At 68.4% G+C, this 55,958-nt stretch carries 49 protein-coding genes (1 of these 49 running past the window's edge); 33 read left to right on the forward strand and 16 right to left on the reverse strand.

The features are described from left to right. The first annotated feature begins 96 nt into the window (after positions 1-96). Genes AC07PA_RS21115 through AC07PA_RS21125 form a run of 3 tightly spaced genes read left to right on the forward strand, consistent with a single transcriptional unit; the run spans position 97 to position 3,369 of the window. A complete protein-coding gene (locus AC07PA_RS21115) occupies positions 97-573 on the forward strand; it encodes a DUF3237 domain-containing protein (protein ID WP_494608914.1) in 477 nt (158 codons plus the stop codon). A gap of 52 nt (positions 574-625) precedes the next feature. Next, positions 626-1,636, forward strand: coding sequence for a Bug family tripartite tricarboxylate transporter substrate binding protein (locus AC07PA_RS21120; RefSeq protein ID WP_494608913.1), 1,011 nt, complete (start codon positions 626-628; stop codon positions 1,634-1,636). Between the two features lie 50 nt (positions 1,637-1,686). After that, positions 1,687-3,369, forward strand: a complete 1,683-nt coding sequence (locus AC07PA_RS21125; RefSeq protein WP_494608912.1) for a tannase/feruloyl esterase family alpha/beta hydrolase — start codon at positions 1,687-1,689, stop codon at positions 3,367-3,369. 22 nt (positions 3,370-3,391) lie between these two features. On the opposite strand, the gene AC07PA_RS21130 is transcribed toward AC07PA_RS21125, so the two are convergent. Further along, a complete protein-coding gene (locus AC07PA_RS21130; RefSeq protein WP_007855436.1) occupies positions 3,392-3,889 on the reverse strand; it encodes a hypothetical protein in 498 nt (165 codons plus the stop codon). Between the two features lie 68 nt (positions 3,890-3,957). After that, positions 3,958-4,209: a GlsB/YeaQ/YmgE family stress response membrane protein gene (locus AC07PA_RS21135; protein WP_494608911.1), complete on the reverse strand. Its 252-nt coding sequence runs from the start codon at positions 4,207-4,209 to the stop codon at positions 3,958-3,960. A gap of 242 nt (positions 4,210-4,451) precedes the next feature. Here AC07PA_RS21135 and AC07PA_RS21140 point away from each other — a divergent pair, with 242 nt between their 5' ends. Further along, positions 4,452-4,838: a hypothetical protein gene (locus tag AC07PA_RS21140; RefSeq protein WP_007855434.1), complete on the forward strand. Its 387-nt coding sequence runs from the start codon at positions 4,452-4,454 to the stop codon at positions 4,836-4,838. A gap of 64 nt (positions 4,839-4,902) precedes the next feature. Here the strand turns inward: AC07PA_RS21140 and AC07PA_RS21145 are convergent, their stop codons facing one another. Continuing rightward, a complete protein-coding gene (locus tag AC07PA_RS21145; RefSeq protein WP_494608910.1) occupies positions 4,903-5,487 on the reverse strand; it encodes a C40 family peptidase in 585 nt (194 codons plus the stop codon). Between the two features lie 213 nt (positions 5,488-5,700). Between AC07PA_RS21145 and AC07PA_RS21150 the strand changes: the two genes are divergently transcribed. Together AC07PA_RS21150 and AC07PA_RS21155 are read left to right on the forward strand one after the other, a co-directional pair. Continuing rightward, entirely contained in the window at positions 5,701-6,789 is a 1,089-nt protein-coding gene (locus AC07PA_RS21150) for a PQQ-dependent sugar dehydrogenase (protein ID WP_494608909.1), read from the forward strand. Between the two features lie 66 nt (positions 6,790-6,855). Continuing rightward, positions 6,856-7,461, forward strand: coding sequence for an isochorismatase family protein (locus AC07PA_RS21155; RefSeq protein WP_007855431.1), 606 nt, complete (start codon positions 6,856-6,858; stop codon positions 7,459-7,461). On the opposite strand, the gene AC07PA_RS21160 is transcribed toward AC07PA_RS21155, so the two are convergent. Beyond that, positions 7,454-8,293 (reverse strand): MmyB family transcriptional regulator, encoded by an 840-nt coding sequence (locus AC07PA_RS21160; RefSeq protein WP_494608908.1) that lies wholly within the window; start codon positions 8,291-8,293, stop codon positions 7,454-7,456. The genes AC07PA_RS21155 and AC07PA_RS21160 overlap by 8 nt on opposite strands. Before the next feature lie 115 nt (positions 8,294-8,408). On the opposite strand from AC07PA_RS21160, the gene AC07PA_RS21165 reads away from it, so the two are divergent. Together AC07PA_RS21165 and AC07PA_RS21170 are read left to right on the forward strand one after the other, a co-directional pair. Then, positions 8,409-8,840 carry a nuclear transport factor 2 family protein gene (locus AC07PA_RS21165; protein ID WP_494608907.1) on the forward strand — a complete coding sequence of 144 codons (432 nt, stop codon included), beginning with the start codon at positions 8,409-8,411 and terminating at the stop codon, positions 8,838-8,840. 83 nt (positions 8,841-8,923) lie between these two features. Then, positions 8,924-10,861, forward strand: coding sequence for a propionate--CoA ligase (locus AC07PA_RS21170; RefSeq protein ID WP_494608906.1), 1,938 nt, complete (start codon positions 8,924-8,926; stop codon positions 10,859-10,861). A gap of 15 nt (positions 10,862-10,876) precedes the next feature. On the opposite strand, the gene AC07PA_RS21175 is transcribed toward AC07PA_RS21170, so the two are convergent. From AC07PA_RS21175 to AC07PA_RS21190, 4 genes are all read right to left on the reverse strand, one after another. Beyond that, positions 10,877-11,377: a YcxB family protein gene (locus AC07PA_RS21175; RefSeq protein WP_494608905.1), complete on the reverse strand. Its 501-nt coding sequence runs from the start codon at positions 11,375-11,377 to the stop codon at positions 10,877-10,879. A 92-nt stretch (positions 11,378-11,469) separates the two neighbouring features. Continuing rightward, positions 11,470-15,309 carry a sensor domain-containing protein gene (locus AC07PA_RS21180; protein WP_494608904.1) on the reverse strand — a complete coding sequence of 1,280 codons (3,840 nt, stop codon included), beginning with the start codon at positions 15,307-15,309 and terminating at the stop codon, positions 11,470-11,472. Between the two features lie 234 nt (positions 15,310-15,543). After that, positions 15,544-16,080, reverse strand: a complete 537-nt coding sequence (locus AC07PA_RS21185) for a methylated-DNA--[protein]-cysteine S-methyltransferase (RefSeq protein WP_494608903.1) — start codon at positions 16,078-16,080, stop codon at positions 15,544-15,546. 49 nt (positions 16,081-16,129) lie between these two features. Continuing rightward, a complete protein-coding gene (locus AC07PA_RS21190; RefSeq protein WP_494608902.1) occupies positions 16,130-17,713 on the reverse strand; it encodes a DNA-3-methyladenine glycosylase 2 family protein in 1,584 nt (527 codons plus the stop codon). Between the two features lie 149 nt (positions 17,714-17,862). On the opposite strand from AC07PA_RS21190, the gene AC07PA_RS21195 reads away from it, so the two are divergent. From AC07PA_RS21195 to AC07PA_RS21210, 4 genes are read left to right on the forward strand one after another with little or no spacing between them, the layout of a single operon-like run. After that, a complete protein-coding gene (locus tag AC07PA_RS21195) occupies positions 17,863-19,251 on the forward strand; it encodes a phosphomannomutase/phosphoglucomutase (RefSeq protein WP_494608901.1) in 1,389 nt (462 codons plus the stop codon). A 50-nt stretch (positions 19,252-19,301) separates the two neighbouring features. Continuing rightward, complete coding sequence (locus AC07PA_RS21200; RefSeq protein WP_494608900.1) at positions 19,302-20,069, forward strand: carbon-nitrogen hydrolase family protein; 768 nt, start codon at positions 19,302-19,304, stop codon at positions 20,067-20,069. Between the two features lie 10 nt (positions 20,070-20,079). Beyond that, complete coding sequence (locus AC07PA_RS21205) at positions 20,080-21,423, forward strand: 3-deoxy-D-manno-octulosonic acid transferase (protein WP_007855419.1); 1,344 nt, start codon at positions 20,080-20,082, stop codon at positions 21,421-21,423. Beyond that, positions 21,416-21,859: a GNAT family N-acetyltransferase gene (locus tag AC07PA_RS21210; protein ID WP_494608899.1), complete on the forward strand. Its 444-nt coding sequence runs from the start codon at positions 21,416-21,418 to the stop codon at positions 21,857-21,859. The genes AC07PA_RS21205 and AC07PA_RS21210 overlap by 8 nt, the downstream gene beginning before the upstream one ends. A 49-nt stretch (positions 21,860-21,908) precedes the next feature. On the opposite strand, the gene AC07PA_RS21215 is transcribed toward AC07PA_RS21210, so the two are convergent. Continuing rightward, positions 21,909-23,834 carry a PhoX family protein gene (locus AC07PA_RS21215; protein WP_494608898.1) on the reverse strand — a complete coding sequence of 642 codons (1,926 nt, stop codon included), beginning with the start codon at positions 23,832-23,834 and terminating at the stop codon, positions 21,909-21,911. A gap of 52 nt (positions 23,835-23,886) precedes the next feature. Further along, the gene (locus tag AC07PA_RS21220) at positions 23,887-25,503 is read right to left on the reverse strand and encodes an alkaline phosphatase D family protein (RefSeq protein ID WP_494608897.1); all 1,617 of its coding nucleotides are present in this window, start codon (positions 25,501-25,503) and stop codon (positions 23,887-23,889) included. A 194-nt stretch (positions 25,504-25,697) separates the two neighbouring features. Here AC07PA_RS21220 and AC07PA_RS21225 point away from each other — a divergent pair, with 194 nt between their 5' ends. Further along, positions 25,698-27,197, forward strand: a complete 1,500-nt coding sequence (locus AC07PA_RS21225; RefSeq protein WP_494608896.1) for a CYTH and CHAD domain-containing protein — start codon at positions 25,698-25,700, stop codon at positions 27,195-27,197. A 9-nt stretch (positions 27,198-27,206) separates the two neighbouring features. Here the strand turns inward: AC07PA_RS21225 and AC07PA_RS21230 are convergent, their stop codons facing one another. From AC07PA_RS21230 to AC07PA_RS21255, 6 genes are read right to left on the reverse strand one after another with little or no spacing between them, the layout of a single operon-like run. Continuing rightward, positions 27,207-28,532 (reverse strand): TolC family outer membrane protein, encoded by a 1,326-nt coding sequence (locus AC07PA_RS21230; protein WP_494608895.1) that lies wholly within the window; start codon positions 28,530-28,532, stop codon positions 27,207-27,209. A gap of 54 nt (positions 28,533-28,586) precedes the next feature. Further along, on the reverse strand, positions 28,587-28,940 hold the full coding sequence (locus AC07PA_RS21235; protein WP_007850151.1) for a rhodanese-like domain-containing protein: 354 nt from the start codon (positions 28,938-28,940) through the stop codon (positions 28,587-28,589). Positions 28,941-28,964: 24 nt separating this feature from the next. Beyond that, on the reverse strand, positions 28,965-29,675 hold the full coding sequence (locus AC07PA_RS21240) for a protein-L-isoaspartate O-methyltransferase family protein (RefSeq protein WP_494608894.1): 711 nt from the start codon (positions 29,673-29,675) through the stop codon (positions 28,965-28,967). 22 nt (positions 29,676-29,697) lie between these two features. Continuing rightward, complete coding sequence (locus tag AC07PA_RS21245) at positions 29,698-32,907, reverse strand: efflux RND transporter permease subunit (protein WP_494608893.1); 3,210 nt, start codon at positions 32,905-32,907, stop codon at positions 29,698-29,700. Between the two features lie 6 nt (positions 32,908-32,913). Then, positions 32,914-34,098 (reverse strand): efflux RND transporter periplasmic adaptor subunit, encoded by a 1,185-nt coding sequence (locus AC07PA_RS21250; protein ID WP_007850161.1) that lies wholly within the window; start codon positions 34,096-34,098, stop codon positions 32,914-32,916. A 3-nt stretch (positions 34,099-34,101) separates the two neighbouring features. Next, positions 34,102-34,812: a TetR/AcrR family transcriptional regulator gene (locus AC07PA_RS21255; RefSeq protein WP_494608892.1), complete on the reverse strand. Its 711-nt coding sequence runs from the start codon at positions 34,810-34,812 to the stop codon at positions 34,102-34,104. A 346-nt stretch (positions 34,813-35,158) separates the two neighbouring features. Between AC07PA_RS21255 and AC07PA_RS21260 the strand changes: the two genes are divergently transcribed. The 20 genes from AC07PA_RS21260 to AC07PA_RS21355 all read left to right on the forward strand — a co-directional run. Next, a complete protein-coding gene (locus tag AC07PA_RS21260) occupies positions 35,159-35,959 on the forward strand; it encodes a GntR family transcriptional regulator (protein ID WP_035202305.1) in 801 nt (266 codons plus the stop codon). Between the two features lie 47 nt (positions 35,960-36,006). Further along, the gene (locus tag AC07PA_RS21265) at positions 36,007-37,209 is read left to right on the forward strand and encodes an ABC transporter substrate-binding protein (protein ID WP_007850168.1); all 1,203 of its coding nucleotides are present in this window, start codon (positions 36,007-36,009) and stop codon (positions 37,207-37,209) included. A gap of 94 nt (positions 37,210-37,303) precedes the next feature. Next, positions 37,304-38,176 (forward strand): branched-chain amino acid ABC transporter permease, encoded by an 873-nt coding sequence (locus AC07PA_RS21270; RefSeq protein WP_494608891.1) that lies wholly within the window; start codon positions 37,304-37,306, stop codon positions 38,174-38,176. Beyond that, on the forward strand, positions 38,173-39,144 hold the full coding sequence (locus AC07PA_RS21275; RefSeq protein WP_007850173.1) for a branched-chain amino acid ABC transporter permease: 972 nt from the start codon (positions 38,173-38,175) through the stop codon (positions 39,142-39,144). Before AC07PA_RS21270 ends, AC07PA_RS21275 begins: the two co-directional genes overlap by 4 nt. After that, positions 39,134-39,895 carry an ABC transporter ATP-binding protein gene (locus AC07PA_RS21280; RefSeq protein ID WP_494608890.1) on the forward strand — a complete coding sequence of 254 codons (762 nt, stop codon included), beginning with the start codon at positions 39,134-39,136 and terminating at the stop codon, positions 39,893-39,895. Before AC07PA_RS21275 ends, AC07PA_RS21280 begins: the two co-directional genes overlap by 11 nt. Continuing rightward, positions 39,892-40,608: an ABC transporter ATP-binding protein gene (locus tag AC07PA_RS21285; RefSeq protein ID WP_494608889.1), complete on the forward strand. Its 717-nt coding sequence runs from the start codon at positions 39,892-39,894 to the stop codon at positions 40,606-40,608. Before AC07PA_RS21280 ends, AC07PA_RS21285 begins: the two co-directional genes overlap by 4 nt. A 16-nt stretch (positions 40,609-40,624) precedes the next feature. Next, positions 40,625-41,581 (forward strand): tripartite tricarboxylate transporter substrate binding protein, encoded by a 957-nt coding sequence (locus AC07PA_RS21290; protein WP_494608888.1) that lies wholly within the window; start codon positions 40,625-40,627, stop codon positions 41,579-41,581. Next, on the forward strand, positions 41,578-42,855 hold the full coding sequence (locus AC07PA_RS21295) for a 3-isopropylmalate dehydratase large subunit (RefSeq protein WP_494608887.1): 1,278 nt from the start codon (positions 41,578-41,580) through the stop codon (positions 42,853-42,855). Before AC07PA_RS21290 ends, AC07PA_RS21295 begins: the two co-directional genes overlap by 4 nt. Continuing rightward, positions 42,852-43,358 carry a LeuD/DmdB family oxidoreductase small subunit gene (locus AC07PA_RS21300; protein ID WP_494608886.1) on the forward strand — a complete coding sequence of 169 codons (507 nt, stop codon included), beginning with the start codon at positions 42,852-42,854 and terminating at the stop codon, positions 43,356-43,358. Before AC07PA_RS21295 ends, AC07PA_RS21300 begins: the two co-directional genes overlap by 4 nt. Then, positions 43,351-45,063, forward strand: coding sequence for a hydantoinase B/oxoprolinase family protein (locus AC07PA_RS21305; RefSeq protein WP_494608885.1), 1,713 nt, complete (start codon positions 43,351-43,353; stop codon positions 45,061-45,063). Before AC07PA_RS21300 ends, AC07PA_RS21305 begins: the two co-directional genes overlap by 8 nt. Then, a complete protein-coding gene (locus AC07PA_RS21310; RefSeq protein WP_494608884.1) occupies positions 45,060-47,102 on the forward strand; it encodes a hydantoinase/oxoprolinase family protein in 2,043 nt (680 codons plus the stop codon). Before AC07PA_RS21305 ends, AC07PA_RS21310 begins: the two co-directional genes overlap by 4 nt. Continuing rightward, the gene (locus AC07PA_RS21315; RefSeq protein WP_494608883.1) at positions 47,099-47,728 is read left to right on the forward strand and encodes a cysteine hydrolase family protein; all 630 of its coding nucleotides are present in this window, start codon (positions 47,099-47,101) and stop codon (positions 47,726-47,728) included. The genes AC07PA_RS21310 and AC07PA_RS21315 overlap by 4 nt, the downstream gene beginning before the upstream one ends. Continuing rightward, positions 47,725-49,131, forward strand: a complete 1,407-nt coding sequence (locus tag AC07PA_RS21320) for an FAD-dependent oxidoreductase (RefSeq protein WP_494608882.1) — start codon at positions 47,725-47,727, stop codon at positions 49,129-49,131. The genes AC07PA_RS21315 and AC07PA_RS21320 overlap by 4 nt, the downstream gene beginning before the upstream one ends. After that, complete coding sequence (locus tag AC07PA_RS21325; protein ID WP_494608881.1) at positions 49,128-49,991, forward strand: isocitrate lyase/PEP mutase family protein; 864 nt, start codon at positions 49,128-49,130, stop codon at positions 49,989-49,991. The genes AC07PA_RS21320 and AC07PA_RS21325 overlap by 4 nt, the downstream gene beginning before the upstream one ends. Positions 49,992-50,197: 206 nt before the next feature. Continuing rightward, positions 50,198-51,697: an MBOAT family O-acyltransferase gene (locus tag AC07PA_RS21330; RefSeq protein WP_494608880.1), complete on the forward strand. Its 1,500-nt coding sequence runs from the start codon at positions 50,198-50,200 to the stop codon at positions 51,695-51,697. Between the two features lie 13 nt (positions 51,698-51,710). Continuing rightward, on the forward strand, positions 51,711-52,850 hold the full coding sequence (locus tag AC07PA_RS21335) for an alginate O-acetyltransferase AlgX-related protein (protein WP_494608879.1): 1,140 nt from the start codon (positions 51,711-51,713) through the stop codon (positions 52,848-52,850). 135 nt (positions 52,851-52,985) lie between these two features. Continuing rightward, a complete protein-coding gene (gene msrA, locus AC07PA_RS21340; RefSeq protein WP_007850203.1) occupies positions 52,986-53,531 on the forward strand; it encodes a peptide-methionine (S)-S-oxide reductase MsrA in 546 nt (181 codons plus the stop codon). Positions 53,532-53,771: 240 nt separating this feature from the next. Further along, positions 53,772-54,197, forward strand: a complete 426-nt coding sequence (locus AC07PA_RS21345; RefSeq protein ID WP_007850204.1) for a transcriptional repressor — start codon at positions 53,772-53,774, stop codon at positions 54,195-54,197. After that, positions 54,194-54,856, forward strand: a complete 663-nt coding sequence (locus AC07PA_RS21350; protein ID WP_494608877.1) for an ATP-binding cassette domain-containing protein — start codon at positions 54,194-54,196, stop codon at positions 54,854-54,856. The genes AC07PA_RS21345 and AC07PA_RS21350 overlap by 4 nt, the downstream gene beginning before the upstream one ends. 14 nt (positions 54,857-54,870) lie before the next feature. Further along, positions 54,871-55,958, forward strand: the 5' portion of a protein-coding gene (locus AC07PA_RS21355; RefSeq protein WP_494608876.1) for an ABC transporter permease. The gene runs 139 nt beyond the window's last position; 1,088 of the gene's 1,227 nt are visible here — the first part of the coding sequence; its start codon is at positions 54,871-54,873; its stop codon lies off the right edge, out of view.

A 55,958-nucleotide genomic window follows, 5' to 3' on the forward strand; every position in this document is an offset into this window, starting at 1 on the left:
TGCGGTATCTCCGTTGCAAGGATACCCAAAAGGCATGCACGACTAATGCCAGTTATCTGCGGGACAGCACACTAGTTTTGCTGTGAACAACCGCCCATGACTGCCCTGTTGCCCCTGCCCGAACCCCGCCTGAAGTTCTTTGCCGACCTGCGCGTGCAGGTGGGCGTTCCGCAGGAGGTGGGCCACACGGCGCACGGCCTGCGCCGGCTGATCCCGATCACCGGCGGCACAGCCACGGGCGATGGCTGGACGGCCCGCGTGCTCCCGGGCGGAGCGGACTTTCAGCTCATCGTGAACGACCGGCTCTCCGAGCTCGACGCGCGCTACGTGCTCGAGACCGATGGCGGCGATTTCATCTACGTGCAGAACCGGGCCGTGCGCTCGGGCCCGCCCGAGCTGATTGCGCGCCTGGTGCGCGGCGAGCCGGTGGACCCGGGGCAGATCTATTTCCGCTGCAGCCCGAGCTTCGAGACCGCCTCGCCCGCGCTGGCCTGGATCGCTGAGCGCATGTTCGTGGGCTCGGGCGCGCGCTACCCCGATGCCGTGGCCATGCGTTTCTTCGAGTTGGCCTGAGCCTTCCTGATCCCCCCGACTTTCCTCACAAGAACCCCTGGAGACAACAAGCATGACGAAGACTTCATTCCAACCCGTCCGCCGCGCACTGCTGGCTGCCACCGTGGTCGCAGGCCTGGCCGCGCCATGGGCCAGCGCCCAGGCGCAGAACGCCGCAGCCGGCTACCCGAACAAGCCGGTGCGCATCATCGTGGGATTTCCGGCCGGCACGGGGCCGGACATCGTGGCGCGGCTGCTGGCGCAAAAACTCTCCGAGGCCTGGGGCAACCAGGGCGTGATCGTGGACAACAAGCCTGGCGCGGGCGGGCTGATCGCCGCCACCGAGGCCGCACGTGCTACGCCCGATGGCTATACCCTGATGCTGGGCGAGACTGGCCAGCTGAGCATTGCGCCCAGCAGCTACACCAAGCTGCCGTACTCGCCGCAAAAGGATTTCGTGGCGGTGAGCCAGGTGGTCACCTCCGACTTCGTGCTGCTGGTCAACCCGCAGAAGGTGCCGGCGCGCAACGTCAAGGACTTCGTCGAGTGGACCAAGCAGCAGAAGGGCCTGTTCCTGGCGACGTTCGGTGCGGGCACACCGGGGCATTTCGGCGCCTTCATGTTCGGTGATGCGGTGCAATTGAAGCCCGAGCCCGTGCACTACAAGAACACCACGGACGCGCTCGGTGGCCTGTTCAGCGGCGACGTGCAGGGCGTGTTCGCCAGCGTGGGCCTGGCCGCCCCCAACGTCAAGGCCGGCAAGCTCGCGGCCCTGGGCAGCACCGGCGCCACGCGCACCAACGCGCTGCCCGAGGTGCCGACCATCAAGGAGCAGGGCTACGCCAACCTGGAGTTCTCGTCCTGGTTCGGCATCGTGGCGCCGGCCAAGACCCCGCCCGAGATCGTTGCCAAGCTGAGCGCCGACATCGTCAAGGCCGTGCAGTCGCCCGAGGGCAAGGCCAAGATGGAAGAGGCCGGCTTTCGCGTGACGGGCACGGGATCGCAGGAGTTCACCAGGATCATCGCCGCCGATACGGTGACCTGGGGCAAGGCCGTGGCGGCCACCGGTTTCAAGGCCGATTGACCGGGCAGAGCCGCACCCAGAACCACAACAACACCCCCAGGAGACACACCATGCCATCCACTCCCCTTCGCACGCGCGCCGTGCGCCGCGCAGCACTGCCCGCCGCCGTGCTGCTGCCCCTCGCGCTGGCCGCCTGTGGCGGCAGCAACGACGGCCCCATGTGGCCCCCGGCCAATGGCGCCTACTCGGCGGCCTGTACCGGCCTGGTGGCCAATGCCAAGCTGGCGGGCACCACGCTGGCCACCAGCTATGTGCCGCCGGACAGCAAGCGCCCGGGTGGCGCGGCCACGGGGGCCTTCCTGCCCGGCCACTGCGTGGTCACGGGCAGCATCAACCCGCGCGTCGGGGTGGATGGCAAGAATTACGCCATCGGCTTCCAGCTGAGCCTGCCGGACAACTGGAACGGCCGCTTCCTGTTCGTGGGTGGGGGCGGCAACGACGGCATCCTGCGCGATACCTCGCTGAGTTCCAGCATCTCGGGTGGCACGCCATCGCCGCTGGGGCAGGGCTTCGCGGTCGTGTCCACCGATGGCGGGCACATCGGCACCACGGCCAGCTTTGGCGCTGACCCGCAGGCGCGCATCGACCACGCCTACAACTCCTACGACAAGACCGCCGTATCGGCCAAGTCGCTGATTGCCACGCACTACGGACGCAAGCCCGACCGTTCCTACTTTTCGGGCTGCTCGGGGGGCGGGCGCCAGGGCATGGTGTTCTCGCAGCGCTTTCCCGACTACTTCGACGCCATCACGGCCGGTGCCCCGGCCATGCGCGTATCGAGTGGCGCCACGGTGGCCGCGATGTGGAACACCATCGCCTTCAATGCCATCGCGCCACAGGATGCCTCGGGCAACCGCATCCTCTCGCAAGCATTCAGCAATGCCGACCTGAACCTGGTCGCCAATGCCGTGAAATCCTCGTGCGACGCCGCCGACGGGGTGGTCGACGGCATGGTCAGCAACACCAAGGCCTGCAAATTCAACCCTGCTGTGCTGCAGTGCAGCGGTGCAAAGGCCGCAGACTGCCTCTCGACCGCCCAGGTCGGCGCGCTCACCAAGGTGTTTGCCGGCCCGCGCAACTCGGCCGGCCAGGCGCTCTATGCCGGCCAACCCTGGGATCCAGGCCTGGCCGCACCGGGATGGCGCGCCTGGACGCTGGGCAGCTCGACCACCGCCACACCCGATGCGCGCTACATCACGCTGATGGTGGATGCGCTCATCAACGAGTTCTTCACGCCGCCGGACCTCACGTTCAATCCGCTGGCCTTCAACTTCGACACCGACCCGGCGCGCATGGCCGCCTACTCGGCGATCTATGACACCTATGCCGACGACAAGCTCACGGCTTTTCGCCAGCGTGGCGGCAAGCTGCTGTTCATCCACGGCATGTCGGACCCGATCTTCTCGGCCAACGACACGGTGGACTACTACGAGCGTCTGGCGGCCAACAACGGGGGCATCGCCAGCACCCAGGGATTTGCGCGGACCTTCCTCGTGCCCGGCATGAACCACTGCTCGGGCGGCCCGGCCACGGACAGCTTCGATTCGATCCAGACCATGGTGGATTGGGTAGAGAAGGGTATCGCGCCCGACACCATTGCCGCGAAGGCGCTGCCCACCCAGGTGGACTACCCCAACCGCACGCGGCCGCTGTGCGCCTACCCCCAGTTCGCCAAGTACAAGGGCACCGGCAGTGTGGAGGATGCGGGCAGCTTCGTCTGCTCAGCGCAATGACGCGGGCCGCGACTGCCTGTGCCTATTTCCGGGGTGCAGGCAGTTGCAGCTGGGCTTCCTTCGCCACGCGAATGCAGTCCTGCATGTGCTGCTCGCCCAGGTAGCGCAGCGTGGCGTAGCCAATGGCCGCCGACACGGCCTGGCCAGCCAGGGGCACGTACTTGGCCAGTTGCTTGGTGGTCAGGCGCAGCCCGACGGTCTGGGTGGCGCGTATCACCAGCTCGCGGGTGATGAGCTTGCCGATCAGCACCGAACCGACCAGGCCCACGGCCTTTTGCACCTTTTCGCGCTTTTCGGGGTCGAGCTGGTCCAGTTGCTGGGCCGACAGGCCGAACTCCGAGCTGATCTGCGGCAGCAGGCGCGAGAGCAGGGCGGCGTCCACGGCCCAGTCCAGCCCGGGTACGGGAACGGTGCTGGCGGCCGCGGCCACCAGGGCTCGGCGGTGCAGCAGGCTCCGGCTGCGCTGCACGGCAGCGGCCAGGGCGGGGTCGTCAGCAGCCATTTGTCGGGCAGTGGGCATGGGTCACCTGCAAAGTGGAAACTCAGCCTGATCTGGGGCCGCGGCGGCCAAAGGCAATGGCTTGGCGCTCAGCTTTTTCCCTTGATCAGGCCGTAGATGAACAGAAGCACGATGGCGCCCACGACGGAGGCGATCCATCCGGCCGCATCGCCTTGCTGGTACCAGCCCATGGCCACACCCACATAGCTGGCCAGGAACGAGCCCGCCACGCCCAGCAGGGCCGTCATGATCCAGCCCATGGAGTCGTTTCCGGGTTTGATGGCGCGCGCGATGAAGCCCACGACCAATCCAATCAACAGCGTTCCTATCAGTGAGAACATGGTTTGTCGCTTTGTGTACAGGTGAAAGAAGGAATGGCCCGACTGTAGCCGCGCGGCGGGCACCCGTCTGTCGGACAGCATGCCTTGGGCGCATGGGCCGCAGTTGTTGACAATCAATCGGCGGGCGGGCCGGCGGTGTAGGACTTGTCGCACATGGTAGCGCGCGTACCGCTGATGACCGCTGGCATCGGGACTGCCTACAGTGGTGGACATGCCCAGAACCCCCCAGAAAGAGGTCCGAGATGCGTAAATTGGTCGCTCCCATCGCCCCCACGTCCTTCGTGGCGGTCATCGCGCTCGTGGTCGGGGTGTTTGCGGCGTCGCCATCGGCGGTGCATGCGCAGGGCGACGAGGCGTCGCTGCAGCGTGGCGCCGTGGCGGACATGACGCCGCAGCAGCGCTACAACACCGCCATCCGCGAGGCGGGTGGGGGAATGAAGGTGGCGCTGGAGGAGTGCCGCGCCCAGGCCGGTGCCGAGCGCCGTTCCTGCGAGGCCCAGGCCCGGGCGCGTTACCAGGCCGACATGGCGGCCGCCAAGGAATTCCTGCGCAACCCGAATGCCCGGCCGGTGAACGTGACGGGCGGGCCCATCCGCGGCACGGAATCCACCTACGTGGTCAAGCCATGACCCTCCAAAGCAAAAGCGCGCCGATGGCGCGCTTTGTTGTCATGCGGGCTGCCGGAAAAGCAGCTTACTTCGCGGCAGGGGCGTTGGTCTCGACCGCCGTGGCGGTGGGCGTGACGCGGCGGGCGCCATCGAAGCGGCGCTGCCAGTAGGACTGGCGCATGTCTTCCACCCGGACTTCCGATCCACTGCGAGGAGAGTGAATGAATTTGCCGTCACCCACATAGATGCCTACATGGCTGAACGCCCGGCGCATGGTGTTGAAGAACACCAGGTCACCCGGCTGCAGTTCCTTCTTGTCGATCACCGTGGTGGTGGCGGCTTGCTGGTCTGCGCGGCGGGGAAGCAGCAAACCGACCGTCTGTTCATAGATGGCGCGGACGAAGCCGCTGCAGTCAAAGCCGGTCTCGGCGCTGTTGCCGCCACGCTTGTAGCGCACGCCGAGGAACCCCATGGCATTGCCCACCAGATCGGACGCCTTGTCCGCCACCGTATGGGCCTTATCGGCCACGGTGTGCTGCATGTCCTTGAGCTGGGACAGGAGACCCTTGTCCATCAGGATTTTTTCCATGTCATCCGCTTGACCGGCGGATGGTGCAGCCTGTGCGCTGACAGCGCAAGCCAGGAGGAGGGTGCAAAACCATTTGGACATGGGGGCGAAGGGTACCACGCTAAATTGCCCGTTTTGTGAGGGAAGTCACGTATGCCTTCATCTGGGGGCTGGACTTGCCTGCGCCACTCCCTTATACCCATGGGTTGCTTGGAACCCAGGTCCAACAAGGCTGACATGTATCTGACATCGAAATGCCGCATTTCTTTGCGCGCCGTGGGGTTTCTTGCTCTTTTTTCCATAGCGTCTGCAGGCATGGGAAGCGCCCATGCCCAGGGGACCGCCCCCGCTGCCAAGGCTGTCACCTTGGCGTCAGTGGCCACCGGCCTGGTGAATCCCTGGGCCGTGGCCTTCCTGCCCGAAGGCCGTTTCCTGGTCACCGAACGGCCCGGCCGCATGCGGGTGGTGGAGGCCAATGGCCAACTGGGGCCTGCCCTGGCCGGCCTGCCGAGCATTGCCGCAGGAGGGCAGGGCGGGCTGCTCGACGTGGTGACCGACACCGATTTCGCACGCAACCGGCGCATCTTCTTTTGCTACTCGGAACCCGGCGCGGCCGGCACCTCGGACAACAGCACCGCCCTGGCACGGGCCACCCTGGCGCCCGACAACCGTTCGCTGCAGGACGTGAAGGTCATCTTCAGCCAGAAGCCCAAGGTGGCCAGCAACCTGCACTTCGGCTGCCGCATCGTCCAGGCGGGGGACGGCAACCTGTTCCTGGCGCTGGGCGAGCGCTACCACCGCAAGGATGACGCGCAAAAGCTCGACAACCACCACGGCAAGATCGTGCGCATCACAGCCGACGGTGCGGCACCGGCGGACAACCCGTTTCGCGAGCGGGCCGGCGCCTTGCCCGAAATCTGGAGCTACGGCCACCGCAATGCCCAGGGCGCGGCGCTCGCGCCCGACGGCAAGCTGTGGATGCACGAGCACGGCCCCCAGGGCGGCGACGAGATCAACCTGCCCCAGCCGGGCCGCAACTATGGCTGGCCGGTGATCACTTATGGCGAAAACTACGGCGGCGGCAAGGTGGGCGAGGGCACGGCCAAGGCCGGCATGGAGCAGCCGCTGCACTACTGGGTGCCCTCCATCGCGCCCTCGGGCATGGCCTTCCTGGGCAGCGACCGCTATGGCGCCGCCTGGCGCGGTAGCCTGTTCGTGGGCTCGCTCAAGTTCGGCACACTGCACCGGTTCGAAGTGGCCAATGGCAAGCTGCAGCGCGAGGAGAAGCTGCTCGAAGGCAATAAGGAGCGCATTCGCGATGTGCGCCAGGGCCCTGACGGCTTTCTCTATCTGGTGACCGACAGCCCGCAAGGGCGGCTGCTGCGGCTCACCCCGGCGTCCTGAAAAGGTCAGGCGGGGACCGGGGGCTGCGACAATGTCGCATCCCATTGAATTTCCCCCGTATACGCCATGCTGCTCGACGCCTCCGAATCTCAACTCGTCCTGGTGGACTACCAGGAACGCCTGATGCCCGCCATTGCCGAAGGCGCTGCCGTGCTGGCCAATGCACGCCGTCTGGCGCAGATCGCGCAGCTGCTGGAGGTGCCGGTCTGGGGCACCGAGCAGAACCCTTCGCGCCTGGGCCCCAATGACCCGGCCCTGCGCGCCCTGTGCCAGAAGACCCTGGCCAAGATGCACTTCAGCGCCGCCGAGGAAGGCCTGGGCGAATGGCTGCGCCCCCCTGCCAAGCCCCAGCAGGGCGGCAATGCCCGCAGCCTGCCCAAGCACCTGCAAAAGCCCGCCCAGCAGGCGCCCGAGCGCGGCACCATCGTGATAGCGGGCTGCGAGGCCCATGTCTGCCTGATGCAGACCGCACTGGACCTGATCGACGACGAGTTCGAGGTCTGGGTCGTGACCGACGCCTGCGGCTCGCGCACCGACCGCAACCGCGATGCGGCGTTCGACCGCTTGGCCGGTGCGGGGGCCGAACTGGTCACGACGGAGATGGTGGCCTTCGAATGGCTGGGCAGCTGTGAGCACCCGGACTTCAAGGACGTGCTGGCGCTGATCAAGTAGGTGGCGCGTTAGCTGCCAGCGCGTTTTCCAGCGCGCGCCGGGTATCCGCGTCGGCCGGTAGCAGGTGGTCCATGCGCAGCGACTCCAGCGTCACGTCGAGCGGCGAGGCCAGGGTGGTGAAGGCCGACATGAAGCGCAGCACTCCCGCGCTGGAGCGCAACTGCATCAGCAGCACGGGAGGTTCATGGACCTGCCCTGAGGGTACTGGAAGGGTCATGCGGGCCATCGGCATGGTCTGCAGGCGCTCTGCCAGCGCGGGGTTGAGGGCTGCCTCCGCCTGGGCGCGCTGCAGCACTGCCGATGCCATGTCGGCAGCATTGACGATCCATGGCAGCAAGCCGTCGGGCCCGAGCAGCAGCTCGAGCATGTTCATTGTTGCGGCACCTGGGCGCACCGCAGGCGTGAACCCTATCAGCCGCATCAGAGCGGGCGTTGCGGCATTGGTCTCCAGCACATTCCATTGGGCATCGAGCAGCATGGCCGGAGCCGGTTCGTGTGCGCGCAGAAACTCCCGCAGGGTGTCCCGCACGGGGGCCAAATGCTCGCCCTGCCAGTCGCGGCAGGGGTAGTGCGGTGCGAAGCCGGCGGCCAGCAGGGCGCGGTTGCGTTCGGCCAGCGGGGTGCGCAGCGCATCCAGCAGCGCGAGCAGCATGGCGCGACTGGGTTGGGCCTTGCCGGTCTCCAGGCAGCTCAAATGGCGCTGAGACACCCCCGTGTGCAGCGCCAGCGCCATCTGGCTCAGGCGCTGGCGCTCGCGCAGCGCCTTGAGCAACAGGCCTACGGGGGCAGCTTTCGGAGGGGCGGACCTGGCGTCGGTGCGGGGTGAATGCATGGGGCAATGGTCGCACACCGGGCACACGAGTCGTCGTGGTTATGACCTGGGAGGTGATTGATGCAATGACCTGGGATGCAGAAGATCGGCTCCTCACCATTGACCAGGAGCATCCATGCAGACCCCTTCTTCCCACGTTTCCGCTGTCCAATCCATTGCGCCTTCCACCTTGGCAACGGTACAGACCTGGCGCCAGATGGCCCGCCAGCGGGATTTCAGCGCGGCTGCAGGCCTTCTGCATCCTGACGCCGTATTGCACTCGCCCCTCAGCCACGAGGGCCTGGAGGGCGGCGCGCAGGTGGCGGGTATCCTGTGCATGGCCATCGGCCTTTACAGCGCGTTCAGCTTCGGAGAGCCGCTGTGGCGCGATGGCGGCCACCAGGTGGCGTTGCCTTTTGAAGGGCAGATGGGACCCCACACGGCACGCGGGGTGGATCTGCTGACGCTCGATGCCGACGGCCGTGTGACCGCCATCGAGGTGTTCATGCGTCCCCTGGCCGTGGTCAGCTATCTGGCGCAGCAGGTGGCTGCATTGCAGCCCGCCTGAACTGCTGGCGCCCAGGGGCTGACGACGGCGAGGGCGCCAGTCAGCTTCCAGCAAGCCCGTCATGAATAATTATGAATTCAGAAATGCACCCCGGCCGAGGAGTGCACACGAGATGCTGGAGACACACCATGACGCGCTACGCAGATTTCTACCGCCATTCCATCGAGCAGCCTGATGCCTTCTGGGCCGGGCAGGCGAAACTCATCGACTGGCAGACGCCCCCGCAGCAGATCTGCGACTACAGCAACCCGCCGTTTGCGCGCTGGTATGTGGGCGGCACCACCAATCTGTGCCACAACGCGGTGGACCGGCACCTGGCCGAGCGCGCCGATCAGCCCGCGCTGGTGGCCATTTCCACCGAGACCGACAGCGAGCGCAGCTACAGCTTTGCCGAGCTGCATGCCGAGGTGCAGCGCATGGCCGCCGTGCTGCTCTCCCTGGGGGTGAAGAAGGGCGACCGCGTGCTGATCTACATGCCGATGGTGGCCGAGGCGGCGTTTGCCATGCTGGCCTGCGCACGCATCGGTGCGCTGCACTCGGTGGTGTTCGGCGGTTTTGCCTCGGGCTCGCTGTCCTCGCGCATCGAGGACGCCGAGCCCGTGGCCGTGGTCAGCGCCGACGCCGGTTCGCGCGGTGGCAAGGTCGTGCCCTACAAGCCGCTGCTCGACGAGGCCATCGTCCAGTCGCGCCACAAGCCAGCAGCCGTGCTCATGGTCAACCGGGGCCTGGCGCCCATGCAGCTGCACCCGGGCCGTGACCACGATTGGGCGGCCCTGCGCGCGCAGCACCTCGCTGCCGTGGTGCCCTGCGAATGGGTGGAGTCCACCCACCCGAGCTACACCTTGTACACCAGCGGCACCACCGGCAAGCCCAAAGGCGTGCAGCGCGACACGGGTGGCTATGCGGTGGCGCTGGCGGCCAGCATGCAGCACATCTTCGACGCGAAGCCCGGTGACACCTACTTTGCCACCAGCGATATCGGCTGGGTGGTGGGGCACAGCTACATCGTCTATGGCCCGCTGATCGCGGGCATGACGACCATCATGTACGAAGGCCTGCCGATCCGGCCCGATGCCGGCGTGTGGTGGAGCATCGTCGAGAAGTACCAGGTCACGCACATGTTCTCGGCGCCCACGGCCGTGCGCGTGCTCAAGAAGCAGGACGCGAGCTGGCTGCGCAAGTACGACGTGTCGAGCCTCAAGGCCCTTTGGCTGGCCGGCGAGCCGCTGGACGAGCCCACTGCGCAATGGATCAGCGATGCGCTGCAGGTGCCCATCATCGACAACTACTGGCAGACCGAGACCGGCTGGCCCATCCTCACGCTGGCCAATGGCATCGAGCCGCAGACCACACGCTTCGGCAGCCCGGGCAAGGCCATGTACGGCTATGCCGTGAAGCTGATCGACGAATCGACCGGCGAAGAGCTGACCGGTGCCCACCAGAAGGGTGTGGTCGCCATCGAGGGGCCGCTGCCGCCCGGCTGCATGCAGACCGTGTGGCGCGACGACGAACGCTTCGTCAACACCTACTGGAAGAGCATCCCCGGCAAGCTGATCTACAGCACCTTCGACTGGGGCATCCGCGATGCCGATGGCTACCACTTCATCCTGGGCCGCACCGACGACGTGATCAACGTGGCAGGCCACCGCCTGGGCACGCGCGAGATCGAGGAGAGCATCGCCTCGCACCCGAATATCGCCGAAGTGGCGGTGGTGGGCGTGGCCGATGCGCTCAAGGGCCAGGTGGCCATGGCCTTCGCGGTGGCGCGCGACGCCAGCGGGCTCGATGACCCGGCTGCGCGCCTGAAGCTCGAGGGCGAGGTCATGCAGCGCGTGGACCAGCAACTCGGCGCCGTGGCCCGGCCGTCGCGCGTGCACTTCGTCACCGTGCTGCCCAAGACGCGCAGCGGCAAGCTGCTGCGCCGCGCCCTGCAGGCCGTGGCCGAGCGCCGCGACCCGGGTGATCTGACGACCATGGAAGACCCGGCCGCGCTGCAGCAGGTGCGGGAGTTGGTGGGATAGCGCGGGTCGCCCGCTTCAGAGCCGGTGGACCTTGCCACCGGCAGCGCGCACGCTGGCCTCGATGAGGTACTGCATCTCGGGCGGCAGGTCGGCCACCGGCAGGGTACTGAACTGCGCGGGCGAGAACAGCAGCAGCCAGACGCGCTCGAATTGCCAGACCTGCGTCACGCTGCTCCAGGGCAGGGTGGCCAGGCCCGCAGGCGAGGCGAGCGTGAAGCTGTCCTGGTCTGCCCGCAGCGTGGCCTGGGGCGTGCCGCCCATGTCGCGCAGCTTGCCCATGGCATTGCGGTGGTGCACGGCATAGACGCTGGCGCACACCAGCAGGCTGATGGCCACGGCCGCGCCGGTGACGCCGATCTGCCAGGACCGGTCGCCACGCACCAGCAGCACCCCGAACCAGATGGCCAGCGCCGCGCTGACCAGCAGTGTGCGCCGGCCCGTCGAGCGGCGCCAGAAGCAAAACACGGCATGGCGGACCAGGTCGGGGTGGTAGTGCAGGGTGGTTTCCAGGGGCATGGCGCTCAAGGCATGGAAGAACAAAGGGCCGCAGTGTGCCACCGATGGCCTGGCTGCCTGGGGCGCGCCGTGCAGCGTGCGGTGGCGACAGCTCAGTGCGGCCGTTGCCGCTGCCAACCCGGGGGCGCCTGCCACTGGCCGGCCCATTCCACGAACGCCTCCAGCGCCATGGGCCGGGCGATGCAGTAGCCCTGGGCCTGGGCGCAGCCCAGTTGCTGCAGCATCTGGCCTTGCTCGATGGTTTCCACCCCCTCGGCGATCACACGGTAGCCGAAGGAGCGGGCCAGGCCGATCACGCCCTGCACGATGGCCAGGTCGCCGGGGTCGCCCATCATGCCGTGCACGAAGCTCTGGTCGATCTTGAGCGTGTCCATGGGCAGGCGGCGCAGGTAGGTCAGCGATGAATAGCCGGTGCCGAAGTCGTCCAGCGCAACGCTCACGCCCAGTTCGCGCAGGCGCGTCAGCGTGGCGGCCACGGCGCTGATGTCGTAGAGCGCGGCGCTCTCGGTGATCTCGATCTCGACCTGGCGCGCATCGATGTCGGGGCGCCCGGCCAGCATCTGGGCCATCCAGTCGGCAAAGCCGGGGTGCTGAAGGTGCAGGGCCGAGATGTTGATGCTCAGCGGCAGGACCAGGCCCTGGCCGTTCAGGCGGCGGAGAAGGTCCAGGGCCGCGCCGACCACCCATTGGCCGAAACCGATCTCGAGCTCGGTGCCCTCCAGCAGCGGCAGGAAGGCCCCGGGCGGCAGCAGGCCGCGCTCGGGGTGCTGCCAGCGGGCCAGGACTTCGGCGCCCACCACGGCGCCGCTGCGCATGTCCACCTTGGGTTGCAGGTGCAGGATGAACTGGGCGCCGGCAATCGCCTCCTGCAGGTGCTTGCCCTGCTCGCGCTGCGCCACCAGGGCCCGCTCCTGCGCGGCATCGAACTGGTGGAAGCGGTTGCGCCCGGCCTGCTTGGCGGCATACATGGCCTGGTCGGCATGGCGCAGCAGGGTGTCGGCATCGGCCTCGTCCAGCGGGAACACGGTGTAGCCGATGCTGGCCGTGACGACCACGCGCTCGGTGTCCAGCGCGTAGGGGGCGGAGATGTTCTCCATCACCCGGGAGAGCATGCGTTCGCATTCGGCGGTGTCGGCCAGGTCGGGCAGCAGCATCACGAACTCGTCCCCCCCCAGGCGGGCCACGCTGTCGCCTGGGCGCAGGGCGCGCGAGAGCCGGCCTGCCACCATCACCAGCAGGCGGTCGCCCGCGCCGTGGCCCAGGCGGTCGTTCACGGGCTTGAAGCCGTCGAGGTCGAGGTAGCCGACGCCAAGCTGGGTGCCGCGCTCGCGCGCCTGGTCCAGGCACTCCTGCAGCCTGCGCGCCAGCAGCACGCGGTTGGGCAGGCCGGTGAGGGCATCGAAGTGCGCCAGCTTCTGCAGCAGCACCTCCTGCTCGCGCTGGGGCGTCACATCGAGCGCCACGCCCAGCATGCGCAGGGGCTCGCCGCCTGCGCCGAAGCTCACGATCTTGCCCAGGTTGCGCACCCAGCGCGTGCCTTCGTGGGGGGCGGGCACCTTCCAGGTGGCGTCGAACGGCGTGGCGGGCCGTGCCGCGTGGCGCGCCACTTCGGCCGTGATGCGGTCGATGTCGTCCGCCGCCACTGCGCTGGTCCAGCGCACCGAGGTCTGGGCGATGGGCCCTGGCGTGCGGCCCTGCATGGAGGCCCAGCGGCTGTCGCCGGTGATGGTGCCGTGCTCCATGTCCCAGTCCCACAGGCCCAGGGAAGCGGCAGAGATGGTCAGCGACAGCAGTTCCTCGCGCTCACGCACCTGCTCTTCCTGGCGCTTGCGGTCGGTGATGTCGTGCACCGAGAACAGCCAGCAGGGCTCGCCGTCGAAATCGATGGCGCGCATGGACTGCAGCACCGTCAGCCGGGTGCCGGGGCGGCCGTTGAGCGTCACCTCGTGGCTGGCCTGCGGGTCGGTCCGTTCAAACGCCTGTATCAGCCGCTGGCGCTCCTCCTGGGTGAAGATGCCCAGTTGCACCGCCGTGCGGCCCACGGCCTCGGCGCGCGGTATGCCCAGCAAGGTTTCCCAGGCCGGGTTCACGTCCAGGTACTGCCCGTCGCTGCGGCGCGACAGGCCCATGGGAAACGGCATGAGCTGGAAGATGCGCGAAAAGCGCTCTTCGGACTGGCGCAGGCGCTCGGTGGCCCGCTTGGCCTCGTCGATGTCCTGCATGACCCCGCGCACGCGCGTCACGCGGCCGTTCTCGATGACGGGCTCGCCCCGGGCGCGCACCCACAGCAGGTGCCCATCGGCGTGGACCACCTCCAGCTCCAGGCTCCACTCGGCGCGATCGAGGATGCTGGCGCGAAAGTGGTTGCGCAGCGTCTCGCGGTAGGCGGGCGCCACCATGCGGTCGATGTAGTCGGTGGGCAGGGGCGAGCCGGGCGGCATGCCGTGGATGTCGAAGCACACGTCCGACCAGTAGACCAGGCCCTTGCCGCGCACGTCCTCCCAGGCGCCCAGGCGCGCCAGCCGGCCAGCCTGCTGCAGCAGGCTGTTGAGGGCGCGCAGTTCGTCGCTGGTGCGTTGGGCTTCGGTCATGTCGTGGAAAACGAAGACGAAACAGTTTTCACCATCCACAAGCACGGAGCGTGCCGACATCAGCCCCGGGATGCGCACGCCGCGCCGCTGCGCCACCAGGGGCAGGCGGTCCACCTTGCCGTGGCGCTGGTAGGTGTCCAGCAGGCGCTGGCGCTCCTCGTCGCTGGCCCAGATCCTGAGGTCGGTCGAGGTACGGCCCGCCACCTGGTCATGCGCCAGCCCGAACATCTCGCAGAAAGCCGGGTTCACATCTATGTAGCGGCCGTCCGAGATGCGGCTGATGCCCGCCGGATCGGGCAGCGTCTGGTAGAACGAGGTGTACTTGGCCTCGGAGTCGCGCAGCGCCTGCTGGGCCTCGCGGTGGGCGGAGATGTCCACGTCCATGCCGATCAGGCGCAGGGGCTTGCCGCTGGCATCGCGCAAGGACACCATGCCGCGCGACATGAGCCAGCGCCAGCGCCCGGTGGTATCGAGCACGCGGAACTCGGCCTCGTAGGTGTCTTCGAGCCCATCCATGGCGCGGGCGAGCCTGGCGGCATTGCGGTCCCGGTCGACGGGGTGGCGCAGGTCGTACCAGCGCTGCCACAGGCCAGGGGCCTTGAGCGCGTCGTCGCCCAGGCCGAACTGTGCGTAGAACCCGCCTTCGCAGCGGAACTGGCGCGTGTCCACGTCCCACTCCCAGCGCCCGCCGTTCAGGGAGTCCAGGGCCATGCGCAACTGTTGCTCGCGCTGGCCCAGTGCCCGGTGGGCCGACTCCATCGAGTCCATCGACTGGGCCTTGCTGATCAGCAGCAGGCGGCAGCCCCCCAGTACCAGGATGCCGGTTCCATGCTGCCAGGGAAGGTTTTCCCACCAGGTCACCAGATCCGGGCTCTCTGCCTGGGCACTGACTGCGGTGAGCACCAGGCCGCTCACCACCGGCAGACTCAGCGCCAGGCCCAGCATCTCCGGCCAGCTGCGCTTGTGCCGGTGGAGTGCCACCTGCCGCCACAGCGCCCCGCAGGCCCAGGCGCCCGCCAGGACCAGCGCCCCGGCGAGCGAGGGCGAGCCCTGGATCCAGGTGGCGGCGAGAAAAGCCAGGCCCGCGCAGAGGGCGGTGGCGCGTACGCCGAAGCACAGGGCCACGAAGGCGGTGGCCGTGGGGTAGGCCACCAGGGCGGTGCCGCTGGCCTGGAAGTTGAGCACGGCCAGCATGGCTGCCGACACCAGGCCCCCCGCCAGGCCGGCCAGCCACTCGGTGCGCCGTGAAGGAGCCAGCACCTCCCGGGGTGGCAACAGCGCCAGGCCCAGGACGGTCAGCAGCAACAGCAGGCTGCCTGCCAGCAAGGTGTTATGCGCCATGGTGCCCGCGGCCGGCCCCCTGTGCGTGCGAATGCTGGGCTGCGCATGCAGCGCGTGGCCAGACCGGCGCTGTAACGCTTGTAAGCAGATGAAAAACCGACGCAAGGCCCATGCGCAGAGTTTAGGGCCGATCCATGGGCTCCCGTGCCGGGGTGCGGGTCCTGACAAGCCCGATTGACAACAGGGGGCCCGTCGCGATGATGGACCCTTGGTGGCCGCGGGCCTGCCAGCCCCTCAGACCGCCAGCAGATCCAGGGTTCGGGGCCGTGCGCCCTCGATGGCCAGCAAGGCGCCCTTGCGGTCCAGGCCACCGGCATAGCCGGTCAGGCTGCCATCGGCACCCAGTACCCGGTGGCAGGGCACGACCACGCTGATCGGGTTGCGCCCCACGGCGGCCCCCACGGCGCGCACCGCGCGCGGCCGGCCCAGCCCGCGGCTCAGGTCACCATAGGTGGCGGTGGCGCCGCAGCCGATGGCCAGCAGCGCGCGCCAGACTTCCTGCTGGAACGTGGTGCCGCCCGACAGGTCCAGCGGCAGGTCGAACGCGCGGCGCTCGCTGCGCAGGAACTGCTGCAACTGGCCCGCGGCCTCCTGCATCAGGGAATGACCGGCCACCTCGGGCCAGGCGCCGGGGCCATCGAGCAGGGGCGTGGGCTGGTGCCGCTGGCCGTCGAACCACAGGCCGACCAGGCCCTGAGGAGATGCCGCCAGACGCACGGCGCCGAGCGGGGAGGTGGCGCGCGATTGCACCGTGGCGGGATGGAATTGCATGGAAGGGGTGCTCTCTCTCTATATAAATAGGCAGGTGGCCGCCGCCGTGTCAGGCACTGGGGGCACTGGGGGCCAGGGCCGCAGCCCCGGGCAAGGGCAGTTCGGCCCAGGCCCGCAGCACGGCATAGCTGCGCCACGGGCGCCAGGCGGCCGAGGCCTCGGTCGCGGCGCGGGCCGGGTTCTTCTGGCCTTGCACACCCAGGGCCTTGTGCAATGCCACGTCCCCCGCCGGGAAGGCGTCGGGCCAGCGCAGCACGCGCATGGCGATGTACTGGGCCGTCCAGTCGCCGATGCCGGGCAGGGCGCACAGGGCGGCCGTGGTGCCGGCCACGTCGGCACCCGCGTGCAGCGGCAGGGCGCCGCTGTCTACCGCCTGCGCCAATGCCACGATGGCCGCCTGGCGCTGGCGCACGATGCCCATCTGGCCCAGCACCTCGCCTTCGGCACGCGCCAGCACCGAGGGTGGCGGGAACAGCCGGTTGAGCTCGGGCCACGGTGTTTCGATGGGCTCGCCCAGGCGTTCCACCAGGCGCTGGCCCAGGGTGCGGGCCGCGGCCACCGTGATCTGCTGGCCCAGCACGGCGCGCACGGCCAGCTCGAAGCCATCGAAGGCACCGGGGACGCGCAGGCCGTCGCCCTCGGGAAAGCGCTCATGCAGCACGGCATTGATGGCAGCGGGGTCGGCGTCCAGGTCCAGCATGGCGCGCACCCGGGCAATCACCACCGGCAGCACCGGGTACAGGCTGTCGCTGGTCTGCAGCAGCACCTGGTGCCGGGCGGTGTCGAACCGGGCACTGAGCCAGCCCGGGACCTCGGCGCCCCCGGTCACGGCCGGGGACAGGCGCACCGTGCGCCGCAGGGCCGGGGCGCCGTCGCCCGCCTGTTGCACCCATTCCACCCCGAGAAACCGGCGCCGCTCGAAGAAGGCGAGCAGCGCCGCCACGTCGAGCGGCGGCCGGTAGGCCAGGCGCAGCGTGCCCGTGCTGGTGGCGCTGTGGGCGCTGCCATTCTTGCGCAGCTGGCCCGGTTGGAGCCCGTAGTGCTCTGCAAACGCCGCATTGAAGCGGCGCACGCTGCCAAAGCCGCTGGACAGGGCCACCTGGGTGATGGGCAGGGGCGTGTCGGTCAGCAGCTGCTTGGCCGTGAGCAGGCGCCGCGTCTGCAGGTACTGCAGCGGCGATACGCCCAGGGCCGCCTCGAAGATGCGGCGCAGGTGCCGGTCGCTCACGCCCAGGCGCTCGGCCAGCCGGGCGACGGTCGCCCCCTGGCTGTCCCGGGCCCAGCCTTCGGGGGCATCGAGCAGGCGCACGGCCTGCTGCACCAGGATGCCCGAGGCGTCCTGCACCGACCAGGCCAGGGATTGGGGGGCCAGCTCGGGCCGGCAGCGCAGGCAGGGGCGAAATCCCGCGCTCTCGGCCTGGGCCGCCATGGCGAAGAAGCGGCAGTTCTCGCGCCGTGGTGTGCGCACCGAGCAGACCGGGCGGCAGTAGATGCCGGTGGAGGTCACTCCCGTGAAGAAACGGCCGTCGAAGCGCGCATCGCGGGCTTGCAGGGCCAGGTAGCGGCCCTCGTCATCCGCCACCGGGCCGGTGGCGGTGCAAGGCTGGCCAGGAGAGAGCAGGGGGGTGGACATGGGGGGAATGATAGGCCGCGCCTACATCCGGTCTGGCCGTTTTCGGACATGTGCCTCGGGCAATCTGTATACGATGCTTCGCTGGAGCTGCAGGGGGCGCCCCCTACAATCCAGCGCACTGTTCCAACGCTCACCGCAAAGGCCCCCACGTGCAACCCACGCCCGCCATTTTCAAAGCCTATGACATCCGCGGCATCGTGCCGACCACCCTGAACGAAGAAGTCGCCCTCGGCCTGGGCCGTGCCTTCGGCACGGCCGCCCGCGCCGAAGGCCAGACCACCGTGGCCGTGGGCCGCGATGGCCGCCTTTCCGGTCCGGCCATGTCGGCCGCGCTGATCCAGGGGCTGGTGGAGGCAGGCATGGAAGTGATCGATGTGGGCATGGTCACCACGCCGCTGCTGTACTTCGCGGCCAGCACACTGTGCCAAAGCGGCATCCAGGTCACCGGCAGCCACAACCCGCGCGACTACAACGGCTTCAAGATGGTGCTGGCTGGCCGCGCCATCTACGGTGAAGAGATCCAGTCCTTGCGCCACACCATGGAGCAGGAGAGCTGGCAGCTCTCGGCCGGCGGCAGCGTGCGCCATGTGGACGTGCTGCCCGCCTACCGCGAGCGCATCACCGGCGACGTGAAGCTTGCCCGCCCGCTGAAGATCGTCGTCGACTGCGGCAACGGCATTGCCGGCGCCACGGCCCCGGACATCTTCCGCGCCCTGGGCTGCGAGGTGATCGAGCTGTTTTCCGAGGTGGACGGCAACTTCCCCAACCACCACCCCGACCCGAGCAAGCCCGAGAACCTGCGCGACCTGATCGCCGCGCTGCAGGGCAGCGACGCCGAACTGGGCCTGGCCTTCGATGGCGACGGCGACCGCCTGGGCATCGTCACGCGCGACGGCACCAACATCTTCCCCGACCGGCAGATGATGCTGTTCGCTCAGGACGTGCTCACGCGCGTGCCCGGCGGCAACATCCTCTTCGACGTCAAGTGCACCCAGCGCCTGGCGCCAGCCATTGCCGCCGCGGGTGGCGTGCCGGTGATGTTCAAGACCGGGCACTCGCTGATCAAGGCGCGCATGAAGGAGCTCGACTCGCCCCTGGGCGGCGAGATGAGCGGCCACATCTTCTTCAAGGAGCGCTGGTACGGTTTCGACGACGGCACCTACGCCGGCTGCCGCCTGCTCGAGATCCTGAGCCGCCATGCGGACCCGAGCGCCGTGCTCAATGCACTGCCCACGAGTTTCTCGACGCCCGAACTCAACGTCTCGTGCGCCGAGGGCGAGCCGCACCGCCTCACGGCCGAGCTGCAGGCCCTGGCGGCCGGCAGCTTCAGCGCGCCTGCCCAGGTGAACACCATCGACGGGCTGCGCGTGGACTGGCCGGACGGCTTTGGCCTGATCCGCGCGAGCAACACCACGCCGGTGCTGGTGCTGCGCTTCGAGGGGCACACCGAGGAGGCCCTGGCGCGCATCGAGGCGGCCATGCTGGCGATGCTGCACAAGGTCAAGCCCGACGCCCGACTGGGCGCCGCCGCCCACTGAGCCCAGGCCTGACTTCCATCTTTGCGAACGCATTCTCCTTGACTACCCCCTTGTCTCCCTTGCTGTGCATCGCCGCAGCGCAATCGATATCCGTGTCTGGCGATGTGCAGGCCAACGTGCAGTCGCACCTGTCCATGGTGCGCGCAGCCGCGCGGCACGGCGTGCAGCTGCTGGTGTTCCCCGAGCTGTCGCTCACCGGCTATGAACCCACGCTGGTCGCAGGCCTGGTACTCGGCGCCGACGATGCCGTGCTGGCGCCCCTGCGTGAGGCCGCTCGCAGCACCGGCATGGCCCTGGTGGTCGGGGCGCCCGTGGCCCCGGTCGTGCCGGGCGACAAGCCGGCCATCGGTGCCTGGGTGCTCGGTGCCGATGGCGGCGCCGAGCTGTACCGCAAGCGCTACCTGCACCCTGGCGAAGAGCAGTTCGCCAGCGCCGGCCGTGAAGATGTCCATGTGCGCCTGCTGGCGGGCCAGCCCACGGCGCTGGCCGTGTGTGCCGACACCACGCACCCCGAGCATGCCCGGGCCGCCCTGGATGCTGGCGCCCTCCTGTATGCCTGCGGCTCGGTGATCTCGGAGGGCGGTTACGCCAAGGACTCTACACAGTTGCAGGCCTACGCCGCCGACCTCGGCCTGGCCGTGCTGATGGCCAACCACGGCGCACCCACCGGTGGCTACGCCTGTGCAGGCCGCAGCGCCTTCTGGGGCCCCGGTGGCACCCAGGTGGTCGTCGCACCTGCCGGGGGCGCCTGCCTAGTCGTGGCTTCGCGCGAGGGCGGGGCATGGCAAGGCCGCGTGGTCGAGACCCCCGCGCAATGAGGCGTACCGCATGACCACTGCGCGCGCCCTGTATTCCATGGTGACCTGGGCGGCCCAGCCGCTGCTGCGCCGCAAGCTGCGCCGCCGTGCCGCAGCCGAACCGGGTTATGCGGTGGCGGTGGGCGAGCGCTTCGGCCGCTACCCGCAGCCCATCGACAGCCTGGTGCTGCACAGCAGCACCGATCCGCTGGGCCAGTTCGTCTGGATCCACGCGGTCTCGCTCGGTGAAACGCGCGCGGCCTCCATCCTGCTGGCCGAATTGCGCGCGCAGCTGCCCGGCATGCGCCTGCTGCTCACGCATGGCACGGCCACCGGCCGGGCCGAGGGTGAAAAGCTGCTGCAGGCGGGCGATGTACAGGTCTGGCTGCCCTGGGACACGCAGGGTGCCGTGCTGCGCTTTCTGCGCCAGTTTCGCCCGGCCATCGGCATCCTGATGGAGACCGAGGTCTGGCCCAACCTGGTGGCCGCCTGCCGCAAGCGCGGCGTGCCATTGGTACTGGCCAATGCCCGGTTCAACGAGCACTCGCTGCGCAAGGCCCGGCGGGTGTCGCCGCTGGCGCGCCCGGCCTATGCGGCGCTGACCGCCGTGTATGCCCAGACCGAGGACGATGCCGAACGCCTGCACGCCATCGGCGCCCAGGTGCACGGGGTGTTCGGCAACCTCAAGTTCGACGTGGTGCCCGATGTGGCACAGCTGGAGCTGGGGCGTGCCTGGCGCGTGCAGGCCATGCGCCCCGTGGCCATGCTGGCCAGCAGCCGCGAAGGCGAAGAGGCGCTGTGGCTCGAGGCGATTCGCGCCTGGAGCACCTCGCGCGCGGATGCCGCGCAACCCGTGCAATGGCTGGTCGTGCCACGGCATCCGCAGCGCTTCGACGAGGTGCAGCAGCAGCTCCAGGCGGCCGGCCTCACGGTGTCGCGCCGCAGCACCTGGAGCCTGCTGCCCGAGCCGGCCGACGTGTGGCTGGGCGACTCGCTCGGCGAGATGGCCCTGTACTACGGCATGGCCGGCGTGGCGCTGCTGGGCGGCAGCTTCGCGCCGCTGGGGGGGCAGAACCTCATCGAGGCGGCTGCCTGCGGCTGCCCCGTGGTGCTGGGCCCGCACACCTTCAATTTTGCCGAGGCGGCCGAGCTCGCTTGTGCCGCTGGAGCGGCGCAGCGCGTGCCCGACCTCACCGCCGGCGTCGCGCAGGCCATGCAACTGGTGCGCGACCCCGCGCAGCAGGCGGCCGCCAGCGAGCGGGCGGCCCGCTTCGCACGCCAGCACCGGGGCGCAGCCCGGGCCACGGTGCGGGAGTTGCTGCAGCTGGTGCGCCGGCGCACGGTGGGGCGGCTCGAAGAAGACGCCGATGCCTGAGCCGCAGTCGCCGCCGCCGTCCATCCGCTCGGCGGTGGCGGCCGACGCTGCGGCCATCGCCGGCCTGATGGGGCAATTGGGCTACGAGGCCAGCGAGGCGCTGGTCGTCCGCAAGCTCGCGATCCTGGCCGCGCAAGCCGGCGACAACGTGCTGTTGGCCGAGGTCGATGGCCGTGTGGCCGGTGTCATCAGCCTGCATGTGCTCGAGCTTTTCCATGCCGAAGGCCGGATCGGCCGCATCACCTCGCTGGTGGTCGATGCCGGGCAGCGGGGCCGCGGGGTCGGGGAGGCGCTGGTGGCCGCTGCCGACCGCTTCTTTACCGGGCAGGGCTGTGTGCGCGCCGAAGTGACCAGCGGCCTGCGGCCCATGCGTTCTATGCGGCCCAGGGCTACGCGCCCGATGAACGGCGTTTTCTCAAGCGCTACGTCGGCTTGAACGTCCAGCAATCTGGCTGACCCTGTGTTGTGCAAGGGCCCTGATCGTCTTACGTCCCCACCACGCCGCCATCGGCCTTGCGGATCACCACCGTGGCCGAGCGCGGGCGTCCGGCGGGGCGGTGCTCGGGCCAGTTGGAGAACTTGCGCGGCTCGGCGGGGTCGCTGCGCTCGCTCGGGCTTTCGCCGGGGTGCTGGATGTTGATGAACAGGGTCTTGCCATCGGGCGTCATGGTCGCACCGGTGATTTCGCAACCCGAAGGGCCGACCAGGAAGCGGCGGATCTCGCCCGTGCGCGGATCGGCCGCCAGCATGGCGTTGTTGCCCATGCGCGCCAGGTCGCCCTTGCCCATGGCCGAGGTGGACATGTCGGTCTGCACCCAGAGCACGCCGCGGCCATCGACCCACAGGCCATCGGGGCAGGCGAGCATGTCGCCCTTGACACTGCCCTTGGCATCGGCACGCTCATTGGCCGGGTCGCCGGCCAGGATGAAGTGGTCCCACTGGAAGCGCGCGCCATCGAAATCCCCGGCTTCCTTCCAGCGGATGATGTTGCCCATGCTGTTGTTGGCACGCGGGTTGGCGGCATCCACGCCAGGCTGGCCGGCCGTGCCGCGGTTGCTGTTGTTGGTCAGCGTGCAGTAGACGGAGCCGTCCTTGCCGATGGCGATCCACTCGGGGCGGTCCATCTTGGTGGCGCCCAGCAGGTCGCTGGCCTGGCGCGTCTTGATCAGCACCTCACCGGCATCGGCAAAGCCGTTGGCGGCCGTCAGCGGGCCCTGGCCATGGCTGAGGGCCAGCCACTGGCCGCTGCCATCGGCATTGAACCTGGCGACGTACAGCGTGCCATGGTCGAGCAGCTCGGCGTTCTCGCGCGCGCCGCCCTTGCGGATCTTGTCACGGCTCACGAACTTGTAGATGTACTCGAAGCGCGAGTCTTCGCCCGAATAGACCACGGCGCGGCCGTCCTTGGTCACGGCCACCGTGGCGCCTTCGTGCGCGGCGCGGCCCAGGGCCGTGCGTTTGACGGGGGTGGAGCTGGCGTTGAACGGGTCGATCTCCACGATCCAGCCGAAGCGGTTGGGTTCGTTGGGGTTCTTGGTGGCGTCGAAACGTGCATCGTGTTCGGCCCAGCGGTAGCCAGCGGGCTCGCCCTTGCGCAGGCCCCAGCGGGTGTCGTGGGGGTTGGGGGCGTCGGGGCCCTTGAAGTAGTTGATGAAGTTCTCTTCGCAGGTCAGGTAGGTGCCCCAGGGCGTGATGCCGCTGGCGCAGTTGTTCATGGTGCCCAGCGGGCGCATGCCCTCGGGGTCGGCGGCCGTGCGCAGCATGGGGTGGCCGGCGGCCGGGCCGCCAAACGCCATGGGCGTGCGTGCCGTGATGCGGCGGGCCCAGGGCGAGGGGCGCACGATGTCCCACTGGCCATCGGCCTTATGTTCCACCTCGATGACCGAGACGCCGTGCGCGGCCTGGGACTTGCGCACCTTCTCGGCGGTCCAGGTCTTCATGCCGTCGGCATGCAGCAGGCCGTCGTCGGTGTACTCGTGGTTCATCACCAGCAGACCCTGGCGGCTGCCCTCCTGCGCATAGAAGTGGATGCCGTCGTGGTGCATGCCGAGCTGCGCTTCCTGCTCGGCGGCGGTATTGGAGCCGTCTTCCTTGAAGGCCGGGTTCTCGCCCGACAGGCCCACAGGGTCGCCCCAGGGCGCGATGACTTGGGCCACATAGCCCTCGGGCACGACGATGCGGTCGGCCGTGCCGATGGGCACGCTCTTGAAACCCAGCAGCGGGCCGCTGGGGATGCCGGTACCGCTGGCGCAACCGGGCAGCGACACGGCAGCCAGCGGCGCCAGCAGGCCGCCGACGGCCGATGCCAGGCCGCCGCCGAGCAGGGTGCGGCGGCGCAGCGCCGACACCTCGTGGATGCTCGGGTTGGCCGAGCGGTTGCTGTCTTCCATCGAATCGAAGTCTTTTGCCATGGAGAGTCTCTCAGTGGGGTGGGGCGGGATTGCTTTTTGGGGAAGGAGAAATTCATGCGCGCCGGGCTTGCAGCGTGTGGCGGTAGATGGCCTGGCCCGAGGCATCCTTGAGCTGCACGGTGAGCGCCCGGCTCTGGCTGTCGACGTCGAGCTGGCCGAAGAACTGCAGGCCTGCCAGGGGCGACAGCGTCTGGCCGGGCGGCGCGCCTTTGCTGAAGACGACCTGCGGACCGAAGGTGTTGTCCATGGGCAGCGGTGCGGACGTGCCGGCGTGGATGGGGCCGGCGACGAACTCCCAGAACGGTTCGAAATCGCGGAACTGCGCGCGCGCCGGGTCGTAGTAGTGGGCGGCGGCGTAGTGCACGTCGGCCGCGGTGAAGACCACGTTGTGGATGCGCTCGCGCGCCAGCTGGCGCAGCAGGCGGGCGATCTCCAGTTCGCGGCCCCGGGGCGGGCCGTCGCCGTTGGCGCTGTTTTCCATGATCGGCTGGCCTTGCCCGTCCCGCAGCTGGCCGTCGCGCACCATCACGCCCAGGGGCATGTCCAGCGAGACGATCTTCCATAGCGCGCGCGAGGCCTTGAGCCCACGCAGCAGCCAGTCCACCTGGGCGTTGCCGAAATACGCCGTGTCCGTACTTTCGCGGGCCTGCAGGTTGCTGCTGTTGCCACCCCGGTAGCTGCGCATGTCGGTCACGAACACGTCGAGCAGGGGCCCGTAGGGGATGCGTCGGTAGATGCGCTCGGCCTCGTCCTGCGCATGCCAGCGCATGGGCGCGTACTCCAGGAAGGCCCGGGTACCGCAGGCCTGCAGGATGCCTACCTGCTTTTCGGTGTAGTCGCTCCACGGGCCCAGGTCCTTGGCGGGAGACCAGTTGTTGGTCACCTCGTGGTCGCTCCAGTTCCAGACCTGGGCGACCTCGGCGTTGAATCGGCGCAGGGGTTCGTCCAGCAGGTTGTAGCTGTAGCAGCCGCGGAATTCTTCCAGGGTCTGCGCCGGTCGGCTGCGTGCCGGTGCCAGCGTGTTGCGCCACACCTGGCCGCCCTCGACGGTCTTTTCGGCCTGCAGTGGCGTGGTGGCGTAGATCGTGTCGCCCGCGTGGATGAACAGGTCGGGCTCCGCCTGGCGCATGGTGTCGTACATGCGCATGCCGCCCATGTCGGGGTTGATGCCGAAGCCCTGGCCGCCCGTGTCGGCCGACCAGATGACGCGCACCTGGCGGCGTGCGGCAGGGGCGCTCTGAAAGCGTCCCTGGGTCCAGCCACTTGATACCCGGGGGCGCGCGGCGTCCTGGAACTGCACGCGGTAGAAGATGGTCTGGTCAGGTGGCAGCCCCGTGAGGTCCACGCGCGCGGTGTAGTCCGTCACGTCGAGCGCCATGGGGCCTGCAACGCAGCGGGGGTTGGCAAAACGGGGCGTCGTGTCCCATTGCACGTGCATGCGCGATGGCCGGTCGGTGGCGCTCCAGACCATGGCGCGGTCGCGTGCCACGTCGCCGCTCATGGTGCCCTTGGCCAGGGCAGGGCGGTGGGCTTCGGCAATGACCTGTGCCGGGCTTGCCTGTGCCCAGGCGTTTGCCGTCAGCCATGGCGATGCCAGGATGCCGCTGGCGCCTGCGACCGAGCGCAGGACGGCCCTTCGTCTCAGCGGCGACCCTTCCAGTATTGTCATTGCCGGCTTTCTCGCGGTGTCCTCACAGGGCCGCGGGCGCGAGATGTCACGGCGCAGGGCATACCTGGAACCGCCAGCTTAGGATACGAATATGGCGAATTGATGACAGACAGGCGTGCCGCCAGGCGCCATCCTGGGGAGCCGGGGTGTGTGCAGTTGCCATGGCACAGGCCCGTTCAGCAGGACAATACGCCATGGAAGTCGAATTCAAGTTCAGTATCCCGCCCAAGTGCCTGGCGGCCGTGAAGGCCGCAGCACGGCGCGGTGCCTCCACCGCCATCCGGCTGGAAGCACGCTATTTCGATACCGCCGACAAGGCGCTGTCCTCGCGCGGCATCGCCCTGCGCCTGCGCAACGAGGGCGGGCAGTGGGTGCAGACCGTCAAGGCCATGGGCGATGGCCCGCTGGACCGCGAGGAGCACAACGTCGGCCTCGACACCCCGCCAGCGCTGGCACGCCCGGCCCTGCATGCCGGCACCAAGGCCGGCGAGCGCCTGCGCGAGGCGCTGGACAGCGCGCAGGGCCCGCTGCTGGAGACCTACCGCACCGAAATCGACCGCACCTTGCGCAACCTGGCCTTTCGCGGCGGTGTCGTCGAGCTCGCGTTCGACTTCGGCCGCATCGTGGCCCATGGCGGCACGCCGCAGGAAAAGCAGGCACCGGTGTGCGAGCTGGAGCTGGAACTCAAGGAGGGACCGGTGGCCGGGCTCGTCGAAGTCGCCACCCAATGGGCGTCGCAGCATGGCCTGGTGCTGAACACGGTCTCCAAGGCCGAGCGTGGCGAGCGGCTCCTGGCGGCCCAATGGGCCCGGCAGCCATCCAAGGCGCGGCCCATGGTGGCCGGCGGCAGGCGCCGGCAATTTCTCAAGGGGCAAGCGCTGCAGCGCGCGGTGCTGGCCAACTGCTTGGCGCAGATCCTGGCCAATGCCAGCGAGATCGTGGAGGGCTCGGCCAGCCAGGAGCATGTGCACCAGCTGCGCATCGGCATCCGCCGGCTGCGCACGGCGCTGCGTGAACTGGATGCGTTGGCGCCGGGCCGCTTCGACCCCGCCTGGGAGCCGCCGTTGGTGGAGGTGTTCCGACGCCTGGGCCAGCTGCGCGACCGGGAACAGGCCCTGGACACCATCGGTGCCGAACTGCGCGAGGCCGGAGCCCCGCCATCGGGCAAGCAGGCCGCCTCAGCCATGGCATCACCGCTGGACATCGTCGGCACGGCGGAGTTTCAGGCGGTGCTGATCAGCCTCATGGGTTTCACGGCCCTGGACCACGGTACGGCTGCGCAGGAAGACGGGGCCCTTGGCGCCGGCAAGGCGCGCCGCTACCTGCACCAGCGCCTGCAGGCCCTGTGCGCCAGGGCGCACAAGGATGCGCGCCGCTTCGGGTCGCTGTCGTTCGACGAGCAGCACCGCGTGCGCAAGCGTTTGAAGCGCCTGCGCTTCCTGGCCGAATTCGTGGCGCCCGCCATGGAAGGCGATGCCGATGATTTTCTCGCCAGCCTGCAACCGGCCTTGTTGGCGCTGGGCCGGCTCAATGACGAGCAGGTGGCCAGCGCGCTGTACCGCAGCCTGGCAGACCAGGATCCAAAGGCCTGGTTCGGCGTGGGCTGGCTTGCAGCGCGGCGCCCGTCTTCGGTCAAGGCCACGAAGAAGGCCCTCTCCAGGGTGGGAGAGGTTCCGCGCTTTCGCAAGTGGTAGAGCCGCCCGTCAGGGCGTGAGCAGCGCGTTGATGGCCTGCACGTCTTCGATGGTGAGCGTGCCGGCGGCCTGGCGCAGCTTGAGCGTGCCCAGCAGCACGTTGTAGCGGGCCTGGGCCAGGTCGCGCTTGGTCTGGAACAGCTGGCTCTGGGCGTTGAGCACGTCGATGTTGATGCGCACACCCACCTGGTAGCCGAGCTTGTTGGCATCGAGCGCGCTCTGGCTCGAGGCCTCGGCGGCCTGCAGCGCCTGCACCTGGCCCTGGCCCGACTGCACGCCGAAGAAGGCGGCACGCGTGGCCTGGGCGACATTGCGGCGCGTGGTCTCCAGGTCGGCGCTGGCCTTCTCTTCGAGGGCCAGGGTTTCCTTGACCCGGTTCTGCACCGAGAAGCCGGCGAACAGCGGCAGGTTCAGGGCCAGGCCCAGGCTGGCGTTGTTGGTGCGGCTGTTGATGCCCGGGGTGGTGATGGTACCCGTGGGGTTGCGCTGGATGTTGTAGCCGGCCTGCAGGTCCACGGTGGGCAGGTGGCCGGTCTCGGCCTTCTTCGTTTCCAGGCGCGCAATGTCCAGCGCGATGGCGGCCTGGCGCACGCCGGGCTGCAGTTCGCGCGCGGTGTCCACCCAGGTGATGACGTTGTCGGGCTGCACCGGCGGCAGCTGCAGCGGCAGTGCCAGGGGCTTGGGCTGGGTGCCCGTGACGCCCACCAGCTGGTCCAGTGCCAGCTTCTTCACGCGCAGGTCGTTCTCGGCCGCGATCTCCTGGGCAATGACCAGATCGTAGCGGGCCTGGGCCTCGCGCGAATCGGTCACCGTGGAGGTGCCGACCTCGAAATTGCGCTTGGCAGAAGCCAGTTGCTCCGACACGGCGGCCTTTTGCGCCTGCACGAAGGTCAGTGTGTCCTGCGCGGCCAGCACGTCGAAATAGGCCTGGCTCACGCGCACCAGCAGGTCCTGGCTGGCCGCGTCGAGCTGGGCCTGGGCCACGTCCACGCCGCGCTGGGCCTGTTCCAGGTTGATGCGATTGGCCGGGCGGTACAGGGGCTGCGAGGCATTCACGCCCAGGGTCTGGGTGGTGGCGGTGCGCTCGATGGGCGGGCGGCTCACATCGGTGTTGGCGCGCGAGACACCGGCCGACAGGCCGGCGCTGGGCAGCAGGCCGGCACGGGCCTGGTCGGCCCTGCGGGCCGAGGCGTCCAGCTGCAGCCGGGCCGACTGCCAGGCCGTGTCATAGGTACGCGCAGACTCCAACAGCTCCGTCAGGCTCTGGGCCTGTGCGGGGACACACAGGGCAGCGCCCAGCGCCAGTGACAGGGGGAGTAGCCGGAACGAAGTCATGGATGCCTTTCAGGAATATCTGCATGTCGGGTGGGACGAAGGAGACCGGGGGCTTCAATAGCGGGGAACGGCCGGGTCGTTCTCATGCGACCAGGCGTCGATGCCACCGCTGATGTTGGCCAGCCGCTCGAAACCCTGCTGCTCCAGGAACGCTGCCACGCGCAGGCTGCGGGCGCCGTGGTGGCACAGGCAGGCAATCGGCGTGCCCGCGTCGCGGGCGGCATCGAGTTCGGCCAGGCGGCCCGTGAGCTGCCCCATGGGGATGGCCACCAGCTCGAAACCGTCAGCGCGCACGCTGGCCGTCTGCAGTTCCCAGGGCTCGCGCACATCCAGCACCACGGGCCGGCTGCCATCGGGGGCGGTGGCGAACCAGGCGGCGAGTTGGGCGGGGCGGATGTGCTCGATCATGCAAAAAACTCCAGAAAAGGCAGGTCAGAAAGTGAAGCCGGAGGGTTCGGGGAAGTTCACCAGGCGCGGCGCGATGGTGTCCCAGGGCGCAGTGGTGTCGAAGCGGTCGCCGGTGCGGCGGGTCAGGGTGAAACGCATCACGGGCTCGCTGCCCACGATGGCGCCCAGGCGGCCGCCATCGCGCAGTTGCGAGAGCAGGGCGGCAGGCACTTCGGCCACCGAGCCGCTGAGCACGATCACGTCGAAGGTGCCGTCGCCAGCGCCGTGCGAGCCATCGGCCAGGCGCACTTCTGCGTTCTGCACGCCGGCGCTCAGCAGGTTCTCGCGCGCCATCTCGGCCAGCTCGGGCACGATCTCGAGCGTCACCACCTGCTGCGCGCGGGCGGCCAGCAAGGCGGCCATGTAGCCCGAGCCGGCGCCGATTTCGAGCACGCGGTCGGTCGGCTTGATCGCCAGGTCCTGCAGGATGCGCGCTTCCACGCGCGGCTGCAGCATGCTGTGGCCGGCGCGCACGGCGTCTTCGGCATCGCTGCCCTGCAGGGGCACCTCGATGTCCATGAAGGCCATGCTGCGGTAGGCCGGGGGCACGAATTCCTCGCGGCGGGCCACGGCCAGCAGGTCCAGCACGTCGGCGTCGAGCACGTTCCAGGGGCGGATCTGCTGCTCGATCATGTTGTAGCGGGCCTGGGCGACGGGGTCGCTGGTGTTGGCAGACGTGTTCAATGGCATGTTCATGGGGTTCTCCGTGGGGCGGGTGTCAGGACAAACCCTCGATTTTACGGGCCTCTGGGGTTGCCCGGCCGCGACCCACGCGCGCCAGGGCCCAGCGCGCCAGATCGTCCATGTAGCAATACACCACCGGTACCACCACCAGGGTGAGCAGCGAGGAGGTGATGACCCCGCCGATCACGGCCTGGCCCATGGGGGCGCGCTGCTCGGAACCCTCGGACAGCGCGAAGGCCAGCGGCACCATGCCGAAGATCATGGCCAGCGTGGTCATGAGGATGGGGCGCAGCCGTACGCGGGCGGCCAGCAGCAGCGCCTCGGCACGGGGCAGGCCGGGCACGGTGGCGCCGGTATCGTCGGTGTGCTCCTCACGGGCGCGGATGGCAAAGTCGACCAGCAGGATGGCGTTCTTGGTCACCAGGCCCATGAGCATCACCACGCCGATGATGGAGAACATCGACAGGGTGGAGCGGAACATCATCAGCGCCAGTACCACGCCGATCAGCGTGAGCGGCAGCGAGGTCATGAGTGCCAGCGGCTGCAGAAAACTGCGGAACTGGCTGGCCAGGATCATGTAGATGAAGACGATGGCCAGCACCAGGGCCGAGATGGCGTAGCCGAAGGATTCGGCCATGTTCTTGGTGGAGCCGCCGAACTGGTAGCGGTAGCCGGGCGGGAAGTTGACTTCTTCCAGCGCCTTCTTGATGTCGGCCGACACCTCACCGGCCGAACGCTGCGACACGTTGGCGTTGATGGCCACCTCGCGCGTCAGGTCGCGGCGGTTGATCTGGTTGGCGCCGGTCGATTCGGTCACGCTGGCCACCTGGTTCAGGCGCACGATGCGGGTGGTGCCATCGGCGCTGCTCATGGCAAAGGGCAGACGCTCCAGGTCCTGCGGGGCGGTGCGGGCTTCGGGCGCCAGGCGCACGTTCACGTCGTAGGTCTGGTCGTCGGGCGCGCGCCAGTTGCCCACCGTGGTGCCGGCCACCAGGGTGCGCAGCGATGCCGCCATCTGCGCCACCGACAGGCCCAGGTCAGACGCCGCATCGCGCTTGATATCGAGGGCGATCACCGGCTTGTTGGGCTTGGCGCTGGTGTCGAGATCCACCAGGCCCGGGATGCCGCGGATCTTCCCGGTCACGGTGGCCGTCAGGCGTTCGAGCTCCTGCAGGTCCGGGCCCTGCAGCGAGAACTCCACCTGCTTCTGGCCGCCCACGGCGTCGAGCAGGCCTACGTGGGTGACGGTGATGCCGGGCACGGTCTTCAGGCGCTCGCGCAGCACGTCGGACATGGCGTCCACGCTGCGGCTGCGGTCCTTGCGGTCCACCAGGCGCACGTAGATGTTGGCGTAGATCTTGCCCTGGGCGTTGCCGGTGTTGATGGTGGACAGCGTGTAGCGCACCTCGGGCATCTCGTGCAGGATGGCCTCCACCTGGGCGGCCTTGGCCTCGGTGGCCTCGAGCGAGGAGCCCACGGGCGTGTAGAAATTGATCGAGGTCTCGGAGAAGTCCGCCTTGGGTACGAACTCGGTGCCCAGCAGCGGCACCATGAAGATGCTCAGCACGAAGATGGCCAGCGCAATCGCCATGGTGGTCAGCTTGTGCACCAGCGACCAGCGCAGGATGTGCTGGTAGCCCTCGGCCAGGGCGTCGGTGGCGCGGTCGAACCAGCCCGTGACCCGGCCGATGGTCTTGTCGTAGAAGGTGACGGGCTCCGTCTTCTGGCCATGGCTGTGGATGCTCGGGTCGTGCCAGATGCTCGACAGCATCGGATCGAGCGTGAAGCTCACGAACATCGAGATCATCACCGCCGCGACGATGGTGATGCCGAACTCGTGGAAGAACTTGCCGATGATGCCGCCCATGAAGCCGATGGGCATGAACACCGCCACGATGGAGAGGGTGGTGGCCAGCACGGCCAGACCGATCTCCTGCGTGCCGTCCATGGCCGCGTTGTAGGCGGACTTGCCCATCTGCACGTGGCGCACGATGTTCTCGCGCACCACGATGGCATCGTCGATCAAGAGACCCACGCACAGGCTCAGCGCCATCAGCGTGATCATGTTGATGGTGAAGCCGAACATGTTCATGAACAGGAAGGTGCCGATCAGCGCGATCGGCAGGGTCAGCCCCGTGATCACCGTGGAGCGCCAGGAGTTCAGGAACAAAAAGACGATCAGCACCGTGAGGATGGCGCCCTCGACCAGCGTCTGGCGCACATTGTTCACCGCCACGCGGATCGGGCGGGCGCTGTCGCCAATGGTCTCCAGGCGCACGCCGGGCGGCAACTGGTTGCGTAGCTCCACCACGGCCGCGTTCAGGCCGTCCACCACCTCGATGGTGTTCTCGCCCTGCGACTTCTGCACCGACAGCAGCAGCGTGCGCTGGCCGTTGTACAGCGCCAGGCTTTCCACTTCCTGGGCGCCGTCGTTGACGCGGGCCACCTGGTCCAGGCGCACGGGGGCGCCGTTCTTGCGCGCCACGATGATGCGGCCGAAGTCCTCGGGGCGCTCCATGCGGGCGTCGATCTGCACCACGCGCTCCTGCGCCAGCGAGCGGATGGCGCCCACGGGCAGGTCCTGGTTCTCGTTGCGCACGGCATTCGCCACCTGGTCGGGCGTGACGCCGAAGGCTTCCAGTGCCTGCGGGTTCAGGTAGATGTTGATCTCGCGCTTGGTGGCGCCCACCAGGTTCACGGCGCCCACGCCGCGCACGTTCTCCAGGCGCTTCTTGAGGATCTGCTCGGCCCAGGTGGTCAGCTCCACCGCGCTGCGCGTGGCGGCGCCGTCCTTGGCGGCCTTGTCGTCAGGCAGCACGGCCAGCGACCACACGGCACGGCTGGCAGGGTCGAAGCGCAGCACGCGTGGCTCCTTGACCTCGGTGCGCAGCAGGGGGCGCACGGTGGCCACCTTCTCGCGCACGTCCTCGGCGGCCTTGCGGCCATCGATGTGCAGCTGGAACTCGATGATGACGACGGCCATGCCCTCGTAGCTGCGCGAGGTCAGGGCGTTGATGCCGGCAATCGAGTTGACGCCTTCCTCGATCTTCTTGGTGACCTCGCTCTCGACGATCTCGGGCGATGCGCCGGGGTAGTCCACCGTGACCACCACCACCGGAAAGTCGATGTTGGGAAACTGGTCGACCTTCAGGCGCTGGTACGAAAACAGGCCGAGCACCACGATGGCGAGCATCACCATGGTGGCGAACACCGGGTTCTTGAGACTGACCTTGGTGAACCACATGGCGGGTCAGGGCGCGGGGCGCGTTGCAGGGGCGGAGGCCGCAGCCACGGGAGCGGAAGGCGTTGCCGCCGTGGTGACGGCCGTGCCTTCGCGCAGCTGGCCCATGCGGCCGGAGACCACCACCGTGCCTTCGGGTGCGCCTTCGACGGCAACCAGGGTCTGGCCATCGACCACGGCGCGCGCGCCCGTCTTGACCGGCAGGTAGGCCACCTTGCCATCGCGCACCGCCTGGATGTAGGGCGCGGGCTTGTCGGTGCGCACCGCATCGAGCGGCACGGTCAGCACGTCGGCACGGCCGGTGTCCAGCAGGCCCTGCACGAACAGGCCCTGGCGCAGCGCGGGCGCACCGCGGTTCTGCGCGATGGCCAGGTACACAGGTACCGTGCGGCTACCGGCCTGGGCGCTGGGGTTGATGCGCGCCACCGTGGCCACCACGGGCTCGGCGCTGCCTTCGATCTGCAGCTGCGCCCTCTGGCCCACGCGCACGGCCAGCGAGTCGGCCGGGCTCAGTAGGGCTTCGAGCTCCAGGCGCGAGAGGTCAACGACTTCCAGCACGCGGCCATCGATGGGCATGCGCTCGCCGGGCTGGGCCAGGCGCTGCGATACCTGCCCCGTGATGGGGCTGCGCAGCACGGTGTCTTCCAGCGACTTTTTGGCCACGTCGGCGGCGGCCAGCGCAGCGCGGTAGGTCGACTGGGCCGATTCCAGGCTGGCCTGCGAGGTGACGAGCGCCGTGGCCGAGATGAAGCCCTGGTTCACCAGCGCCTGGTTGTTGGTGACCGTGCGCTGGTTGATGTCCACCTGCGCCCGGGCGGCGTCGGCCTGCTGCTGCGCCTGGCGCAGGCGGGCCTGGGATTCGGTGGCGTCGATGCGGGCCAGCACCTGGCCGGCGCGCACGCTGTCTCCTTCGCGCACCGTGAGGCCCTGCAGCTCGCCCGCCACCCGCGCCTTGACCATGGCCGATTCGGTGGCGCGCAGCGAGCCGGACACGGGCACGCCCAGCACCAGGCTCCTGCGCACCACGCCCACCAGTTCGCTGGCGGCCAGCTGCATGGGCGCCTCGGCGCGCTGGCTGGCGGCCTGTGCCAGGGCTTTTTGCTGCTGCTGGCGTGCGGCCATGGCGCGCCATGCTCCACCGCCCACCAGCACGACGACGGCGGCCGCAGCCAGCCAGGGAATCCAGCGTTTCATGGGTCAGACCGCAGAAGAAGAGGGAGGAGGGGAGGAGAGGGCGGGGGCGAAAGGCCCCGTTTCCGGGCGGGCGCACAGGCCGTACAGCACGTTGTCCACCTGGGCGTCGATGAACTTCTCGGGGCCAAGCTCCAGCGCATCGGGCATGCAGGCGCCCATGGAGTGCTTCCACAGCATCAGGAAGATCATCGGGGCCATCACCACATGCACGGCGTAGTCGAGGTTCACGGCACGGAATTCGCCGCGGTCCATGCCACGGCGCAGGATGCGGCGCACCAGGTCCTGCCCGGGCCGGATCACCTCCTGCTGGTAGAAGACGGTGATCTCGGGGAAATTCTGGGATTCGCTGAACATCAGCTTGGTGATGCCCGAAGCCTTGGTGGCGCCGATGCGCTCCCACCAGACCTGGTAGCAGTGGCGCAGCAGTTCGCCGGTCGTGCCCTCGAAGGTTTCGAGCTCATGGCTCCACTCCTCGAAGCGGCCCGCGATGTTCTGGCGCACCACGGCCTTGAACAGCTCTTCCTTGCTCGGGAAGTAGAGGAACAGCGTGCCCTTCGATACGCCCGCGCGCGCCGCCACATCGTCCACCCGGGTCGCGGCAAAGCCTTTTTCGACGAACAGGTCGAGCGCGGCCTCCAGCAATTCGCCGGGACGCGCTTCCTTGCGGCGCTCGCGTTTGGTGCCGGCAGAAGGGGTGGTGGTGACAGTGCTCAAGGGGCTTTCTAGTTAATGACTGACTGGTTAGTAATATAACAAGTGCACCTCCCCCAGTCAATTGATCGATGGCTGGGCGAGACAAAAGACCGGGGGGTTGTTGCCCCCTTCGGGTAAACCCTTGGAGCAGGGCGCGTGCTCCCTGAAATCCCGTTGGCGGGCTCGCGGTGGGTGCTCCACGGCGGTGCGCCGTGTCCGTCCAGGCCCCGAACCAGTGCGCGATCGTGCTCCAAAAAAGGGAGCGCCTTGCAGCCAGGCGCTCTCGGGTACAAATGTCCCTAAAACAGGACCAAATGCCCTTAAATGTCTCATTGACAGGACATTAGGGATGTTTGACGATGGCCCCATGTCACCGAAGCTGCCGCTGCCCAAGTACCACCAGATCTACTTGGTGCTGCGCGAGCAGTTGCAGGAAGGCTGCTTTGCCGCAGGCCTGCCGGGCGAGCTGGCGCTGATGCAGCAGTTCTCCGTGGCCCGCGTGACGGTGCGACGCGCCCTGGAGCTGTTGCAGGGCGAAGGCCTGATCTCCCGCCAGCCGGGCAGGGGCACCCGGCCCGTGCCCCAGCCCGACGCGGGGCAGGGTGGCCAGGAGGGCCACCCGCACAGCAACCGCGCCCAGCTCACCGGCCTGCTCGAAAACCTGGTCAGCATGGGTCTGCGCACCTCGGTCAAGGTGCTCGACGTGGAGACCGTCACGGCCTCGCGCGCCGTGGCGGGCGCCCTGCAGATCGCTGTGGGCGACGCCGTGCAGAAGGCAGTGCGGGTGCGCAGCACGCGCGAAGGCCCGCTCTCGCACATCACCACCTATGTGCCGGCCGACATCGGCCGCCAGTTCGGCCGCCGCGAGCTGGCACGCAAGCCCATCCTGGTGCTGCTGGAGGAGTCGGGCGTGAAGGTCGGCCGTGCCCACCAGACCATTTCCGCCCGGCTGGCCGACGCCGTGGTGGCGCGCCACCTCGACGTGGCCGTGGGCTCGGCCCTGCTGGCCGTGCGGCGCCTGATCTACGACGACCAGGAGCGGCCCGTGCAGTGGCTGCATGGCCTGTACCGGCCCGATCGCTACGAATACGAGATGCAGCTGTCCCGCGTGGGCAGTATCGATGCCAAGGTCTGGGTCAGCAAAGAGCTGTCGGCCCAGTTCCATTGACGATTACAACGACGACGACCCCCGACCCCACCCCAAGGAGCACGCCCATGAGCAACCGCCGCCATTTCCTATCCCAGTCGGCCGCCGCCGCATCGGCCCTGGCCTTCCCCCTAGTGGGCGGCGCGCAGGCCAAGGCGGTCAAGGTGGGGGTGCTGCACCCGGTGACGGGGGCGCTGGCCTACTCGGGCCAGCAGTGCCGTGAGGGCGCGCTCATGGCCATCGAGGACATCAACAAGGCCGGTGGCATCAAGTCCCTGGGCGGTGCGAAGCTCGAGGCCCTGCTGGGCGATGCGCAGTCGCAGCCCCAGGCCGGCGCGGCCGAGATCGAGAAGATGAACGAGGCCGGCGTATCCGCCGTGGTGGGGGCGTTTGCCTCGGCCATCTGCCTGGCCACCACGCAGGCGGCCGCCAAGTACAACCTGCCGCACATCGTGGATGTGGGCGTGGCCGACCAGATCGTGGAGCGCGGCCTGAAGAACACCTTCCGCTTCGGCCCTGGCTACAAGAAATGCGCCGAAACCGCCGTGGCCAACCTGCACGTGCTCAACACGGCGGCCGGCAAGCCTGCCAAGACGGTGATGATCATCCACGAGGAGTCGCTGTTCGGTTCGGGCACGGCCCAGCTGCTGGCGCGCGAGCTGCCCGGGTACGGCTACGAGGTCAAGGAGGTCGTCAAGCACGCCAACCCCACGCGCGACTTCAACAACATCGTGCTGCGCATGAAGGCGATCAACCCCGACATCGTGATCCCCGCCAACTACTACAACGAGTACGCGCTGCTGGTGCGCACCATGCAGCAGCAGAAGGTCACGCCCAAGGCCATCTACTCGGTGCTGGGCGGTGCGGCGTCGAGCTACAAGTTCGTCAAGGAGTTTCCGGACGCGGCCAACGGCATCATCGACTGCAACCACTGGTTCAACCCCAAGGACAAGCGCGCGCAGGACCTCAAGAAGCGTGTGGAAGCCAAGGGCCTGTTCTTCAGCTACGAACTGTTCATGACCTACACCAGCATGTGGCTGCTGGCCGATGCGCTGGAGCGTGCCAAGTCCACGGACCGCGCCGCCATCATCGACGCGCTGGAGAAGAGCACGTTCGCCGACCACATCATGCCGTACGGCCCCACGAAGTTCGTGGCCGGACAGAACCAGGGTGCCCAGCCGCTCATGACCCAGGTGCTCAAGAACGACATCAAGGTCATCATCCCGCGCGACTACCGCGAAGCGGACCCGCTCTTCCCCTTGAAGGCCTGAGGGCCCAAAGACCATGCCTTCATCCGTTGTTCCGGCGCCAGAAGACCTGGCGCCAGGCTACGCCTTTGCCTGACATGCCGCAGACCCCGCACCCATGTTCGAGCTCAGCATCCTATTTCCCTCGGTCCTCAATGGCCTGACGACCGGCGCGGTCTATGCGCTGATCGCCCTGGGCCTCACGCTGATCTATGGCGTGCTGCACATCATCAACTTCGCGCATGGCGCGTCGCTGATGCTGGCGCTGTACGCCGTCTACCTGCTCAAGCAGCACTGGGGGATCGACCCCTACCTGGCGCTGCCCATCCTCGTGCCCGGCATGTTCGTGCTGGGCTATGGGCTGCAGCGCGTGGTCATCAACCGCGCCAGCCATGGCAAGGACGAGAACATCCTGCTGGTCACGCTGGGCATCTCCATCGTCATGGAGAACCTGGCGCTGCTGTTCTTCAAGTCCGACACGCGCACCATCGAGACCGCCTACACCCTGACCACCGTGGCCATCGGCCCGGCCATGATCGCGCTGCCCAAGCTGGTGTCCTTCGCCGGGGCGCTGGTGGTCTCGGGCCTGCTGCTGTGGATCGTGGGGCGTACCGACCTGGGCCGCGCCATCCGCGCCGTGGCGCGCGAGAAGCACGGCGCCAAGCTCATGGGCATCCACGTGGACCATGTCTACGCCATGAGCTTCGGCATCGGCCTGGCCTGCCTGGGGGCGGCCGCCTGCTTTTTGCTGCCGGCCTACTACGTCAACCCGCAGGTGGGCAGCGGCTTCGTGCTGGTGGCCTTCACCATCGTCGTGCTCGGCGGCATGGGCAGCTTTGCCGGGGCGCTGGTGGGCGGGCTGCTGATCGGGGTGGTCGAATCGCTCGGCGGCCTGTACCTGGGCGAATCGCTGGGGCAGATCGGCATTTTTGCCATCTTCATCGCCGTGCTGCTGTTCCGCCCGCAGGGCCTGTTCGGAGCCCGGCAATGAAGCAGCTCGCATCCATTGCGTTGTTCGTGCTGGCCGTGTCGGCCATCACCCTGGCGTCCGATTCCGGCGTGCTGCTGAACTTCCTCATGATGTCCCTGTACGCGGCCCTGCTGGCGCAGGCCTGGAACATCCTGGGCGGCTTCGGCGGGCAGTTCTCATTCGGTCATGCGCTGTTCTTCGGGACGGGGGCCTACATCCAGGCCATCGCGCAGATGCAGGGCGGCATCAATGCCTGGCTGGCCTTGCCCATGGCGGTGGCCGGCAGCGCGCTGGTGGGGCTGTTCGTGGGCGGGCTGTCGTTCCGCTACGGGCTCAAGGGCTCGTACTTCGCGCTGGTCACGCTGGCCTTTGCCGAGGTGTTCCGCATCCTGGCGCTGTCGGTGCCGTTCACCGGCGCGGGCGTGGGGCTGATGCTGCCGCTCAGGGAGTCGCTTGGCAACATGCAGTTCGGTTCGCGCAAGGGCTATGTGTTCCTGGTCCTGGCGCTGGTGACCCTGGCGTTGCTGGTGAGCTGGTGGCTGCGCAACTCGCGCTTCGGTGCCTGGCTGCAGGCCGTGCGTGACAACGAGGACGCGGCGCGCGCCATCGGCGTGAATCCGTTCACGGTGAAGATGGGCGCCATCGCGCTGTCGGGCGGCTTCATGGGCGCGGCCGGCGCGTTCTACGTGCAGGTCTTCCAGTACATCGACCCGGGCATCGCCTATGGCTCGGTGACCTCGGTGGAAGCCCTGGTGGCGGCCATCGTGGGCGGTATCGGCACCGTCTGGGGGCCGGTGCTCGGCGCGCTGGTGCTGCACGTGCTGGCCGACCTCACGCGCAACCTGTTCGGCCAGCTGCCGGGGATCAACATGGTGATCTACGGCGTGGTGCTGGTGCTCATCGTGATGTTCCTGCCGCGCGGCATCGCGGGGCTGGGCCAGTCGGTGGTGGACCTGTGGAAACGATCGGGAGGTCGCCATGGCCAATGAGCTGCTCACTCTCACGGGGCTGGGCAAAGCCTTCGGCGGCCTCAAGGCCGTGCAGAACGTCAGCCTCACGGTGCCCGAAGGCTCGCTGACCGCGTTGATCGGCCCCAACGGTGCCGGCAAGACCACGCTGTTCGCGCTGATGACCGGCTTCGTGAAGCCCGACTCCGGCACGGTGCGTTTCGCCGGCAGCGACATCACCGGCCTGGCGCCGCACCTCAATGCCCGCCTGGGCATGGCGCGCACCTTTCAGATCGTGCAGCCCTTCGCCGCCCAGACCGTGCGCGAGAACATCGCCGTGGGCGCGCACCTGCACGAGCCGCGCCGCACTGCGGCCCTGGCACTGGCCACCGAGGTGGCTGCGCGCGTGGGGCTGTCGGCGCAACTGGAAAAACCGGCGTCGGACCTCACGGTGGCCGGGCGCAAGCGGCTGGAGCTGGCGCGGGCCCTGGCCACCCGGCCGCGCCTCTTGCTGCTCGACGAGGTGCTGGCCGGCCTCAACCCCCAGGAGATTGCCGAGATGATTCCCGTGGTGCGCGGCATTGCGCAGGGTGGCGTGACGGTGCTGATGATCGAGCACGTGATGCAGGCCGTGATGAACCTGGCCGAGCATGTGTGGGTGCTGGCCCAGGGCCAGCTGATCGCCGAGGGCAGCCCCGGCGTGGTGACGTCCGACGAGCGCGTGATCGAGGCCTACCTGGGCCATGGCACGGCAGCACGCCTGCGTGCCGCGGCCGCCAAGGAGGCCGCATGAACACGGCGCCCTTGCTCGACATCACCGGGCTGCGCGGCGGTTACGGCCGTGTCGAGGTGCTGCGCGGTGTGGACCTGCACGTGAACTCCGGCGAAACCGTGGCCCTGCTGGGCAGCAATGGTGCGGGCAAGTCCACGCTCAACAACGTGGTCTGCGGCATCTACCCGGCCTGGGCCGGGCGTGTGGCCTTTGGCGGCGCCGACCTGAGCGGCGCGCACTACACGGCGGTCGTCAAGGCCGGGTTGATCCAGGTACCCGAGGGGCGCAAGATCTTCCCCAACCTCAGTGTGCTCGAAAACCTGGTACTGGGCAGCTTCTCGCGTGCCCGCGAGCGCCGGGCCGAGAACATCGACAAGGTGTTCGCGACCTTCCCGCGCCTCAAGGAGCGCACTGGCCAACTGGCCGGCACCATGAGCGGCGGCGAGCAGCAGATGCTGGCCATCGGCCGCGGTCTGATGGCCGAGCCGCGCCTGTTGATTCTGGACGAGCCCTCGCTGGGCCTGTCGCCCCTGCTGGTCGAGGAGATGTTCGGCCTGATCCGCCAGCTGCGCTCCACGGGCCTGGCGGTGCTGCTGGTCGAGCAGAACGTGGGCCAGTCGCTGGAGATCGCCGACCGCGCCTATGTGATGGAGAACGGGAGCATCCGGTTCTCGGGCGCGCCCGACGAACTGCTGCGCAGCGACGAACTGCGCCGGGCCTACCTGGGCCTTTGACAAGGAGACAACCCCCATGACGATTCCACGCCGAAACCTGCTGCTGGCCTTGCCCGCGGTGCTTCCCCTCGGGCAGGCCCTGGCCCAGAACGCCCCCATCCGCATCCTGGTGGGCGCGCCCGCCGGCGGCTCCACCGACACCCTGGCGCGCAACCTGGCCAGCGAAATGGGTCGCCAGCTCGGGCGCACCGTGGTGGTGGAAAACCGCCCGGGCGCCGGCGGCAACATCGCCGCCGACGCGGTGGCCAAGGCCGCGCCCGACGGCAACACGCTGCTCATGAGCTTCACGAGCCACGCCATCAACGCCAGTCTCTACCCCTCGCTGCCCTTCGATCCCATCAAGGACTTCACGCCGCTGACCTGCGTGGCCACCTCGCCCTCGATCCTGGTGGCCAACCCTTCGGTACCGGCCAGGGACGTGCGCGAGCTGATTGCGCTGGCCAAGGCGCGGCCGGGCAAGCTCAACTTCGCGATTGGCGCCGTGGGCTCCTCGCTGCACCTGGCGGGCGATGCCTTCAAGATGCAGTCGGGCGCCTACATCGTCAACATTCCCTACCGCGGCACCGCCCCGGCGCTGCAGGACGTGCTGGCCGGGCAGGTGGAGCTGATGTTCGCCGCCGTGGGCAATGCCCAGGCGCAGGTGCGGGCGGGCAAGCTCCGGGCGCTCGGCGTCACCAGCGCCAGGCGCCTGCCGGCCTTCCCGGACGTGCCCGCGATTTCCGAGGTGTTGCCGGGATACGAGTCGAGCGCCTGGTTCGGTCTGTTCGGGCCCGGGAACATGGCCCCCGAGTTGGCCAAGCGCCTGAGCGACGCGGCCCGCCAGGCCATCGCCACGCCCGAGGTGAAAAAGCGCCTGGAGACCGAGGGCGCCGTGCCCGTGGGCAACAGCCCCGAGGAGTTCGCGCGCTTCGTGCAGGCCGAGATCCCGCGCTGGGCCAAGGTCGTGCGCTTTGCCGGAGCCAAGCCCGAATGAGCTCCGAGCCCAGCACCCTGGCGCAGAAGCTGGTGGCCCGCGCGAGCGGGCGCACCGGCGTCACGCCGGGTGAGATCGTGAACTGCAGCGTGGACCTGGCCATGTTCCACGACTCGTCCGGCCCGCGCCGGCTCAAGCCCATGCTCGAAGAGCTGGGTGCCCAGCTGTGGGACAAGTCGCGCGTGGTGCTGGTCATGGACCACTACCTGCCCGAGCGCGACGAGGAGTCGCGCCGCATCGTGCGCATCGCGCGCGACTGGGCGCAGGAGCAGGCGCTGCCCCATGTCTACGACGGCCAGGGCATCTGCCATGTGGTGGTGCCGCAGCACGGCCACATCCGCCCCGGCATGTTCTGCGTGGGCGGGGATTCGCATTCGCCCACGGGCGGGGCCTTCGGCGCCTACATGTTCGGCATCGGCAGCACCGAGATGCTGGGCGTGGTCGTCACCGGCAAGATCTGGCTGCGCGTGCCGCACACCCTGCAGATGCACTGGACCGGGCACCTGGCCCCTGGCGTGACCGCCAAGGACATGATGCTGCACATGATCGGCCGCTTCGGCATGAACGGCGGCCAGTACCAGGCCGTGGAGTTTGCCGGCCCTGCCGTGCAGGCCCTGTCGATGCAGGAGCGCATGACGCTGTCGAACATGAGCGCCGAGCTGGGTGCCCAGGCCGGCCTGATCGCTCCCGACGCGACCACGCGCGACTGGCTGGCGGCCCACGGCGTGCCCGAGGCGGACCTGCAGGGGCTGGATGCCTGGACAACCGACCCTGGCGCGCCACTTACCCGCCACGAATTCGCTGCCGACACCCTGGCGCCCCAGGTGGCTGCGCCCCACAGCCCAGCCAACACCAGTGCCGTGGGCCAGCATGCGGGAACGCGCATCGACGTGGCCTACATCGGCGCCTGCACGGGCGCCAAGCTCGACGACCTGCGGGCCGCCGCCAGCGTTCTGCGCGGCCAGCGCGTGGCCAGCGGTGTGCGCCTGATGGTGGCGCCCGCGAGCCAGCAGGACCAGGCCGCCGCCCGGGCCGAAGGCGTGCTGCAGGTGCTGGAGGACGCGGGGGCCGAGCTGTTCCCGACCAGCTGCGGCGCCTGCGCCGGCTATGGCGACAGCGTGGGCGACGGCACCACCGTGATCTCCAGCACGGCGCGCAATTTCAAGGGGCGCATGGGCTCGGCCACGGCCCAGGTGTACCTGGCCTCGCCCTATACCGTGGCCGCCTCGGCCCTCAAGGGCCGGATTGCCGACCCGCGCGAGGTGCTGGCATGAGCGCTGCACCGCTGCACAGGGCCTGGAAGCTGGGCGCCGACATCGACACCGACTTGCTGGCACCCGGCCACGCGATGAAGCACGGCATCGACGTGCTGGCGCGCCACTGCCTGGAATCGGTGCGGCCGGACTTCGTGGGTGGCGTGCGCCAGGGCGACGTGATCGTGGCCGGGCCCAACTTCGGCATCGGCTCCTCGCGCGAGCAGGCGGCCGCGGTGCTGGTGCGGCTCGGGATCGTGGCGGTCATCGCTCCCTCCTTCAGCGGCCTGTACTTTCGCAATGCCTTCAACCTGGGCCTGCTGCTGCTGACCTGCACGCAGGCGGGCAGGGTGGCCGAGGGCGAAACGGTGGCCCTGGACTGGCAGGCACCGGCCGTGGTCACGGCGGATGGCACGCGCCTGGCGTGCGATCCGATTCCCCCATTTCTCATGGACATGGTGCGCGCTGGCGGCTTGATGAACCAGCTGCGCGCTCGATTCGGCAAGGAGGCCTCGAATGGCTGAACAGACAGCAAGCACCACCAGCAGCATGGACCCCGTCACCCTCGCGGTGCTGCGCGGGCGGCTCGAGCAGATCGCCGACGAGATGGACGCCACGCTCTACCGCAGCGCGTTCAACCCCATCATCGCCGAGGCGCACGACGCCTGCCACGGCCTGTACGATGCCACGAGCGGCGACACCCTGGTGCAGGGCAAGTCGGGCCTGCCGGTGTTCGTGGGGGCCATGGCCTTCGCGGTGCGCGCGGCCATGCGCATCGCAGACGGGCGCGGCGGCATGGCACAGGGCGATACCTGGCTGTTCAACGACCCCTACGAGGGCGGCACGCATGCCAACGACTTCAAGCTGGTGCGGCCGTTCTTTCGTGGCGGCAGGCTGTACTGCTTCCTGGCCTCGGCCGCGCACTGGCATGACGTGGGCGGCAACGTGCCCGGCAACTACAACCCCGCCGCCACCGAGTGCTGGCAGGAGGCGGTGCAGATACCGCCGGTGCGCATCGTGCGCGGCGGCACGCTCGACGAAGACGTGCTGGCCATCCTCAAGGCCAATACCCGCCTGCCCGACAGCCTGTGGGGCGACCTCAACGGCCAGCTTTCGGCCCTGGACCTGGGCGAGCGCCGCCTGCACGACCTGCTCGACCAGTACGGCGACGGCGTGGTGCTGCAGGCCATGGGCGAGCTGCGCTTACGCGCCGTCCGGCTCATGCGCTCGCACATCGCGGCGCTGCCCGATGGGCGCTACAGCTTCAGCGACATGCTGGACAACGACGGCGTGAAGGACGAGGCGCTGACCATCGCCCTGGACATGGCGGTGCAGGGCGACCGGCTCACGCTCGACTTCTCGCGCACCTCGCCCCAGTGCGCCGGGCCGGTGAACATCTCGCGCGCCACGGCCATCGCGGCCTGCTATGTGGCGCTCAAGCACCTGTTTCCCGACGTGCCGGCCAATGCCGGCGTGCTCGACGCGGTGGACTTCGTGCTGCCCGACGGCCTGGTGATCAGCGCCGCGCGGCCGCGCCCGGTGGGCGGCTACACCGAGACCATCCTGCGCATGATCGACGTGATCTTCAGCGCCACGGCCCTGGCCGCGCCCGAGCGCGCCATGGCCCAGGCCTACGGCACCATCAATGCGCTCTCGATCGCCGGGCACCGCACCGATGCGGCACGCAAGGGCCAGCGCTGGGTGATGTTCAGCTTCTTCGGCGGCGGCCATGGCGGCCATTCGGATGGCGACGGCATGAGCCACGGCAATGCGCCCATCTCCACGGCGACGATTCCGCCGCTGGAAATCCTGGAGGCGGCCTACCCGGTGCGTTTCACGCAATGGGCGCTGCGCCCGGGCTCGGGCGGCGACGGCCAGCACCGCGGCGGCCTCGGGGCCATCTACGAGATCGAGTTGCTGGAGCAGGATGCCGAAGTCTTCATCTTCGGCGAGCGCGGCAAGGCCGCGCCCCAGGGCATCGCCGGGGGCGGGGAGGGCGCCCTGAACGTCTTCAGCTACCAGAACGCAGGCGAGTGGAAGACGCCGCCCATGCGCTCCAAGATGATCGGCATCCAGCTGAAAAAGGGCGAGCGTGTGCGGCTGGAGACACCCGGTGGCGGGGGCTACGGCCTGCCTGCGGCACGGTCAGCCGCAGCGCGTCAGAGCGATGAGGCGATGGGTTATGTGGTGGTGGACGACAGCGCAGCAGCAATGAAAGGCGCAGCATGAGCGGCAAGGCTTCCTTTGTGGTGGGGGTGGACGTGGGTGGCACCTTCACCGATCTGTTCGTGCTCGACGAGGCCGACGGCAGCGCCCGCATCGTCAAGGTGCCCTCGACCCGGGGGGAAGAGGCGCGCGGCTTCATGAACGGCGTGGCGCGGGTGGCGGATTCGGCCGCGGCCATCGCCACCATCGTGCATGGCACCACTGTGGGCACCAATGCGCTGCTGGAGCGCAAGGTGGCGCGCACCGGCATCATCACCACGCGCGGCTTTCGCGACGTGCTGGAGATGCGCCGGCGCGACCGCCCCCAGACCTGGGGCCTGCGCGGCAGCTTCGAGCCCATCGTGCCGCGCCACCTGCGCCTGGAGGTGGACGAGCGCGTGCTGGCCGACGGCACGCTGCACACTCCGGTGGACCTGGCCCAGGTGAAGGCCCAGGCGCAGGCCTTGCTGGAGGCGGGCTGCGAGGCCGTGTGCGTGTTCTTCATCAACACCTACGCCAACCCGGCCAACGAGCAGGCGGCCGTGACCGCCGTGCGCGCCCTCTGGCCCAACGCCCATGTGACGGCGGCCAGCGAGGTGCTGCCCGAGATCCGCGAGTTCGAGCGCTGCTCCACCGCCACGCTCAATGCGGCCCTGCAGCCGGTGGTGGGGAGCTACCTGGAGCGGCTGGAGGGCGACCTGCGCGGCCAGGGCTTCGGCGGCGAACTGCTCATCGTGCAGAGCAACGGCGGCGTGATGTCGCGCCAGACGGCCTGCGACGTGCCGGTGCGCACGGCGCTGTCGGGCCCGGCGGCGGGCGTCATTGCCTGCGCGGCCATCGCGCGGGCGGCGGGCTTTCCCGATGCGATCACGGGCGACATGGGGGGCACCTCGTTCGACGTGTCCCTGGTCGCGGGCGGCGAGGCGGCCCTGGCCGCGCAGACCGCCATTGAGTTCGGCATGGTGGTGCGCTCGCCCATGATCCAGATCGAGACCATCGGCGCGGGCGGTGGCTCCATCGCCTCGGTGGACGCCAGCGGCATGCTGCAGGTGGGGCCCGAGTCGGCCGGCAGCGTGCCCGGCCCCGCCTGCTACGGGCGCGGCAACACCCGGCCCACGGTGACCGATGCCAACGTGCTGCTGGGCCGCATCGCGGCCGACCGGCCGCTGGGCGGCGGCCTGCTGGCCGCCATGGATGCGGCCAGGTCGCGCGATGCCATCGAGACCCATGTGGCCCTTCCGCTGGGCCTGGATGCCATGGCCGCGGCCGAGGCCATCCTCACCGTGGCCAATGCCAAGATGGCCGGCGCCGTGCGCGTGGTCTCCATCGAGCGTGGGCACGACCCGCGCCAGTTCGCCTACATGCCCTTCGGCGGCGGCGGTGCGCTGCACGTGTGCGCCATGATGCGCGAGGTGGGCGTGGGCACGGGCATCGTGCCGCGCTACCCGGGCGTCACGTCCGCCCTGGGCTGCGTGATGGCGGACATGCGCCACGATGCGGTGCAGACTCTGAACAAGCCCCTGGCCGAGCTCGACGTGGCCGATCTGCGCCAGCGCGTGCAGGCCCTGTCCGAAGCCTGCCAGCAGCGCCTGGATTCGGCCGGCGTGCAGTTCGTGCAGGTGCAGCAGATCATTGCGCTGGACATGCTCTATGCCGGGCAGACGCACACCGTGCAGGTCCCTGTTGCCGCCGATGCGCTCGACCGCGAAGGTATCCAGGCCGCGTTCGAGGGGGCCTACCGCGCCGCCTTCGGCCGGGTGCTGGCCGGCATTGCGGTGCGGGTGATGAACCTGCGCTACGCCCGTGTGGGCGTGCGCCCCAAGTTCGACCTCACGGTGCTGGCGCCGCAGTCGACCACGCTCCAGCCCTCCCTGGGTGTGCAGCGCGTGTTCCATGCCGGCCAGTGGTGGGATGCGGCACGCCACGCGCGGCTGGACCTGCCCGTGGGCACACGCATCGACGGCCCGGCCATCCTGGAGCAGCCCGACACCACGGTGTGGCTGGAGCCGGGCTTTTACGCCACGGTGGACACGCTGGGCAATCTGCTGGTGCGTACCGCATGACCGCCGCCGCAGCCCCCCTGCACACCCGGCGCGTGGCGCTGGTCGTGATCGACCTGCAGAACGACTTTCTCGCGCCCGACGGTGCCTATGCACGCGGCGGCGCGGTAAGCCCGGCCGCTCTGGCGCTGCCGCCACGGGTGGCCGAGGTGGCCAAGGCGGTCAAGGCGGGAAGTGGGCTGGTGGCGGGCAGCCAGTTCACCCTGTGGTCCGATGCCCAGGGCGAACCCATGGTTTCGCCCCACCTCAAGACCTTGCGGCCTTTCCTGCGGCGCAGCGACTTCGCGCCCGGCAGCCGGGGCCAGGCCCATGTGCCGGAGATCGCCACCTGGGTGGACGTCTCGGTGTGCAAGGTGGCGTACTCGGCCTTCTTCAACACCCAGCTCGACTGGGTGCTGCGCCGCGCGGGCATCGACACCGTGGCGGTGTGCGGCATCGTCACCAACGGCGGCGTGGCCAGCACCGTGCGCGATGCCCATATGCGCGACTACCGCACCCTGGTGCTGTCGGACGGCTGTGCGGCCTTCCGCCAGGAAGTGCACGACACGGCGCTGGCCGACCTGGGCACCGTGGCCCAGGTGCTGACCTGCGCCGACTTCACCGCGGCACTGGCGGCCGGCACGCCATGACGGCCACGCTGCCCACCATCCGCCGGGCCGACCGCATGCCCGCGGCCACGCGGGACAACCATGTGCCCGTGGCCATCGTGGGCGGCGGTGCCTGTGGCCTGACGGCCGCGCTGATGCTGCATGACCTGGGGGTGGACTGCGCGGTGCTGGAGCGCGACGCTACGCCCACGGGCTCCTCGGCCCTGTCCTCGGGCTTCATCCCGGCACCGGCCACGCAGGTGCAGAAGGACCTGGGCATAGCCGACAGCCCCGAGCGCTTCGCCGCTGACATCGGCGCCAAGGCCAAGGGCAGGGCGGCGCCGCAACTGGTGCAGGCTTACGCCCGCGCCATCGGCCCCGCACTCGATGCACTGCAGCAGCGCCATGGCCTGGAGTGGCAGGTGCTCGACGGCTTTCTCTACCCCGGCCACAGCGTGCGCCGCATGCATGCCGTGCCCGAGAAGACCGGGGTGGGCCTGATGGGCCGCCTGGCCAATGCCGCCGCGGCGGCGGACATTCCCCTCGTGACCGATGCCGTCGTGCGCGAGCTGTGGGCCGACGAGACCGGCCTGGTGATCGGCGTCGGCTACGAGCGGCCGGACGGCACGCTGGAGCACCTGTCCTGCGACGCGGCCATCCTGGCCTGCAACGGCTTTGGTGGCAATGCCGCCATGGTGCGCGAGCTGCTGCCCGAGATGCGCGACGCCCTGTTCGCCGGCCATGCCGGCAACGACGGCAGTGCCATTGCCTGGGGCCGTGCGCTGGGTGCGCGCCTGGCCGACCTGGGCGGCTACCAGGGCCATGGCTCCTGGGCCATCCCCCAGGGCGCGCTGATCTCCTGGGCGTTGATGATGGAGGGCGGTATCCAGGTCAATGCCCTGGGCCGGCGCTTTCACGACGAGACGCAGGGCTATTCCGAAGCTTCGGTGCATGTGCTGGCCCAGCCGGGCGGCGTGGCCTGGAATGTCTTCGACGGGCCCATCCTCGCGCTGGCGCGCGGCTTTCCGGATTTCGTGGACGCCGAGGCGGCGGGTGCCGTCAAGCATTGCGGCAGCGTGCAGGCCCTGGCCGCCGTGATCGGCTGCGAGGAAGCGGCACTTTCGGCCACGCTGGCAGGGCAGGGCCCGTACCCGCGCGCGGCGGCGCGGCCCTTGCAGGCACCGTTCTGCGCCGTCAAGGTCACGGGTGCCTTGTTCCATACCCAGGGCGGGCTCGACATCGATGCGCAATGCCGGGTGCTCGACACGGTGGGCCGGCCATTTCCCAACCTGCTGGCGGCCGGCGGTGCGGCGCGCGGTGTCTCGGGCGATGCCGTCTGGGGTTATCTCTCGGGCAACGGCCTCTTGAGCGCCGTGGCCGGCGGCTACCTGGCGGCCCACACCGCCGCCCATCTGCTCCATCCCTCCACGGGCAACACCCCATGAATGGCATTTCCTTGCACCAACGGCTGCAGCAGCCGCAGATCCTCCTGGCCCCCGGTGTCTATGACGCGCTGAGCGCCCTGGTGGCCGAGCAGGCCGGCTTCGAGGCGCTGTACCTCTCGGGGGCCTCCATCGCCTATACCCGGCTGGGCCGCTCCGACGTGGGCCTGACCACCTACACCGAGGTGGAAGACACGCTGGCGCGCATCACCGAGCGCGTGCGCACGCCCGTCATCGTCGATGCCGACACGGGTTTCGGCAACGCACTCAACATGCAGCGCACGGTGCGCGGCTTCGAGCGCGCCGGCGCTGCCATGGTGCAGGTGGAGGACCAGGGCTTTCCCAAGCGCTGCGGCCACCTGGACGGCAAGACTGTGGTGCCTGCCGCCGAGATGTGCGGCAAGCTGCGCGCGGCGCTCGATGCCCGGCACGACGCCGGCACCCTCATCCTGGCGCGCACGGATGCGCTCGCGGTCGAGGGCATCGAGGCTGCGTTCGACCGCGCCGAGCGTTATCTGGAATGCGGCGTGGATGCACTGTTCATCGAGGCCCTGCGCACGCCAGAGCAGATGGATGCCGCCTGCCAACGCTTCGCCCACCGCATCCCCTTGCTGGCCAACATGGTCGAGGGCGGCAAGACCCCCGTGCAGAGCGCGCAGGAGCTGGGCCAGCGCGGTTTTCGCATCGCCATCTTTCCGGGCGGTACCGCCCGGGCCGTGGCCCACACCCTGCAGGGCTACTACGCCAGCCTGCATGCGCACCAGACCACTGCGCCGTTCAAGGAGCGGATGCTGGACTTCGACGGCCTGAACGCGTTGATCGGGACACCTGAGCTGATGGAGCTGGGGCGCAGGTACGAATAGCCGCTGAGATCGATCGGTAGACACGGCCTGACGACCCCCCAAAGGGGTGGGGGGCGACCATCGCCGCCCACCTTGCACTTCGCTGCTGAATTCGCCCTGCATAATTGGCGGGTTTGGCAGTTCATCGGGCCAGGTCACCCCCGTCTCACCGCGTCGAGCGGCTCACATCTCTAAGCCCCCGGCCTTGCCGGAGATGGCCTGTAAATATGGTTTTCAGTTCGTGGCAGTTCATTCTGGTCTACCTGCCGATCGTGGTGCTCGTCTATTTCTTGATGAATCACCGGCATTGGATCACTGCTGGAAAGGCCTGGCTCGTCATAGCCAGCCTGTTTTTCTACTCGTACTGGAACATCAAGTACCTGCCTCTGATTCTGGCCTCCATTTTCTTGAACTTCCTGGTTGGCTCACGGCTGGCGAGGTCGTATTCTGCGTCCCCCGGCGATACGCGAAAACCGAACCGGGGATTCAGCAGAAAAACCATTCTTGCCGCCGGTATTGCCGCCAATCTGGTGGTGCTGGGGTACTACAAGTACACCGATTTCCTGATTGACAACGTCAACACCATTTTCGGTACGGCGCATGCCCTTCCCCACATCGTGCTGCCACTGGGGATCAGCTTTTTCACATTCACGCAAATCGTGTATCTGGTGGATAGCTACCGTGGGGAGACCGCAAAATATGGAATACTGAACTACTCGCTGTTCGTGACGTTTTTCCCGCACCTGATTGCGGGACCGATCGTTCATCACCAGCAAATCATGCCCCAGTTCGCCTCGCGCTGGACTTTGATGCTGAGAAAGTCGAACATTCTCAAGGGGCTGTTCATTTTTGCCATCGGCCTGTTCAAGAAAGTGGTCATTGCAGACAACTTTGCGGGCTGGGCGGACGCCGGGTTCGACGGAGGCCAGGATCTCGGGTTTTTCGCAGCATGGGCCACCAGCCTGGCATACACCTTTCAGCTGTATTTCGACTTCAGCGGATACTGCGACATGGCCATAGGCGCCTCGTTGCTGTTCAATATTTCATTGCCCATCAATTTCAACTCGCCCTATAAATCACTGAGCATCCAGGATTTCTGGCGACGCTGGCACATCACTCTCAGCAGTTTTTTGCGGGACTATCTTTACATTCCGATGGGTGGTAACCGAGGGGCGGAATACCAGACGTACATCAATATTTTCATCACATTCGTGCTGGGTGGCCTTTGGCACGGTGCGACATGGATGTTTGTCATATGGGGCGCCCTGCATGGAGGGGCACTCGGAGTTCACCGATTGTGGAAGAAGTGGGGGCGCCCAATGCCAACAGCCTTGGCATGGCTGTTGACTTTTGTGTTCGTGAATATCACGTGGGTTTTCTTCCGTGCAAAAACAATGGAAGATGCGGAGCGCGTGTTGCAGGGGATGGTTGATTTTCGCTCGATCCTGGGAGAGTCCATTGCCTCGGCATCTACATCCGATTTTGCGTGGGCTGGCTGGTTTTCCGATGTCTTGCTGCAATACCTTCCTGCAGGGCTGGTTGGGCAATTGCCTGTATACATCGCCATTGTTTTCGCCTTCGCCATCATTCGCCAGAAAAATTCAATGGAGATAGCCAGCGGACCCTTGGGCAATGCCAAGCTTGCTTGCGGTGGACTTCTTTTTTCCATCGCGATTTACGCCATGCTGGCAACCACAAGCTCGGTGTTCCTGTACTTCAATTTCTAATAAAAAAATCACGATGAAACATCGGGCAAGCATTTTCTTGATCGCCCTGTTGGCAAGTCTGCTGATAGTGCCTGCGGTCAATATTTGTCGCGTACGCAACCTTGAAGCGATCAAGTGGGAGAAGTCATTTTTCTACAACATGGATTTCGCATCGAGCTTTGCGGCGAAATGGCTGTATCCATTGGGAATCAGCATCAACGCCAAGAGCGTCGTCATCGGCCGTGACGGCTGGCTTTTCCTGGGCGATTCATTCCAGGCCACGCTGTCGGCTGCCCGCCACCCGCCTTCGGCGGAAGATGTGCAACTGACGAAACAGATTGGTGTGGCCGCCGCTGCCTGGGACGCCTATTTCGCAAGCAAAGGGGTTCAACTCTTCAGGGTCATGATCGGCCCCAACAAGGGAAGCATCTACCCCGAGCATTTGCCTCGCTGGGCTCAGCCCGTATTGCCCAATGCCACGGATGCCCTGTTTTCTGAAACGGGCAACGTTCTCTACGTGGACCTTCGTGCGCCTTTGCTGGAAGCCAAGGCACATCAGACGGCTGATCTTTACTACAAGCTGGATACCCATTGGAACAATCTTGGCTCCGCGATGGGATTTCGCGCCTTTGCGCAGCAGGTGGGTGCCGCGGTGCCAGAGCTGCGATGGCCACCCAGTGAAGCGTATACATTGACATCCCGCCAGGAAACCAAGGGCGGGGATCTGGCCAATTTTCTTCGGCTGCCGACACAGCTTTCCGATACCCGATTGACCATTGGCGCGTCCGAGTTTTCTTTGCAATCCACCCGGATCGACTTCGACACCCAGAAAGTCCTGCACACGGGCGGGCACCTGACCACGATACCGCCGATCAAGCCTGTCCTTGTCCACACCAGCAATGCCTTGAACAACAAGAAAGTGCTGTGGCTCAGGGATTCATTTGGGGACTCGATGGCGCTGATGATGGAGGGCACCTTCAGTGACGTACTGCAGTTGCATTGGCACGAGGCCATCAAACCCGGCGGGCGCTTGGTTCAACTGGTCGAAAGCTGGAAACCGGACTACGTCTTTTTCACGGTGGTGGAAAGAGATGCGAGAAATGGATGGTTCACCGCCCCTCCACCTGTGGGGGCGTTGAATCAGGCTGTCTCGAAAGACGCCCAATCCCGGTGAAGCCAAGGCGCCCTGGCCATCCCGAATAGGCGAGGGCGGCGGCCAAGCCCCACCCGTCGCAATGGCCCCGCCCGCACTGCGGCACCCCAGGCCGCGTACCATGCCATGGAAATACGTCATTGCATGGAGACCGACATGGCAGAGAACCTGCAAACCATCACCCTGGGCGGCGGCTGCTTCTGGTGCACCGAGGCGGTGTTCGACCGGGTGCGCGGCATCACCGACGTGGAAAGCGGCTACACCAACGGCCAGACCATCCGGCCTACCTACGAACAGATCTGCGGGGGCGATACCGGCCACGCCGAGGTGGTGCGCCTGACCTTCGATGCCGAGGAAATCGGCCTCGAAGAGATCCTGGAGATTTTCTTCCACACGCATGACCCGACCACGCTCAACCGCCAAGGCAACGACGTGGGTACCCAGTACCGCAGCGGCATCTACTACGACAACCCGGCCCATGGCGAGCTGGCCAACGCCATGGTGCGCCAGCTGGAGCAGGACAAGCTGTTCGGCGCGCCCATCACCACCGAGGTCAAGCCCCTGGCCAACTACAGCACGGCCGAGGACTACCACCAGGACTACTTCGCCAAGCACCCGGGCCAGGGCTACTGTGCCTTTGTGGTGGGACCCAAGGTGGAGAAGTTCCGCAAGACCTTCCGCAAGTACCTCAAGGAAGACTGATCCAGGGCTGCGGCCCGCAGGCTCCCCATTGCCCTCGCCTTGGTGAAGGCGGGTTTTCTTCGTGCCAGAGGCAAAGGCGCCTGCCGTGGCGGGTCTCTGTTCCGGGGCCCGGCCTGCGCGGGGCATAATGCAATCCGCTTGCGTTACCGGCATCCTGCTGGTGCGATGTCGCCCATGTCCACTGCACGTTCCACCCCTTCTTCCCCCGCCGCAGGCACTTCCTGGGCCCTGCCGCCCGGCATGCGCGCCACCAAGGCCACGCGGGCGCTGGCTGCGCTTTATGAAGCGCGCCCCGATGCTGCGCTGTCCGAGTCCGAGGCGGAGGCAGCCCTGGCCGCGGCGGGTGCGCCGGTCAACAAGGTCACCGTCTACCGCATGCTCGACCGCTTTGCCGCCGCCGGCCTGCTGCACAAGCAGGTCGATGCGGCCCGCGTGACCCGGTTCGCGCTGGCCTCGCAGGACCAGGACTCCACCGTGCCGCGCTTCGAGTGTGGCGACTGCCACCGCCAGTTTCGCCTGGCGCAGGGCTCGGCACGCGTCCAGTCGGCCCTCAAGCAGGTGCTGGCCGCCCTGGCCACCGCCGGGCACGAGAGCCTGGCCGTGGACGTCGCCGTGCGCGGCCGCTGCGCCGGCTGCGCGCACCCGGCCGGGGGCGCCGCCGCATGATCCGTACCCGCGGCCTCTCCTACCGCTACACAGAAGGCAGCGAGCCATTGCGCTTTCCCGACGTGGACCTGCGCCAGGGCGGCACCTTGCTGCTGCGCGGTCGCTCAGGCACTGGCAAGTCGACCTGGCTGGCCCTCATGGCCGGGCTGCGCTCCCCTGCGGGGGGTGACTTGTTCGTGGCCAGCACCCAGCTGGGCACGCAGCGCGGCGCCGAGATCGACGCCTGGCGCGCGCGCAGTGTCGGCTTTCTGCCGCAAAAGCTGCATCTGAGCAGCGCGCTCACGGTGGCCGACAACCTGGCCCTGGTGTACTTTGCGGCCGGGCTGCCGCGTGACGATGCGGCCATCACCCGGGCCCTGGCCCAGGTGGGCGTGGCCGAGCTGGCGGCGCGCCGGCCGCACCAGCTCTCGGGCGGGCAGGCGCAGCGCGTGGCGCTGGCGCGCGCGGTGCTGCTCACGCCCCAGATCCTGCTGGCCGACGAACCCACGGCCAGCCTCGACGACGAGGCCGCGGCCGATGCCCTGGCGCTGCTGCAGGCCAGCACTGCCGCCTGCGATGCCAGCCTGGTCGTCGCCACGCACGACCAGCGCGTCGTGCAGGCCCTGGCCTCTGTACCGGGCCTGCAGCAACTCGACCTGAACGCCCTGCGCGCCGACTGACGTCCACCGATCCGATGGCCAAGCTTCTTTCCCTTTCCTGGCGCTACCTGTGGGCGCGCCCGCTGGCCGCCGTGCTCAACCTGCTGGTGCTCACGCTCGGCCTGGCCGCCATCACCCTGGTGCTGCTGGTGGCCACGCAACTCGACCGGGCCTTCGAGCGCGACCTCGATGGCATCGACCTCGTGGTGGGCGCCAAGGGCAGCCCGCTGCAGCTGATCCTGGCCGGCGTGTTCCACATCGACGTGCCCACGGGCAACATCCCGTTGCAGGAAGTGCAGGCCCTGCAGAAGAACCCGCTGGTGGCGCAGGTGATCCCGCTGAGCCTGGGCGACAGCTACCAGGGCTTTCGCATCGTGGGCACCACGCCCGACTACCTGGCGCTCTACGGCGCCACCCTGGATCAGGGTCAGCCCTGGCAGCAGCCCATGGACGCCGTGCTGGGCGCCACGGTGGCGCGCGGCATCGTGGGGGGCGCGCATGCGGGGGCGCCGCTGGTCGGTGCCACCTTCATCGGCAGCCACGGCCTGGGCGGGGGAGGGCATGCGCATGGCGAGCACCCCTACCGCGTGGCCGGCGTGCTGGCCGGCTGCGGCTGCGTGCTCGACCGGCTCATCCTGACCTCGACCGAGTCCGTCTGGATGGTGCACGAGACGGCCACCGCCACGGAGCCCGAAGACCTGGCGGTGCTCAAGGAAGAGCGCGAGGTGACCGTGGCCCTGCTGCGCTACCGCACGCCCATGGCCGCCGTCACGCTGCCGCGCCAGATCAATGCCGACACCTCCATGCAGGCGGCAGCCCCGGCCATCGAGGTCACGCGCCTGCTGCGCCTGCTGGGCGTGGGCGCCGACGTGCTGCGCGCCTTTGGCGGCGTGTTGCTGGCCGTGGCCGCGCTCAGCGTGTTCATCGCGCTGTGGAATGCCGTGCGCGAGCGCCGCACCGACCTGGCCATGCTGCGCATGCTGGGCGCGCCGCCGGGACGGGTGGCCGGCCTGGTGCTGTGCGAGGCCCTGTGGCTGGCCGCCCTGGCTTCGGCCCTGGGCCTGCTGCTGGGCCATGGCCTGGCCCAGGTGCTGGGCTGGGTGCTGCAGGCGCAAGGGCTGCT

It is taken from the genome of Acidovorax sp. GW821-FHT09B03 (assembly GCF_059418305.1).

Excerpts from the sequence above, each read along its gene's own strand:
- AC07PA_RS21225 (WP_494608896.1), top strand. The coding sequence starts at position 25,698 with ATGGAAGTCGAATTCAAGTTCAGTATCCCGCCCAAGTGCCTGGCGGCC.
- AC07PA_RS21345 (WP_007850204.1), top strand. The coding sequence starts at position 53,772 with ATGCGCGCCACCAAGGCCACGCGGGCGCTGGCTGCGCTTTATGAAGCG.
- AC07PA_RS21245 (WP_494608893.1), bottom strand. The coding sequence starts at position 32,907 with ATGTGGTTCACCAAGGTCAGTCTCAAGAACCCGGTGTTCGCCACCATG.
- AC07PA_RS21320 (WP_494608882.1), top strand. The coding sequence starts at position 47,725 with ATGACGGCCACGCTGCCCACCATCCGCCGGGCCGACCGCATGCCCGCG.
- AC07PA_RS21155 (WP_007855431.1), top strand. The coding sequence starts at position 6,856 with ATGCTGCTCGACGCCTCCGAATCTCAACTCGTCCTGGTGGACTACCAG.
- AC07PA_RS21330 (WP_494608880.1), top strand. The coding sequence starts at position 50,198 with ATGGTTTTCAGTTCGTGGCAGTTCATTCTGGTCTACCTGCCGATCGTG.
- AC07PA_RS21175 (WP_494608905.1), bottom strand. The coding sequence starts at position 11,377 with ATGCCCCTGGAAACCACCCTGCACTACCACCCCGACCTGGTCCGCCAT.
- AC07PA_RS21120 (WP_494608913.1), top strand. The coding sequence starts at position 626 with ATGACGAAGACTTCATTCCAACCCGTCCGCCGCGCACTGCTGGCTGCC.
- AC07PA_RS21280 (WP_494608890.1), top strand. The coding sequence starts at position 39,134 with ATGGCCAATGAGCTGCTCACTCTCACGGGGCTGGGCAAAGCCTTCGGC.
- AC07PA_RS21125 (WP_494608912.1), top strand. The coding sequence starts at position 1,687 with ATGCCATCCACTCCCCTTCGCACGCGCGCCGTGCGCCGCGCAGCACTG.
- msrA (WP_007850203.1), top strand. The coding sequence starts at position 52,986 with ATGGCAGAGAACCTGCAAACCATCACCCTGGGCGGCGGCTGCTTCTGG.
- AC07PA_RS21250 (WP_007850161.1), bottom strand. The coding sequence starts at position 34,098 with ATGAAACGCTGGATTCCCTGGCTGGCTGCGGCCGCCGTCGTCGTGCTG.
- AC07PA_RS21130 (WP_007855436.1), bottom strand. The coding sequence starts at position 3,889 with ATGCCCACTGCCCGACAAATGGCTGCTGACGACCCCGCCCTGGCCGCT.
- AC07PA_RS21230 (WP_494608895.1), bottom strand. The coding sequence starts at position 28,532 with ATGACTTCGTTCCGGCTACTCCCCCTGTCACTGGCGCTGGGCGCTGCC.
- AC07PA_RS21325 (WP_494608881.1), top strand. The coding sequence starts at position 49,128 with ATGAATGGCATTTCCTTGCACCAACGGCTGCAGCAGCCGCAGATCCTC.
- AC07PA_RS21310 (WP_494608884.1), top strand. The coding sequence starts at position 45,060 with ATGAGCGGCAAGGCTTCCTTTGTGGTGGGGGTGGACGTGGGTGGCACC.
- AC07PA_RS21260 (WP_035202305.1), top strand. The coding sequence starts at position 35,159 with ATGTCACCGAAGCTGCCGCTGCCCAAGTACCACCAGATCTACTTGGTG.
- AC07PA_RS21165 (WP_494608907.1), top strand. The coding sequence starts at position 8,409 with ATGCAGACCCCTTCTTCCCACGTTTCCGCTGTCCAATCCATTGCGCCT.
- AC07PA_RS21270 (WP_494608891.1), top strand. The coding sequence starts at position 37,304 with ATGTTCGAGCTCAGCATCCTATTTCCCTCGGTCCTCAATGGCCTGACG.
- AC07PA_RS21315 (WP_494608883.1), top strand. The coding sequence starts at position 47,099 with ATGACCGCCGCCGCAGCCCCCCTGCACACCCGGCGCGTGGCGCTGGTC.
- AC07PA_RS21290 (WP_494608888.1), top strand. The coding sequence starts at position 40,625 with ATGACGATTCCACGCCGAAACCTGCTGCTGGCCTTGCCCGCGGTGCTT.
- AC07PA_RS21135 (WP_494608911.1), bottom strand. The coding sequence starts at position 4,209 with ATGTTCTCACTGATAGGAACGCTGTTGATTGGATTGGTCGTGGGCTTC.
- AC07PA_RS21205 (WP_007855419.1), top strand. The coding sequence starts at position 20,080 with ATGACCACTGCGCGCGCCCTGTATTCCATGGTGACCTGGGCGGCCCAG.
- AC07PA_RS21180 (WP_494608904.1), bottom strand. The coding sequence starts at position 15,309 with ATGGCGCATAACACCTTGCTGGCAGGCAGCCTGCTGTTGCTGCTGACC.
- AC07PA_RS21140 (WP_007855434.1), top strand. The coding sequence starts at position 4,452 with ATGCGTAAATTGGTCGCTCCCATCGCCCCCACGTCCTTCGTGGCGGTC.
- AC07PA_RS21300 (WP_494608886.1), top strand. The coding sequence starts at position 42,852 with ATGAGCGCTGCACCGCTGCACAGGGCCTGGAAGCTGGGCGCCGACATC.
- AC07PA_RS21190 (WP_494608902.1), bottom strand. The coding sequence starts at position 17,713 with ATGTCCACCCCCCTGCTCTCTCCTGGCCAGCCTTGCACCGCCACCGGC.
- AC07PA_RS21220 (WP_494608897.1), bottom strand. The coding sequence starts at position 25,503 with ATGACAATACTGGAAGGGTCGCCGCTGAGACGAAGGGCCGTCCTGCGC.
- AC07PA_RS21265 (WP_007850168.1), top strand. The coding sequence starts at position 36,007 with ATGAGCAACCGCCGCCATTTCCTATCCCAGTCGGCCGCCGCCGCATCG.
- AC07PA_RS21235 (WP_007850151.1), bottom strand. The coding sequence starts at position 28,940 with ATGATCGAGCACATCCGCCCCGCCCAACTCGCCGCCTGGTTCGCCACC.
- AC07PA_RS21275 (WP_007850173.1), top strand. The coding sequence starts at position 38,173 with ATGAAGCAGCTCGCATCCATTGCGTTGTTCGTGCTGGCCGTGTCGGCC.
- AC07PA_RS21305 (WP_494608885.1), top strand. The coding sequence starts at position 43,351 with ATGGCTGAACAGACAGCAAGCACCACCAGCAGCATGGACCCCGTCACC.
- AC07PA_RS21210 (WP_494608899.1), top strand. The coding sequence starts at position 21,416 with ATGCCTGAGCCGCAGTCGCCGCCGCCGTCCATCCGCTCGGCGGTGGCG.
- AC07PA_RS21350 (WP_494608877.1), top strand. The coding sequence starts at position 54,194 with ATGATCCGTACCCGCGGCCTCTCCTACCGCTACACAGAAGGCAGCGAG.
- AC07PA_RS21185 (WP_494608903.1), bottom strand. The coding sequence starts at position 16,080 with ATGCAATTCCATCCCGCCACGGTGCAATCGCGCGCCACCTCCCCGCTC.
- AC07PA_RS21145 (WP_494608910.1), bottom strand. The coding sequence starts at position 5,487 with ATGTCCAAATGGTTTTGCACCCTCCTCCTGGCTTGCGCTGTCAGCGCA.
- AC07PA_RS21285 (WP_494608889.1), top strand. The coding sequence starts at position 39,892 with ATGAACACGGCGCCCTTGCTCGACATCACCGGGCTGCGCGGCGGTTAC.
- AC07PA_RS21240 (WP_494608894.1), bottom strand. The coding sequence starts at position 29,675 with ATGAACATGCCATTGAACACGTCTGCCAACACCAGCGACCCCGTCGCC.
- AC07PA_RS21335 (WP_494608879.1), top strand. The coding sequence starts at position 51,711 with ATGAAACATCGGGCAAGCATTTTCTTGATCGCCCTGTTGGCAAGTCTG.
- AC07PA_RS21215 (WP_494608898.1), bottom strand. The coding sequence starts at position 23,834 with ATGGCAAAAGACTTCGATTCGATGGAAGACAGCAACCGCTCGGCCAAC.
- AC07PA_RS21170 (WP_494608906.1), top strand. The coding sequence starts at position 8,924 with ATGCACCCCGGCCGAGGAGTGCACACGAGATGCTGGAGACACACCATG.
- AC07PA_RS21115 (WP_494608914.1), top strand. The coding sequence starts at position 97 with ATGACTGCCCTGTTGCCCCTGCCCGAACCCCGCCTGAAGTTCTTTGCC.
- AC07PA_RS21150 (WP_494608909.1), top strand. The coding sequence starts at position 5,701 with ATGGGAAGCGCCCATGCCCAGGGGACCGCCCCCGCTGCCAAGGCTGTC.
- AC07PA_RS21295 (WP_494608887.1), top strand. The coding sequence starts at position 41,578 with ATGAGCTCCGAGCCCAGCACCCTGGCGCAGAAGCTGGTGGCCCGCGCG.
- AC07PA_RS21160 (WP_494608908.1), bottom strand. The coding sequence starts at position 8,293 with ATGCATTCACCCCGCACCGACGCCAGGTCCGCCCCTCCGAAAGCTGCC.